The sequence below is a fragment of the Priestia sp. FSL H7-0729 genome, assembly GCF_038005685.1.
Lineage (GTDB): Bacteria > Bacillota > Bacilli > Paenibacillales > Paenibacillaceae > Paenibacillus.
The window spans coordinates 346028-403698 of the sequence record NZ_JBBOTQ010000004.1; the positions used below are offsets into that span (position 1 = coordinate 346028).

A 57671-nucleotide genomic window follows, 5' to 3' on the forward strand; every position below is an offset into this window, starting at 1 on the left:
GTGCTGCTTATCCTGGGTATACCATTTCACCTTTCTACGACTCCATGATCGCAAAATTGATTGTGTGGGGAGCGAATCGTGAAGAGGCGATTGCCAAGATGAAGCGTGCGCTTGGGGAATTTGCGATTGAAGGCATATCTACAACCATTCCTTTCCATCAGAAATTGCTGGAGCACCCAACGTTCATTCGTGGTGACTTTGATATCAAATTTCTTGAGGAAAACGAGATTTAAAAGGTATATTGGGCTTGTTTGTCATAATGTAGCCCAAATGATATAGTATGTAATAATAAGAGCGCATGTCTCCTGCAAAGGATAAGCCCGCACCTCGCGGATGTTTGCAGGAGTTCCGGTAAAGCCGGACCGGAAGGGTTCTGAAGGTTGTTTAACCTGAGTCCAGCGCCCTGACGGATGGCCGCAAACTTATCTCGCGAAAGGTGTGTTGAACAGTTATGAGTACACTACCGACTGAATTTGAACGAACGGATATCGGTGAAATCCAGATCGCACCTGAAGTTATTGAAGTGATTGCTGGATTGGCAACCCTTGAAGTGAAAGGTGTTGCAGGCATGAGTGGCGGATTCGCTGGCGGATTTGCTGAATTGCTTGGTCGCAAAAACCTTTCCAAAGGTGTTAAAGTTGAAGTGGGCCAACGTGAAGCTGCAGTTGATGTTTCCGTAATTATTGAGTATGGATACCGTCTGCCACAGGTGGCTACGGAGATTCAACAGAACGTGAAACGTTCCATTGAGAACATGACAGGATTGAATGTGAACGAAGTGAATGTGCACATTCATGACGTTCAGTTCAAGACCACCGAGAAAGTGGAAGAGATCGACCTGAACAGTCAGCGCGTAAAATAAAAGAAGACAGATTCCCCCGGCATCTTCTGCCGGGGGTTATCCCCGTCTTGGACAGGTCTTCATTATAGCGAAAGCTAAATGGCGATCTGATTTTGCAGTGAACAGGTAAAGTCATGTTAGTGAGCAAGGGAGGCTGTGCAGTTCGTGGCTAAAATACTGGATCGGCTTCTGTTGTTTATATACAGCATAAGCGTTGGAGCAATCTCGGCAGCCGTCATTCTTCTGATCAGCGGTGTGCTGCCTTACGAATTGAATTATCAGCAGGAACAAAACGTTATTGTTGCGTCGGTTATTGCAGCAGCGATTTTGTTTATCCTGAGTTTGCGGTTTTTCTACATCTCGGTTCGGCGTGAGCGTGCATCGTTGCCGTCTGTAGATCAACGTACTGAGTTTGGTGATGTACAGATTTCGATGGAGACGATTGAGAATCTCTGTTTGAAGGCGACTTCCCGTTTCCGGGGAGTACGTGATGTCAAGGCACGCATACGCGTGGTTGAGTCAGGACTGGAGATTATGATTCGTGCGGTAGTGGATGGTGAGACACCTATTCCTGCGCTGACTTCTGATCTGCAAAAGGCGATACATGATCATGTACAAGAGATTACGGGCATCCCGGTTTCTTTTGTCACGGTGTATATCGCGAATGTAACCCAGTCGCCTAACTACAAGAGTCGAGTGGAATGAGGTGAGTTTCACTGATGCTGTGGAAAGAGATTTGGGATAGTCACAGAGGCCGAATTACCGGAATTATCGGCGGCATCTTTTTTGGATTTCTTTATGTATGGATCGGTTTTTGGGATATGTTGTTCTTTGCACTCTTGGTGTTCATCGGTTATACGTTAGGCAGACGAAGCGATTCGAAGCTGGGTTCGTCCATTCCCTGGAGGGAGTGGGGACAATGGCTGGGCGATCGCTGGCGTCCGTTTAAGTGACCTACCTGAACCCTGCAATATGTTTCTTCCGAAAATAGAGCTGTAGTTTAGGTTGCCCGTTTTTTGGAGGAAGCGTATTGCAGGTTTTTTTGTGAAAAGGGATAACAATAACAATATCGCGGAAGCCATTGACTAATCTCTTGAGGGATTTGATGAGATGGTTGCATGGATTATAAAATAAGCATGATGACGCTCCAGAAGGAGCGCTGCAGGAGGCAGGACATGAAAAGACGTTTGGCAAGGGAAATTGCAGTACAAAGTCTGTACCAGATGGAAATGAATGAGGTGGGTGCAGCAGAAGCTGTAAACATGTTGATCAATGAAGCCGCTGAAGATAATGAAACCGAAGTGGTTATCCGCGATGCAGATGTAATGCGTACTTATGTTACTGAGATTGTACAAGGAGCTTGGAATAATAAGGAAGCGATCGACGGATTGCTTGTGGATTATTTGAAAGGTTGGCAGATTAGCCGTCTGTCACGTGTAGATCGCCAGATTCTAAGACTGTCTACGTATGAAATGGTGTTCCGTGATGACATTCCGGCAAAGGTATCCGTCAATGAAGCGATTGAACTGTCCAAATATTTTGGTACAGAAGAATCCGGCAAGTTTGTCAATGGCGTACTTGGACGCATGATTCAGGAAGTTGACGCCATTAAAGCAAAATTGTCTTAAGTTATGATTAACTATAGTGCGTGTTCAAAAGGACCGGTTTTCAGTATCACTCTTAAGTTAAAGCGGTTTTTTTGAACAACCTCTAAATTTATATTCACATAAGGGAGAGAGAGTACAATGACAGCATCTATTATTAACGGTAAAGAAGTATCCCAAGAGATCCGCGCAAGCATGACAACAGAAGTAAAACAGCTTAGCGAACAGGGGGTAGTGCCTGGTCTGGCTGTTGTGCTCGTCGGGGAAGATCCGGCATCCCAAGTCTATGTGCGTAATAAAGAAAAAGCATGTCACGACCTCGGTTTCTACTCCGAAGTGCATCGCTTGGATGCCAATACATCCCAAGAAGATCTGCTTGCGCTGGTGGACAAGCTGAACAATCAAGAATCCATTAACGGAATTTTGGTTCAACTTCCACTACCCAAGCATATCGAAGAGAAAGCGGTCATTGATGCGATTGCCGTGGATAAAGATGTAGACGGATTCCACCCAGTGAATGTAGGTAATCTTGTTATTGGAGACGATAGTCTGCTTCCATGTACCCCAGCGGGTGTCATTGAACTGATCAAGCGTACTGGACTGGAAATGTCCGGTAAACATGCGGTAGTCATCGGAAGAAGCAACATCGTTGGCAAACCGGTATCACTGCTCCTCCAACGCGAGAATGCAACGGTAACGATGTGTCACTCCCGCACAGCAAACATGAAAGAAATTACGCGTCAGGCTGATATTTTGGTGGTAGCTATCGGTCGTGCAAATTTTGTGGATGCTGATTTTGTCAAACCGGGTGCTGTGGTTATCGATGTCGGCATGAACCGTTTGGAGAACGGTAAGCTGGCAGGAGATGTTGACTTTGAGAGCGTGAAGGCTGTATCTGGTCCAATTACACCGGTTCCTGGTGGTGTTGGTCCGATGACAATCACAATGCTGATGCAAAATACACTGATCGCCGCCAAACGCGCTCACGGATTGGCCTAGGGCTCTGTCTGTGGCAGATCAAAAGATCTACTCCATCAAAGACCTGAACCGATACATTCGAATGAAACTGGAATCGGATCAGGTCCTGTCGGACGTTTGGCTACGCGGGGAGATATCCAATTTCACACATCACTCCAGCGGCCATATGTATTTTACATTGAAGGACAAGGACAGCCGGATTAAGTCGATTATGTTTGCCTCCCATAACCAGCGATTACCCTTTGTACCGAAGGAGGGTGCAAGGGTTATTGCCCGTGGTAATGTCTCGGTGTATGAACGGGATGGGCAGTATCAATTCTACGCTACTCATATGCAACCGGACGGGATCGGAAGTCTGTATCTGGCTTACGAACAGCTGAAGAAAAAGCTGGAGGTTGAAGGGTTATTTTCACCTTCGCGCAAAAGAGAAATCCCGCGTTATCCACAGACGATCGGCGTTGTAACTTCACCGACGGGAGCAGCGGTACGGGACATCATGATCACACTCCAGCGCAGATATCCATCTGCCAAAGTGGTTTTATATCCTGTTCTGGTTCAAGGAAAAGGTGCAGCACCTTCCATTGTTAAGGCAATTGGCGACTTGAACCGAATGGGAGAGGCTGATGTACTTATTGTTGGACGCGGAGGGGGTTCACTGGAGGAACTTTGGGCCTTCAATGAGGAGATTGTGGCAAGAGCGATCGTTGCTTCAGATATACCTGTTATCTCTGCAGTTGGACATGAAACGGACTTTACCATTGCTGATTTCGCGGCTGATTTACGTGCGGCGACACCTACGGCTGCTGCGGAGCTCGCTGTACCTAATCGCGCTGAGTTGCGCGATCAGATCGCACAACGTCAACGTCAGTTACAACACAGCTTGCGTCAGCGTGCTGTACATAATCGTGAACGGCTCGCGAGATTACAGCGTTCCCCTGTGCTTGTTCATCCAAGGCGTACCTTGATGCAGCACACGGAACGATTGGATATGATGCATCAACGGCTATTGAGAACCGTGGATACGCGCATGAAATGGACGGGAGAGAAGCAGGAGCGTCTTCGGGCAGCACTGCAACGATTCAATCCACGTGATCAGGTCAATGCAGCACGCCGTGAGAATGCGGCAGCACGCAGACAACTGGAACTTGCGATCAGATCCATAACGAGATCTAAGCAGCAACAATGGAAATCGTCTGTGCGGCATCTGGATGCACTTAGCCCGCTTAAAGTCATGTCTCGAGGATACAGCCTTGTCTATGACGAGCAGGAACAGCAGTTGATCAAGTCGACGAAGGATGTACAGCCTGGAGATTCGATTAAGATTAAATTAACAGACGGACAGCTGGACTGTCAGGTTTGGGGAATGAAGGAGGACGACAATACCCATGGCGAATGAACCGGAATTGAATTTTGAAGAAGCAATGGCGGCATTGGAAGACATCGTAGGTCAGCTTGAACATGGTGATGTTCCGTTGGAACAGGCCATCGATCTGTTTCAGCGCGGGATGAAACTTTCGCAACTTTGCGGTCTGAAGCTGGAACAAGTGGAACGTAAGATCGAGATGATCGTAGAAGAAGATGGAGAGCTTCGCAAGAAGCCTTTCGGAACTGCTGACGATGAGAGCGGTGAAGTCCATGAGTAATCGTCCTTCGTTTCAAGCATACCTCGAAGAGGTCACAGCTGAGGTGACAGAAGCGTTGAAACAGACGCTTCCTGATCACTGGGATGTACCCCAGTCGCTCGCAGATGCGATGCAGTACTCACTTATGGCCGGAGGCAAACGCCTTCGTCCTCTTCTGGTCGTTGCTGCGGCGGAAGCCTTCGGTGCACAGCGTACAGCTGCAATGCCGGTAGCCTGCGCCGTGGAGATGGTTCATACCTATTCACTGATCCACGACGACCTGCCTGCTATGGATAATGATGATTACCGCAGGGGAAAATTAACGAATCATAAGGTATATGGTGAAGCAACCGCCATACTGGCGGGCGATGCGTTGCTAACTCATGCTTTTTATAGCATTGTTCAAGCGGGTCGTCGCAGCGGTGTGACGGCAGATGCGTTACTGTCCATCGTAGAGGACATGTCCGAACTTGCTGGAGCAAGAGGCATGGTCGGCGGCCAAGTCGCGGATATGGAAGGCGAGCAAGGCATGACCGATCTTTCACAGCTCCAATATATCCATTTGCACAAAACGGGTGATCTGATTGTTTTCGCCCTCATTGCTGGAGCACGAATTGGTGGAGCAACGGAAGGACAATTGGAAGCCTTGCGTGTGTTTGGTCGGGATCTGGGCCTGGCGTTCCAGATTCAGGATGATATCCTCGACCTGACGGGCGACGAGCAGAAGATGGGCAAGAAAACACAAAGCGATGTGAATCAGCAGAAGGTAACGTACCCTTATTTTATTGGTATGGAGGCTTCTGTAGACGAAGTGAAATCCCTTACCCAATCTGCAAAAGACGCACTTGAAAGAGCCGAGTTACCTGATGCATCCAGATTGCTGGAGATTGCGGATTATCTGATGAGTCGAGACCATTAGATTCTGACAGAGTGCGCTGTTTCAAAACCTGCATAACCGTGTAATGAATGTAATGTCCTTTTTCTGAGTGGATGGAAAAAGTCTGTCCCGAGTGGATGCGGGAATACATATAGAGAAGAATTCTAAATAACTTGCTGGCGAGAATGCTCGTTATCGGGAGTATAGTGCAGTAAATTATGATTCTTATTCTTTTATGTTATAATGATTTAATGTCATTTGATTCATAATGTATATATCGATTTACAACAATAAACTAAACAATCTAGGAAAGCGGGGAGATTCTCGTGCTGCTTCCACAAATTAAACAACCCAGTGATCTAAAGTCGATGTCTCAGGATGATCTTGCCCTTTTGTCGGCAGAGATCCGGCAGTTTCTGATTGAGAAACTGTCCGTTACAGGTGGGCATCTTGCACCCAACTTAGGCGTGGTTGAGCTCACGGTAGCCCTGCATTACTGCTATAACAGTCCAGCAGACAAAATGATTTTTGATGTAGGGCATCAGGCTTATGTGCATAAAGTTCTGACAGGGCGTATGGATCGCTTTGATACATTGCGTCAACATAATGGCCTTTGCGGGTTTGTCAAACGCAACGAAAGTGAACATGATGTATGGGAAGCTGGGCACAGCAGTACTTCATTGTCCGCTGCGATGGGGATGGCCCTTGCACGTGATCTCAAGGGTGAGGACAATCAAGTTATTGCGATGATTGGTGATGGAGCGCTTACAGGTGGTATGGCATTTGAGGCTCTCAATCATATCGGTCATGAGCAGAGAAAACTGATGGTTATTCTGAATGATAATGAAATGTCCATTGCTCCAAATGTTGGGGCCATGCATAAATATCTGAGCAAAATCCGCTCGGATCGTCATTATTTGAAAGCAAAAGATGATGTCGAGGGAATGCTTAAAAAAATTCCTGCCATTGGAGATCGGTTGGCTAAATCGGCAAGCTGGATCAAAGACAGTGTCAAATATATGATGGTACCAGGTGTTCTTTTCGAAGAACTGGGCTTCACGTATTTGGGACCGATTGATGGGCATGATATTCCCAAATTGATTGAAACCTTCAAACAGGCGGATAATGTGGATGGTCCTGTCATGGTTCATGTGCTTACAACCAAAGGCAAAGGCTATCAGCCAGCAGAAGCCGATTCGCACAAGTGGCACGGGATTTCTCCGTACAAAATTGAATCCGGGCAAGTGCTGAAAGCAGTCGGAAAACCGATGTACACGGAAGTGTTCGGTCAAACGCTGATTGATCTTGCGAAGCAGGATAAGCGGATCGTGGCTGTAACACCAGCAATGCCTACAGGTTCAGGCCTCATTCCTTTCAGCAAGGAATTTCCTGATCGCATGATTGATGTAGGGATCGCAGAACAGCATGCTGCCACGATGTGTGCTGCACTCGCAATGGAAGGCTTAAAGCCCGTCTTCGCAGTGTATTCCACATTTATGCAACGTGCATATGATCAGATTGTACATGATATATGCCGACATAATGCCAATGTAATGTTTGCCATTGACCGTGCCGGGTTTGTTGGACCAGATGGAGAAACACATCAAGGCGTATACGATGTGGCATTCATGCGTCATATTCCAAATATCGTTCTGATGATGCCAAAAGACGAAAATGAATTGCGTCATATGATGAAAACGGCGCTTGATTATAATGAAGGTCCTATTGCTTACCGTTATCCAAGAAATAATGTGGTTGGTGTGCCTCTGGATGATGTACTTGTTCCGATTCCAATCGGATCATGGGAGCAACTGCGTCCAGCGGAGGGATATGCTGTCATCGCTTCAGGATCGATGGTGCAGCTTGCAGAAGAAGCAGTGGAGATGGTGAAACGGGAAGGTATCACAGCAGGCGTAATCAACGCTCGTTTCCTCAAACCTCTTGACGAGCAAATGCTGCGTGATCTGGCTGTTCGAGGCACCAAATTGATTGTACTTGAAGAAGCATCCCAAGCAGGTAGCATGGGTAGTGCTGTACTGGAATTTTATGCAGAGCAGGGACTACATGATGTTCATGTACAATTAATGGGGATTCCGGATCGCTTCATTGAGCATGGCAGTATTAAGGAACAACGTGAGGAAGTGGGTCTTACCGTTGAGAATGTATGTGCTGAGCTACGCAAAATGGCTGTACAATCATCCTACGGCATACCCAAAACACGTTTTCCTTCGTAAATTTACATGATAGGAGAAAGACATGTCACTCCCGAAAGAACGAATTGATGTTCTGCTGGTTGAGCAGGGCTATTACGAAAGTCGTGAGAAGGCAAAAGCTGCAATCATGGCTGGACTGGTGTATGCCAATAATGAGCCGATCGAAAAGGCGGGCATGAAAATTCCAAGGGAAGCCGAGCTGAAAGTTAAAGGCTCGGTACATCCCTATGTAGGCAGAGGCGGATTGAAGCTTGAAAAAGCGATCCGTCATTTCGGCCTTGATATGAATGGACTTGTCATGCTCGACATCGGTTCCTCCACTGGTGGATTTACGGATTGTGCACTACAGCATGGTGCGTCTCACGTCTACGCTATTGATGTGGGGTATAATCAGCTCGACTGGTCTTTGCGTAATGATGAGCGGGTCACTGTTATGGAACGAACCAACTTTCGCTATGTGACTCCTGAAGATCTGGCGGGACCCGTGCCGAACTTTGCGAGCATTGATGTGTCATTCATCTCACTGCGAATCATATTACCGCCACTCCTGGCTCTTTTGAAACAACCTGCAGATATCGTTGCATTGATTAAACCTCAATTTGAGGCAGGGCGCGAAAAAGTAGGCAAGTCTGGCGTGGTACGTGATTCGAAGGTACACAAGGATGTATTGCAGACGATGCTTCATTTTGCCAGTCAACTTGGTTTGCATCTGCAGAGTTTAACTTTTTCCCCCATAACTGGTGGAGAAGGGAATATAGAATTTCTCGCACATTGGCGTCTGGAAGCACCAGAGGCAACACAACCAGAGAACGATCCAGCTTCACTTGATGCACTTGCGGAGCAAGTTGCCAAGGAAGCAGCTCATACATTTACGGGAAACTCATCATAAGATGGGTTTCTTTTCGCTTGAAAGGTGAATGGTGTAAAGGGAAATCGTGAATGGACCTCGAATATGTCTTCGAGGTGAGCGATAATGGATGGTCAATATGACACAATTGTTATAGGTGTACTTGCTGTCTGTTTGATCTTGTGGCTGTTCTTCGGCTTGCGTAATTGGGTGAACCGACCGATACCGGTAAGCTTGTCTGGCATGACACTGAACGTGAAGATTCAGGATTCCCCGGCATTGGATTTGCTTGAAGCACAGGGTTATGAAGTTATCGGTGGCAAAATGAAAGTTCCTCTGGCTTTTGAGGCCAATGAAACCGTTTATTACAGCAGATTATTTATTGATTATGTTGCAGAACGTGAGGATCTCAGATACCTGGTGAAAACGTCTCGTCGCAGACAGCCACTTGAAATGACCGGCCCTGCGCTTAGGGATCGCTTCCTCAATTATCTGTTGTTATATCCTGGCTGTGAAGGATTGCTTTATGTTGACTTGGAAGATTCCGATATTAAGTTAATCAGGCTCATGGACTATCAAGAAGATGTGTATGATGGGGATGATCTGGACTAATATAAAAGAATGAACATTACAGAGCAGAGTGTGAGGTCAATTACAATGGCTGCTTTATTGCAATACATTTAACTGGAGGCATGTATGAAAGGACAAAGGCACATCAAGATTCGTGAGATTATTAGTCAAAATGAAATTGAGACCCAGGATGATCTGGTTGAAGCACTGCGCAAGTCAGGTTTTCAAGTAACTCAGGCGACGGTATCGCGGGATATCAAGGAACTTCTGTTAATCAAAATACCGATGGATGACGGCAGATACAAGTACTCTTTACCGACAGACCAACGATATAATCCGATTCAAAAGTTGAAGCGTGCGCTCGTTGACAACTTCCTGCACATTGACCACACCAACAATCTGGTTGTGATGAAATGTTTGCCCGGAACAGCCAACTCCATTGCAGCTCTGCTTGATAATATTGAATGGAATGAAGTCATGGGCACGATCTGTGGAGATGACACCATTCTGATTATCTGCCGGACTGAAGGTAACAGTGTGACCGTTATTGAACGCATCATGGGATATATTGCTTAAAGAATGGTTCAAAAACATAATATCTGAGTTAGTCATCCGGAGGTGTTTTTGCAGATGTTAGTTACATTATCGATTCGCAATCTGGCTGTGGTGGAAGAAGTGGACGTAGTATTCCATCCGGGATTCCATGTACTTTCAGGGGAAACGGGTGCAGGGAAGTCGATTATTATAGATGCACTTGGCTTAATTGCCGGTGGACGGAGTTCAGCTGATCTGATCCGGTACGGATGCGAGAAGGCAGAGATGGAAGCCCTGTTTGAGATGGAGCAGAGTCATCCGGTATGGCAGACCTTAGAGAAGCTGGGTATCCACTGTGAGCCGGAAGAGCATTTGGTCATTCGACGTGAGCTGAACATGCAGGGGAAAAGTACGTCCCGTATTAATGGGCAATTGGTCAATCTGACCATGCTGCGTGAGGTAGGCGAGAAGCTGATCAATATTCATGGACAGCATGAACATCAGAGTTTGCTACGCGCAGAGAGCCATCTGGGGCTTCTCGATACCTATGGCTCGGAAGTAATCGGACCTGTCAAAGCGAAGTACCAAGAGCGCTACAGCAAGTTTATCACGGCGGAAAAAGAACTCCGCGCACTTCAGGAGTCCAGTCAGCGGGCTTATCAACTTTTGGACATGTATCGCTTTCAGCTCGAGGAGATTGCAGCGGCAAGCCTTACACGAGGCGAAGATGAATTACTCGGGGAAGAACGGGTCAAACTATCCCATAGTGAGAAAATGATGGACAGTGTTGCTGGTGCATATGATCTGCTCAGCGGTCAACGCGGACTTGAAGCTGTAAGCATTGCTCTTTCAAGAATTGAAGATATCTCTGGATATGACAGCAAAGGACTGCAACCAATCGTAGAACAGCTGCAATCCGCATTTTATCAATTGGAAGATGCAACATTTCAGTTAAGGGATTACCGGGAGAAGATTGAATTTAATCCGGCAAGGCTGGAAGAAGTGGAGCAAAGGCTGAATCTGATTTCTGGCCTCAGACGGAAATACGGGGACAGTGTTGAACTTATTCTGAGTTATTATGATCAGATTAGCCATGAAACCGACCAACTGGAGAACAAGGACGAACGGCTGGAGAAATTGCGAGCTGAACGCGACAAAATGCTTAACCTTGTGATGGAGTCTGCTGAAGAGCTCAGCAAGGTTCGCAAACAATGCGCCGAGGAACTTGCTGCACAGGTGGAAAGTGAGCTCAAAGATCTGCAGATGGAGCGGACCACACTGCGTGTTCAGATTACCCCATTTGAAGATCCGAAGGGCATCGAATGGAATGGACGCCGTATTCGTCTGAATCGTCAGGGCGCGGACAATGCTGAATTTTTGATCTCACCGAACCCGGGTGAGCCATTACGACCCCTTGGCAAGATTGCTTCAGGTGGTGAGTTGTCGAGAATGATGCTGGCGATGAAGAGTATCTTTGCACGCCATGACCGTATACCTGTGTTGATTTTTGATGAAGTTGATACTGGAGTTAGCGGTAGAGCAGCTCAATCCATTGCGGAAAAACTGTTCCGCCTGTCTTCGACTTGTCAGGTTTTCTCAATAACTCACTTGCCACAAGTGGCTTGTATGGCAGACCATCAGTATCTCATTGAGAAACATGTCTATGATGGACGGACGATGACGCAAGTGGAATCGCTGTCAGACGAAGGCAGAGTGAAGGAATTGGCACGTATGCTGGGCGGCGTGGAAATTACAGAAAAAACGCTGCATCACGCACAGGAAATGCTGAATTTGGCGGAAGCCAAAAAAGGGTGAAACGAACGGCTGGCGTAATGATTGACAGTAATAAAAGCCTGGGGGCAAGGTTATCTTAAAGGTACGCAATTGGCGACCACCTTTCGTCAAGCGAAAGAAGCAAAGGGAGTGTGACAGCCATTGAATTCCCCCCTCAGGAAGAAATTGCTAGGTCTTTTATTTGCCTTCTTTCTTTGTGTGATTAGCCAGGCCATTCAGCCTGTGCAAAGTTATGCTTCACTGCCGGATGAATTGCAGGTGTTTGCTGGCAGGCAAGCAGATGTCCGGCTCGCTGTACCTGCTGCTTCAAGCGCCGTTGTAGATCGTCCGGATATTGTTGGCTTGGATGATCAGGCAGCGATGCATGTTACGAGTCAACAACCTTTGCATCTTAACCCTCAACAGACGGGACATGCCAAATTAACGTTGAAGTTGTGGGGTAAAATTCCGGTCAAAACAGTCCATGTGAATGTGATACCGGATTTGCGTGTTGTACCCGGGGGTCAAACGATTGGCGTCAAAGTTAAATCGGCGGGCATTCTGGTGGTTGGCCATCATCTGGTCCATTCCGGGCAGGATGAGCGTGTATCGCCAGGAGAAAACGCAGGCATTAAGCTTGGAGATCTGATTACGCATATGGATGGTAAACGTCTTGATGGCGTGGCAGGTGTATCCGAAGCTGTTGAACTTGCTGGCAAAAGTAAAAAAGGTATTGATGTTGTGTTGAAACGTGGTAAGGAAACAGTAAAGACACGATTAACTCCGGCGTATGACTCCGAGGATCAAGCATGGAGGCTTGGTTTATACATTCGTGATTCCGCAGCCGGTGTTGGCACACTTACCTTCTATGCTCCCGATCAGGGCGTATACGGTGCTCTGGGCCATGTCATTACAGACATGAACACACAAACATCTATTGTTGTCGGTAGTGGTCAGATCGTTCAGTCCAATGTGACATCCATTTCGAAAAGTGAGACCGGTGATCCGGGTGAAAAACGTGCTCATTTCCTCAAGGAAAGCAAGATTTTGGGCAATATTGAACGTAATACGGCTTTTGGTATCTTTGGTAAAATGTCCGGAAATCCTGAGCACAGTCTGTATTCAAAAGGTATTCCCGTCGCTTTCTCTCATGAAGTCAAAGAAGGACCGGCCGAAATACTTACCGTGGTTGACGGTCAACAAGTTGAACGCTTCTCCATTGACATTGTGCACGTGGCAGATCAAACGGAGCCTGCAACGAAAGGTCTGGTATTACGAATCACGGACCCGAAACTGCTGGATAAGACCGGAGGCATCGTTCAAGGGATGAGTGGCAGCCCCATCGTACAAAATGGTAAGTTAATCGGCGCAGTTACTCATGTATTCGTGAATGATCCGAAATCGGGTTACGGTTGCTTCATTGAATGGATGTTACAAGATGCTGGTGTGATGATGAAAAAGGAAAACACAAAGAACCTCAAGGCTGGATAAACAGCCCTGAGGTTCTTTTTTGTCGAAAGGAAACATAATATATCAGATAATGAAATAAATTATTCATTATATAGGATCAAGAAAAAAAAATAAAGAAAAATAATTTTCGACAGGAGGAATTTAACTTGCTGTGTCGAAAATTTAACCTGTAAGGAAATGTACGAAACGATGTTTAATTTAAAGGAGGATACCGTTTTGCAAAAAATTGAGGTATTGCTGGCCGATGATAATCGTGAATTTACGAATTTGCTTGCCGAATATATATCTGAGCAGGAAGATATGGAAGTAACCGGTATTGCATACAATGGAGAAGAAGTACTGCAATTGCTGGAGCAAACTCGGGATGTGCCGGATGTATTGATTCTGGATATTATCATGCCTCATCTGGACGGTCTGGGTGTGCTTGAGCGCTTGCGCAACCTGAACCTTTCTCCACAGCCTAAAGTCATTATGCTTACGGCATTCGGACAAGAGAATATCACACAGCGTGCCGTGCAACTCGGAGCATCCTATTACATTCTCAAACCGTTTGACATGGAAGTGCTTGCGAATCGTGTACGTCAACTGGTGGGAACACAGACGGCGATGTCCACAAGCAGCGGATCATCCATGTTCATGAAATCCAATGTCGTGCCAATGGGCAAACACAAAAATCTGGATGCAAGCATTACGTCCATCATACATGAAATCGGTGTACCTGCGCATATTAAGGGATATCAATATTTGCGCGAAGCCATTACGATGGTGTATAACAATATCGAAATTTTGGGAGCCATCACCAAAACACTGTATCCTGCAATTGCCGAAAAATTCAAAACGACACCTTCACGCGTCGAACGTGCCATCCGTCATGCGATTGAAGTGGCATGGACTCGGGGTAACATCGACAGCATCAGCCACTTGTTTGGTTACACGATCAACATCAGCAAGTCGAAACCAACGAACTCGGAATTCATCGCGATGGTTGCAGACAAGCTCAGAATTGAGCATAAGGTTAGCTGAAAGGATTAGGAGTAGTAACCGGGCAAGGAAATTTTGAATTCAGATTAGATCTGGCCAAATGAATGTTGGCGGCTAATATCTGAATTTGTTCATTTCAGGCCGATAAACTTCTATGAGATATGCCAACGAATACCGTCAATTATTGGATTTATGAAATCCAGTAACTGACGGTATTTTTGCATAACGAAAAAAATACATGATTAGGTATAAAAATGATCTTTCATAAATTTTTACCTTCAGTTAACGCTTTTTTAAGTAGAAAGTGGTACGATGTGACCATTGACAAAGACCTACATATATATTTGAAAAGTATGGATTAGATGCTACGAACAGAGGAGTAGAATAGAATGTTTACGCAAATAGGCGAGATTGCTGAACCAATTCCTGTAGTACAATCTGATACAAAATGTGATATCGTCTATCAACTGTTCAAGTCCAATCCCAGTCTGGAAGGTATAGCTGTTATGGGGGAGAAGGATGTCTCCTTGATGATGCGCCCTCGATTCTTTCAGATGATTGGAACCCAGTATGGCTATAACCTCTATATGGGACGACCAGTTGAACTGGTGATGAACACGGAAGCTCTGGTCGTGGATTATTCAGACCAGATCACCGATGTCAGTGTTCTGGCCATGGACAGGGATGAGGGGGAAATATATGATCTTGTACTGGTCACGTCAGGGGAAAGTTTCTATGGAGCTGTGAGTATTCGCCGTTTGCTGCTTGCTGTTGCTGATGTGCGGGCTGAAATGGCGATTTTTATGAACCCGCTGACAGGCCTTCCAGGAAACCATATCATAGACGAACGTCTATATCAGGCGCTTCAAATGGACCATTTTAGCGTAATGTACGTTGACCTGGATCAATTCAAATCCTACAATGATAGCTACGGTTTCAAAATGGGGGATCAGCTTATTCAGGCGACAGCTAACTTGCTTCGCAAGCTTTTTGTTTTCCCTGAAGCTTTTCTTGGACATATCGGTGGTGATGATTTTATTACAATCCTGAATCACCATAATTACCAACAGATTAGTGAAGAAGTCATCTCAGGTTTTGAGGAAATGAAAAAGACGTTCTACAACGAACATGATTGGCATAATCAATATGTTCTGGGAGAAGGACGTTCCGGGCTGATGCGGCCCATTCCTCTCGTATCGGTATCCATCGCCGTTGTAACTAATATGAAGCAAAAATATGAAAACATAGATCAGATTATTGATGAGGCCACACGGATCAAAAAAAGTTGTAAAGCGATTGCTGGCAGTATCATCTGTGCAAATGATACCATCATTCATCCATATGAGAAGTAAGATACACATACGATGTAAATTGAAATATCCAATTTTACGAGAACGTAGAGGACAGAATGAACCTGAAGAAGTGGATCTAAAAGCATGCTGAAGGATGCTTTTTTGAAGCTTAAGCTTCAATTTTATACCCATAACAGGAAAATGAAGAAATGCAGAAAACCGCTACATATCAGGAATTAATCACCTGAAATAGCGGTTTTTCTATCATTTTATGCGGGGCGAAGGCTGTGGTCGAAAAGAAAACACTTCAATCCCAATATGTATACATATAAGTTATGTTTGATCAGAGCGACTCAGATTCGAATATCAACGGATGGATATGGAGCAGCAGGAGATATAGAAGCCGAATTTTGCGAGCCGTTTCCGGATTGCTGATTAGTGGTTGCTCCATCTGATGGGAGCTCCTTACTTCCCGTTTTCTTTCCTTCATCCTGATCTTCTTCTCCAGATGTTGCTGAGATAGGTGGTTGTTCCACCACTTTAGGTGCGGGCTGATGGATCTCTTTCACCAGATCTCCTATCTTTTGATTGACTTTGCTGAGCTGAGAATTGATGTCCTGAACAACCTCTCGTTTTGCCTGAAAAACGGTGCGCTCGGAGTTTTCCAACATCATTGATTTGCCGAGATCAAGACTATTTGTAGGAGGGTTAATCTCCAAAACGAGTCGGTCGAAGCGGGTCTCTCCTTCAGTGGTCTGAATGGAGCCCTGCATGCGATCACGTAAACCGACCAGCTTACCCAATTGATCATAAGTCTGACTATGTTTGATTAGATGGTCCAGTGAAGGGGCTTGTGTCTCATCAATTGATTTGGATTGTTGCTGATGAGTCTTTTCAGGCTGTCTTAATTTGTTCTTTTCCTGCAATTCCTCTGCTTTAATTTGAGCGATCTGGCTATCGATCTGGGAGATGGAACTTGTTAAGGATTTAATCCGCTGAGCTTTGGTTTTGGTGTCCAATTCGTCATTGGTTTTTACGCCTTGCATTTCTTCATTGAGCCTAATCTTCTGCTGCATGAGTCCCTGAATTTCCTTATCCCGACTGGAGACTTGATTCCCGGGAGTGAAACTGCTTTTGGTTGCAGATGAGATTGAATTCATATCCTCGTTCTCCTTCTCTCTTTATCATGGTTCTATTTACATATATCGGATGTTAAGAGAAGGATTTGAATAGTTTTTTCTTTGGAATGGATTCATTTACATCGGTTGTATTGCGTATCTCATTATAATAATTGATAATGGTTATCAATAAGGGAGTAGAGTACAGACACAATTTATGTATACGGAGATGGGTTAGCAAAATGTGGAATGATTATTATATCCTTTGGAACTATGCTGCGGTGAGTATAACAGATATCCGTTACATGAAATTAGAGGCATATGAAGAGATGAAATATAAATTTCCAACAAGTACCTTTGTACTCACCATCCAAGGTGAAGCTGTAGTGACGATTGACAACCAAACGTATGAAGTGAGTCGCTTTTATGTTCTCCACGGAGGAAAAGGGAGTAAGTTGGTGATTCAAGCAGGCGAATCCGGATTGCACTTATATTACTTGATGTACAGAGCCAACCTACCTAGCGGAGGGAGAAACGATCTGGGAAGGTTAATGGAGCGTATCAATCCGTTCCAAATGAACTATGGCTTTACACCAGATATGCCAACCATTTTGTATGAGCAATTGAAGCAGATGCATTTTTTGTGGGAGCAAAAGAACCCCATTCAGCACTTTCAGGCCAAGAGTTTGTTCTATCCCTTTGTGGAGCAGGTATCATCACAGATTCCTCGTGTCTCCAATCGCTATCCAAGTATTACGGATCAGGTCAGCAAAGTCATTGAAATTGTACAGTCTTCCTACACCGAGCCACTTACACTTCATGTTTTGGCAGACATGATCGGCGCCAGCCCAAGAAGCTTGTCACGCAAGTTCAAGCAGTCGACGGGAACCAGTCCCATCGATTATCTGATTCAGTTTCGGTTGTTCAAAGCCAAGGAGATGTTGCTGCAAACGGACGCCACGTTGGATGAGATTGCAGCCGGCATCGGTTATCCGGATGGATATTATTTGGGACGTATGTTTAAGAAACATACAGGTCTTTCTCCTCTGCAATTCAAAGAAAAGGGATCAGAACCCCTATATTGGCCTGATTTGACATCAGGTATGGCGCGAAATGACATTTTCAGAGGTGGAAGTGGAAGGTATGTTTATACTGATGGTGATAATCATTATCAATATAAGCATGGAGGGTCAATCAATATGAATAGACAGACTAGAACGGGAATGCTGCTGAGCATTCTACTGAGTTTTACATTACTGCTAAGTGCCTGTTCTTCAGGGGCTGCCAGTAATTCAAACGGGGATGCATCTGGAAGCAATAGTGCGTCAAGTTCCACGAAAACAGCTACAGGAGAGAATGAAAGAAAAACATCTGAACCACGTACAATCTCAACGGTGAAGGGAGATGTTACAATCCCAGCTGAAACTAAACGGATTGTGGTCGACTTATATCTGGGGAGCCTGATTGCCTTGGGGATCAAGCCTGTGGGTACACCCGAGTTGAATCTCAAGAATCCCTATTTTATCAAGTCACTTGAGGGTGTGGAAAATATTGGTGAATACGAAACCATCTCTCTTGAAAAGGTGTTGGAACTTGAGCCGGATCTGATTGTGACAGGTAATCCTGATTTATTTGATTCTTTTAGCAAAATTGCACCTACGTTGGTAATACCATTTGGCGAATTGAAAAACACCCACGAAGAGATTGCCTATTTTGGTAAAGTGCTGAATAAAGAAAAAGAAGCTGAGGCATGGTTAGCCGATTATGATGCAAGAATTGCAGATGCCAAGAAGCGCGTCGGTGAGGCGATTGATCCAGCAACCGAGGTGTCGGTCATGCAGTTCAATGATAAAGGCCCGTTAGCTTTTGGTGATAATTTTGGACGGGGAGGTCAGGCTGTATACAGCGCGCTTGGTTTGAATCCTCCTGCAGATAAAAAAGAGATCTTAATGAAGGATCAACTGGTTGAAGTATCCTCAGAAGCGATTCCTGAATTTACTGGTGACTACATCATTCTTACAGCAGATAATCTGACTCTCGAAGAGTTGAAATTGAAACCGGTCTGGAGCTCATTGGATGCGGTTAAAAATGATCGTGTGTTTATCTGGAGCCCGGATCGTTCGTGGTACTTTGACCCGATTGCAACATTGGATCAAACAGAGGAATTGGCCACATGGTTTACGAAGATCTCTGAACCAAAATAAGCGTAACAAATGCTTGATGAGATGAAATCCAATTCCACTCTAAAATTACAGTTGATAATGAAAATTATTATCATTTATAATAAGGTATATTAGTGAAACTCTGCTACGCATATGTTATTGGATGTGTAGCAGCATGATGACCTTGTAAGGCCTTTGTTCCGGGTGAGGTTGGGATTGGAGAGTATTCGATGCAATTAGACGAACAGATGAAATGCTGGAATCATGCCGCTGTTAAGGTTCTGGATATACGCCGGATTGTTATGGAGGAAGGTGAACAACTGAGTTCCTATACGCTTCCGGCAAATGTTTTTATATATACGATACGGGGATCGGCTGTGCTTCAGTTGGATGGGCGAACATACAAGGCAGAGCGATTTTACATGCTTCATGGGGCCAAAGGATCTTCACTGGATATTCAAACCAACGAAGATTTCGAATATATTCTGCTCTATTACAGAGCCTTCCTTGCCTTTCCGAGTTATCGCAAAAAGTGGTTATTGGCAAAGCCGGAAGTTGCACCGTTCTCTTTGCAATATGGATTTGCACCGAGTAGTCCGCTGGGGTTATTACGTTACCTCAATGAGCTTGAGGGTGCATGGATTCAATCTGGCAGTCTGGACCTGCTTCATACAAAAAGTTTATTTTACCAATTCATTCATGAAATGATGGTTCAGCTAACAGAGCAAGAGTTCAAAACAGAGCTTGCTGACCCGGTGAAACAAACACTTCGTTATATACAGAACCATTATAGGGAACAGGTCACGCTTGATTTCCTGGCTGAACAGTTCAACTACAGCTCCCGACATTTATCCATGCAATTCAAACGACAGACGGGTTACAGTCCGATTGATTATTTAATTCAGACTCGAATCGCCAAGGCTCGCAATCTGCTTGTACGATCTGATGCAACACTGAGTGAAATTGCAGTAGAAGTGGGTTATTCGGATGTGTATTATTTTAGTCGTATTTTCAAAAAACATGTGGGGATCTCTCCGATTCAGTATCAACGAAAGATAAGAGAAGAAGCGATAGCAGAGGATCGTCCATTGGTAATCTCTGAATCGTCCATTGGCCGAAGATGGAAGTCGGGATATATTGATTATGAGAATCATTATCAATATATAGACGGAGGGTCTACACCAATGAAAAGAAGAAAAACAAATTCCAGTATGATCATGGTTGCATTATTGAGCATAACAATGCTCCTCGCAGCCTGCTCTTCAGGTACAGCAACAACACCAGCAGCTGGCGAAGGAACGGGTGCCAGTTCCAATAACAGAAGTACGGCAGTATCATCAGACACAGGAAGCCAGACGAACAAGGACAATGAAACACGCACGGTCTCAACGGTTAAGGGTGACGTGGTTGTTCCGGCCAATCCCAAGCGGGTTGTTGTATTGTATCTCCAGGGGGATGTCGTCGCACTGGGAGTTAAGCCAATTGCTACCTCAGATGTATATGACGGGGCTGCATACAAGAGCGAGCTAGAAGGTGTAAACGCATTGGGTACCTGGTTCGAACCGAATCCTGAAGCTGTCATTGATCTTGATCCGGATCTGATCATTGTTCCTTCAGAAGAGACGTATGGGTTGTTAAAAGATATTGCACCTACGGTATATATTCCGTATGAGAAATTGACTACAGAAGAAAGACTCCATAGCATAGCGAGTATTTTTGGCAAAGAACAGGAAGCAGAGACGTTAATCACTAATCTCAACACCAAAGTTGAAGAGAGCAAGAAAACCCTTGCAGATGCAGGCATACTGGACAAAACAATCTCCATTGTTGAGGGCGGTTTGAAAGGTATGGTCATTGTAGAGAGCAAGCAATTTGGCCGGGGATCTCAAGCGGTATATGAGTACTTGGAAATGAAAGCACCTGAAGTCGTACAGAAGAAAATTGATGTGGTTTCGGACGCGGCCGGTTCCAACATCTCCATGGAAGTACTTCCTGAATATATCGGGGATTATGTGTTTCGCTCGGTGTATGAAGGAGCAGATAACTTGACGGATAATCCAATATGGAGCAGCATCCCTGCGATCAAAGAAGGTCGTCTGATTGAGATTGATTTCGATTTCTTCTATTATTCGGATATTTATTCAATCAATAAACAGCTTGATTTTGTCGTTGAAAAGCTGTTGGCGGCTCCAAGAGCGAAATAGTAAAGATTAGTAAAGTGCAGAGTAGTTCGTAAATGTTTTGTACAAGAAATGTTTGTTTTTTAGCCATTGTATTTTGATAAGATTACCATTACACTAGGATTTAAGTGATAATGAGAATCGATATCAAATACTCGATGTTCTGGATCGAATTAACGGAGGTATTTTAAATATGAATCAGCAGTTGGAACTCTATGATGTAACCATTATCGGCGGTGGCCCTGCGGGCATGTACTCTGCCTTTTATAGCGGCATGCGGGACATGAAGACCAAGTTAATTGAGGCACGTGACAGATTGGGCGGTCGCATGTTATTTTATCCGGAGAAAATGATCTGGGATGTCGGGGGTGTGACGCCAATTCTGTGTGAAGATCTGATCAAACAATTGGAAGAACAGGCACGAACTTTCGAGCCGACACTTGTGTTTGAACAACAGATCGAAGGATTCGAGCGTCAACCTGATGGCACAATTCTGTTAACTTCTGCAACAGGTGAACAACACTGGACACGTACCGTCATTATGGCAATCGGATATGGTATATATAAAATGGCCAAGCTGGAGCTTGAAGGTGCAGACCGCTATGAGGTTAGTAATCTGCACTATACCGTGCAAGAACTCGAGCCATTCCGTGGTAAACGCGTACTGATCTCGGGTGGAGGGGACTCTGCTGTGGATTGGGCGAATGAACTGGAAGCATTGGCTGAGCAAGTGACGGTTGTACATCGACGTGACCGCTTTGGCGGGTTGGAGCGTAATGTATTGCGCATGAGAGAATCCTCTGTAGATGTCCGTACACCTTACGCGGTAGAGACCTTGCATAGTATGAGTGGTGATGTGATTGAACAGGTGACCATCTCACATGTGGACACAGGCGAAACTGAACTGCTTGAAGTCGATGCTGTCATTGTAAACCATGGCATGAAGAGTGACTTTGGTCCAATCCGGGATTGGGGTCTTGATCTTGGCGAATGGCACGTCACTACAACGGAGAGATTGCAAACGAATATTCCTGGTGTTTTTGCCGCAGGTGATTTTGTAGATTATGGTAGCAAACTGTATCTAATTGCGGGTACCTTCACTGATGCTGCTCTTGCAGTAAACAGTGCGAAGCTTTACATGGACCCTGAAGCGGAAAAAGTGGCTTATGTTTCTTCCCATAACAGTCGCTTTAAGGAGAAAAATAAAGCCCTTGGTGTTGTAGAAGAATAAATGGTTACATTTGGATACGAGTAAGATGATTTCGGGTTAATCCCGAAGTCATCTTTTTTTGCATAAAATGGGTAATAGGAAGGCATAATTTTACCAGACACAACGGCTATAGAATTGAACATGTACTACCAAATGTCTATAATAAGCTTGAGAAACTGTAGAATGACACTATATAAGTTGAAACTTATATAGATACAATAACTAGATCAGAGTGGAGTGCAGCGTATGAAAAAGGGATCACAGCCACAACGAGATATCACCTTCATCCAGCGGTGGTTCAAACGATCTGATAAAAAAAAGATCAAATGGTCTGAAATATATCTCGCACTAGCCGGGGCACTTCATCGCTTGTTGGTTGAAGGGCGGCGTGAACGTTCAGCAGCCAAACGGCTGCATCAGGACTTGCCCATTAATGCATTGGGAGAAATGAAGCTGGAGCCAGGAGATATCGTGTATACGCCAAGCTCGGAATCAACATATTACGCCGGGCATATGGGCATTATCGGTCTCGACGGCAAGGTGTATCATGTGCACCCTTATGGGCCTGTATTTGCAGATTCATTAGAGTGGTATCTCACGCGGTTTTATGAAGGAGATCGCTTCATTGTATTCCGTTCCAGACTGAATGAGGCAGGCATAAAAGCAGCCGGGTGGGTACAGGACCATTACAAGCAGGTGAAATTCTATCGTTTGCAGACCAATTTGCGCAGTATAGAGCGTAATTACTGCTCCAAGTTTATATATCAGGCCTATCAGTTCACAACCGGACTGGATCTGTGGAGCCGCAAATTTACCCGGGTGAATCAGGGTTATATCTATCCATTTCGAATTGAGCGCTCATCAGAGCTGGAGGTTCTGGGAACTTTTTATAAATAAGGCTGAAACCGACTAAAATACTGTTCTTCCGAAAATAAGGAAAGCAGGTTCTGTCGGTTTTTTTTATATGTGTAGAGATTAAAAACAGGAAAAACGCTCAAAACGTCGAATAGAATATGAGATAGGCGTGCACAACTTGGAATCGTATACATAAAAAAAGACGAGATGATTTTTAGCCCAGAGAACTAAATGACTACGAAGTAGGCGAACAAGAAAGAGTGAAGCGAGATGAAATGGCCGGTCTTCTTACAACGATTCCGACAGAACAAAAACGTAGTGAAGCTATCGGACTATACCCCAAAAAAGGAAAGGAGGCACTACTGTTCCATATGCAAGAAAAACGTTAAATCGGTTGTGCATTATGCGGCTCCACAGGGAAATGTTTCAGGTGTATGCAGTTCTTGTAAGTCTTTGGCGGATGAACGAGGAATGTTTCCCATTTAATAAGAAGAGATGCGCTCAGGAAATAACAATTCTTTGATTTATGCGCGTTTTTGTAGTACATTAGCAAATGTATTCGAAGGAGGATTCTAATGTACTCAGGTAGACAAGACGATACTTTATACATCATGACCTACACCTTAAACAGCGGTATCAAGGGTACGGTTCCACTGTCTAATAAGCAGATTATTGAGTGGCTGGATTGCTACAGAAATGAGAAGCGCTTCGTGACCGAAATCGGCAAGGAGTTTTTTGGATTGAATGCAGCATTGGTAGCAGATTTCAAGGTTCAAAATCATTTATCGGATTATCAGCAGACCATTATGCCTACACAGCAGCAGGATAACCTGGAACGCTTGTCCAGTGCTTATAAATCAACCGAGTTATTAATGAAGATTGATTGTAAATGTGGCACGGCTTATGTGACGGAATCTCCATACAAACGCACAAAATGGTACTGCACAAAGTGTAAAGAGATTGTATTTTTGGATGCCAAAAAAGGAATGGTGGAAACGTCGCGTGGTGACGCTTACTACATGACCAACAAATATTTTGTTTCCCGGGACTAGCGGGAAGTGACTCTGGAAGCATCGCTGTGAAGCGGTGCTTTTTTGTGCAATTGATTGTTTGTTTCTATAACAAAAAAGCCCCAAAGGGCCTTTTTGGAAGATATCGAAAATTTTTAGGGATTTATGATGAACATTCGACTTTGTGAGGAGGAATGAAGCAGCAACGACAGCGCGGCTCGTAAGCTTCTGAATCGCCAATCATAACGACTGGACCCAAGGTAACGGGCTCCCCATTGACGATACGTTGCGTAAAGGCTGCATCCGGGCTACCGCATACCGCACAGAAAGCCGATAGTTTCTCAATGTCATCTGCCATGGCAAGCAAACCGCCGACATATCCGAATTCCTTACCACGGTAATCCATATTAAGTCCATCTACAATGACATGTTTGCCACAATAGGCTAGCTCCGAGACCAGTTCCATAATGGCACTGCTGAAAAATTGTACTTCATCAAATGCAACAACATCAGCATCTATGGTTTGGTTCATGATCATTTCTACGGATTCCGTGGTTAATTGCCGGGGAATGGAATGAGCAGGTAATCGATAACCAATTCGGCTCACGATCTCGTCTTGGGCAAACCGATCATCCTCGGCTGGTTTGTAGGCTACCACCTTTTTACGGCCAAATTGAATTAATTTCTGACAACGGCGAATGAGTTCACCGGATTTTTCACTGAACATGGGTCCAGTAATTACGGTAATACGTCCTGTTTGCACGGTGCTGCTACTCCTCTCACATACGGGATTCAACAAAAAAAGCGACCATTACAGAGTACCACAAAATCTTTGGTAAGAGCCAGAACTAATCTGTGCAGCTTTGTGTTACTATATGGAATGTTAAGCCGTTGGTTCCGGCAGCTGTGACTAGGAGTTATGGAAAAGAGGTGTTTACGATGAGTGAAGCATTAACATCACTTCAAGAACGATATGAAAGTTTGAAAGAGCAGGCATCCCTGGATGAAGCGACGCAGGCCTTATTTGCAGAACTGTTCGCAGAAGCGGAGCGACTGCAGGCAAGTAACCTGACTTTGCGCAGAACGATCTTGAAGTCTTCTTCCAAAGAATCACGTATGTCTACCAAACTACGGGATGCTTTATACGAATGACCCGGAGATTACTCCGGGTCCTCTTCTGTCTTTAATTTGCGTGGGAATAGAATACCTGCTGTAATTCTGGCAATCATGGCAAAAGTGAGACCTATGCCTGCAAACATGTAGATCACGGTAAAGGCTTTGCTAAATCCGGTGGATGGCACAAATTCAGGATGTCCCACCGTGGTCAGGGTAACTGCACAGAAGTATAACGCATCGATCCAGTGCAGACCTTCAACACGAGTGTAAAACAAAGTGCCTGACAGCAACGTTGCTGCCGTTAACGCAAACAGAGCCAGAAACTTGGGGTCTTTGAACGCATGGAAAATGCCCTTAAGCAGTCGTTGTAACGTGATTAAAAATGATACCATGATGATCCATCCTGTCTATGTAAAGTAGGCGGTGTGTTATATAAACACACAAAAAGCCCGGACTCATGGAGTCCTTCCGGGCGTCTCTGCTTTTTCGGGTACACTTTTGGACCGGAAACGGGGACCTACATAATTACGCTTGCGATCACGGAACAGGATCCAGCCTCCCAGGAAACTCATACCTGCGGCAAAAAGGACAAGTCCACCGCCAAAGGAAAGCCACTGGAACCCTGGTGAAATCAGTTCGTTCCCGTGCTCGGCATAATATAGGAACAGGGCATCTTTCATCATCAGAAAACCCTTCATTGCCATTAAACCGGGAATGACCAGAACAACAATTGCCAAAAACCGCGCAAAGACCAATCTTGTATTCATGAGCATTATACCCTTTCTGCCAAAGTCGACATTAAATAAAGGTTACGCTTACAGATCATACCTCATTCCATCATAGCTTGGAATGCATAGGCTGTCCATGTGTGATTGCTTCAAACTTTGAGTTGACCGCTCAAGCAGAGTACAATGGCATATAGAGGGTATAAGTCAAACCATGATTCAAGTGATCATAAATGATATTGAAATTTGATTCATAGAGGAGAGCATGAGAGATGCCAATTACATGTGATGTTGCAATTCTTGGAGGAGGGACCGGTGGATATGTTGCCGCGATTCGGGCTGCACAGCTGGGGAAACAGGTCGTTATCATTGAGAAGGATAAGCTTGGCGGGACATGTCTGCATCGTGGCTGTATTCCAAGTAAAGCTTTGCTGAAGAGCGCGGAAGTGTACGCCGAGATTCAGGAGAGCGAGACGTATGGTATAGAGACCAATGGAGCCACACTTGTATTTCCCAAAGTGCAGGCGCGCAAGGATGCGATTGTGGAGCAGCTCCATCAGGGCGTTCAATTTCTGATGAAAAAAAATAAAATTCAGGTCGTACACGCGAACGGGCGCGTTATCGGACCTTCCATATTCTCCCCGCAGAGCGGTGCGGTCGCTGTAGAATTCGAAGATGGGGAAATGGATACGGTGGTGCCAACCAATCTTATTATTGCGACTGGTTCACGTCCACGTGTGCTGCCAGGCCTGGAACCGGATGGAAAGTTTATTATGAGCAGTGACGAAGCTCTGCGTATGGATGAGCTTCCTGCATCACTTATTATTGTCGGCGGTGGTGTGATTGGACTGGAGTGGGCATCCATGTTGAATGACTTTGGTGTAGACATCACGGTGGTTGAAGCTGCTGCTCACGTATTGCCTGCCGAGGATGAGGATGTTGCCAGAGAAATGCAGCGATTGCTTGGCAAGCGGGGGGTTCGTTTCCTGACAGGAGCCAAAGTTCTGACGGAAACCTATAGCACGGATACAGATGGCATACAGATTGATGTGCAGCTCGGTGACGATCAGCAGGAAACGCTGAGAGCGGAGAAAATGCTCGTGTCGGTTGGGCGTCAGGCTAATGTCGAAAATATCGGACTCGAAAATACAGATATCAAGCTGGAGCGTGGGTTCATCGCCGTGAACAAACAGTTACAGACCGGTGAAGGTCACATCTACGCCATTGGTGACTGCATCGGCGGTCTACAGCTTGCGCATGCGGCAAGTCATGAAGGTATTCTCGCTGTCAATCATTTGGCAGGGGAAACGGTACATGCCGTTGAATCCCATCGTATTCCGCGTTGTGTGTACACACGTCCGGAAGCAGCCAGCATTGGATTCACCGAGCGTGAAGCGAAAGAACGTGGATATGACATCAAAACAGGCAAATTTCCGTTTCAGGCGATTGGCAAATCGCTCATTCATGGAAGTCGTGATGGATTCGTGAAGGTGATCGCAGATGCCAAGACGAATGATATATTGGGGGTACATATGATTGGCACCCATGTGACGGAACTGATCGCTGAGGCTTCACTGGCTCAGATGCTGGATGCCACACCTTGGGAAGTCGGACAAACCATTCATCCGCACCCTTCTCTGTCGGAAATCATGGGTGAAGCCATGCTGGCGGTCGATGGAAAGGCCATTGGAATGTAGGCCAAACAGGCTTATGAGAAAGGTTCTTTCCTTTTTTGGGCAAAAGGGATTATAATAAGGTTAAGCCAAGTCTTAGTACCAGGTTATAAGATCGGGTAGTAAGAGTGGCACAGGCTCTGATTAAAAGGAGGTACCTCATATGAGTTCACAAGGTACTGCAGACGCGGTCCATCGGCATCAACAGCTGGGACTTAGCGATGGTGAAGTATTGGATATGTACAAATACATGCTGCTCGCACGCAAGTTTGACGAGCGTTGCTTGCTCTTGCAACGGGCTGGCAAAATTAACTTTCACGTATCCGGTGTAGGGCAGGAGGCTGCGCAAGTAGGCGCTGCTTTTGGTCTGGACCGGGATCACGATTATTATTTACCGTATTACCGCGATTATGGTTTTGTACTGGCGGTAGGCATGACTCCGCGTGAGTTGATGCTGTCTGCTTTTGCAAAAGCGGAAGATCCGAATAGTGGCGGTCGGCAAATGCCGGGTCACTTCGGTCACAAAAAGCTGCGGATTGTGACGGGCTCCAGCCCGGTTACAACCCAGGTTCCGCACGCTGTCGGGTTTGCGCTGGCTGCCAAAATGAAGAAGCAAAAATTTGTTTCTTTTGTTACGTTTGGTGAAGGATCAAGCAATCAGGGTGACTTCCATGAGGGAGCCAACTTTGCAGGTGTACACAAGTTGCCTGTCATTATTATGTGTGAGAACAACCAGTATGCGATTTCGGTTCCAATTCACAAACAGCTTAGCGGTAAAATATCGGACCGTGCACTCGGTTACGGTTTCCCCGGACTGCGTGTAGATGGTAACGATGCGCTCGAAGTATACGCTGCTGTGAAGGAAGCACGTCAACGTGCCATAGCAGGCGAAGGACCCACACTGATTGAAGCGATGATGTATCGTCTCTCTCCTCACTCCACTTCTGACAATGATCTGGCTTACCGGACCAAGGAAGAAGTTGAAGAGAACTGGAAGAAGGACGGCGTACTTCGCATGAAGAACTATCTGATGGATTGCGGCATCTGGGATGAATCCCGGGACGCGGATCTGGCTTCCCAACTTGCGCTGGAAATGAAAGAAGCGACTGAATATGCAGACAACGCGCCATATCCGAAACCTGAGGACACTCTGACGCACGTTTATGCGGACAGCGAAGAAGGGGGACGGTAAGTATGGCAGTGATGGAATATATTGATGCAATCCGTCTCGCGATGAAAGAAGAGATGGAGCGGGATGAAAATGTTTTTATCCTCGGTGAAGATGTAGGGGTCAAAGGTGGTGTGTTCACCACAACCAAAGGGTTGCAGGATCAGTTTGGCGAAATGCGTGTCATGGACACACCATTGTCCGAATCCGCTATCGCAGGTGTAGCTATTGGTGCAGCGATGTATGGCATGAAGCCGATTGCCGAAATGCAATATTCGGACTTCATGCTGCCGGCAACGAACCAGATCATTAGTGAAGCGGCGAAAATCCGCTATCGCTCCAACAATGACTGGAGTTGCCCGATCGTTATCCGCGCGCCGATTGGTGGCGGGATCTTCGGTGGGTTGTATCACTCCCAATGTCCGGAATCGATCTTCTTTGGTACACCGGGGCTAAAAATTATTGCTCCTTACTCGGCATACGATGCCAAAGGGCTGCTCAAGGCGGCCATTCGCGACCCGGACCCGGTACTCTTTTTTGAAAATAAAAAATGCTACAAGCTCATTAAGGAAGATGTGCCTGAAGATGATTACATCGTTCCGATTGGTAAAGCCAACGTACTTCGTGAAGGTGCGGATATTACGGTGATTGGCTACAGCCAGCCGCTGCATTTTGTAATGCAGGCTGCTGAGGAGCTGGAACGTGAAGAAGGCATTACCGCACACGTTCTGGATTTGCGCACATTGCAACCGTTGGATCGTGAAGCGATTATTGCTTCCGCTCGTCTGACAGGCAAAGTGCTTATCGTACACGAAGATAACAAAACGGGTGGTGTAGGTGCCGAAGTTGCCGCGATTATTAGCGAGGAATGTCTGTTTGAACTGGATGCACCGATTCAGCGTCTCTGTGGACCTGACGTGCCGGCCATGCCAATTAGCCCAACATTGGAGAAATTCTACATGTTGAGCAAGGACAAAGCCAAAGCAGCAATGCGTACACTTGCCGAGTTTTAATTTTGTTTTATTGGATCGTTTAATAGTAAAGTTTGGAGTGATAATCAAATGGCTGAACGTATGAAATGGATCGAGGTCATTATGCCGCAATTGGCGGAATCGCTGGTCTCGGCTACCATAGGCAAATGGTTGAAAAAACCGGGCGACCGTGTGGAACAGTACGAGCCGATCTGTGAAGTAATCACCGATAAAGTCAATGCCGAGATTCCATCCACCGTGGATGGAATTATGGGTGACCTTTTGGTGGAAGAGGGCACAACGATTGCTGTTGGTGAAGCAATCTGTCGCATGCAGGTCGCAGCTTCTGACGAAGAAGCGGCTGAGCAGGTAACACAAGTATCGCAGCAACAGGAGCAAGTGCAGCATCATGTGAGCAATACTCCTGTTGTTGCCTCAAATACAGCAGGACATGATCCCAACCAGCCGATGCGTAATAGGTATTCCCCGGCAGTGCAATCCTTGGCAGCAGAGCATGGCTTGAACTTGCAAAGCATCCAGGGTACTGGAGCAGGTGGTCGTATTACCCGCAAAGATGTGCTGGCATTTGTTGCACAGGGTGGTAAGGTTGCTGGATCGTCTGCTTCTGCACAAGCATCATCTCCAGCTCAGCATGCACCTTCTGGTGTGCCTTCTACTTCTCCGTTCAGTGGAGTGAATCGTGGAAATGGGGAAATGGGTTTAACCGCTGGAGAAACGATCTCTGCGTCCGATGCAGGTGTTCCTGTGAGACATTCAGGCATTCATCTAACCGAAAGTCCAAAAATTCCACAGATCGAAGTGGAAGGTGGCGGCCAGGGAAGATCGGAGTATTTCATCGATGTTACCCCTGTGCGTAATGCGATTGCGCGGAATATGCGTCAGAGTGTATCGGAAATCCCGCATGCATGGACGATGATCGAAGTGGACGTAACGAATCTCGTGATGCTGCGCAATAAACTCAAGGATGAGTTCAAGCGTAAGGAAGGCATCAATCTGACATATCTGTCCTTCATGATGAAGGGAGTCGTTAACGCGATTAAAGACTACCCGATCATGAACTCGGTATGGGCAGTAGACAAAATTATCGTCAAACGGGACATTAATCTGTCCATGGCGGTAGGAACCGAAGATTCCGTACTTACACCCGTAATCAAACATGCCGACCAGCGAAATATTGCAGGTCTGGCCCGTGAAGTGGATGAACTGGCTCGCAAAACGCGCGAGGGTACGTTGAAGCTTGATCATATGCAGGGTGGTACGTTCACAGTGAACAACACAGGTTCATTCGGATCAATCCTGTCCCAGCCGATCATTAACTATCCGCAGGCAGCGATTCTTACATTCGAGTCGATTGTCAAAAAGCCAGTGGTTATTAATGATATGATTGCCGTTCGTTCAATGGCAAACCTGTGTCTGTCCCTGGATCATCGAATCCTTGATGGCGTAATCAGCGGACGTTTCTTGCAACGTGTCAAAGAAAACCTTGAAGGTTACACCATGGAGACCAAGGTGTATTAAGTTAATAGATGAAGGACGGGAAAGTGTATGTGCCGCAGGCCGTGCACTTTTCCGGCTGTCTACAGACAGGTGCTCAATCTTACTTTGAACATCAAGCAGAAGGGTGTGGGGAAATCATGAACAAGCCGCTGGATGTTGCATACATACCTATGCTTGATTATGAAGAGGCTTGGAACCGCCAGAAAGCGATTGTGCAGCGATTGGACGAGGGAGAGGGTGCGGAGCAGATGCTGCTCTTGCAGCACCCGCCAACGTATACGATTGGTTCACAGAATCATCCAGAGCATTTGCTTCTCAGTCCGGAAGAGTTGCAAGAGCAAGGGATCTCTTTGTTTCAAATTGACCGTGGCGGTGATATTACTTATCATGGTCCGGGCCAGTTGGTAGGCTATCCGTTATTGGTTCTTGGTCGGGATGAAGACCTGGATTTACACTCATATTTACGTAAACTTGAGCAAGTGCTTATGGATTATCTATCAGACCAGGGCATTGAAGCCGGACGCAAAGAGGGTTACACCGGTGTGTGGATTGGCGATATGAAGATTGCTGCGATTGGCATCAAGTTTAATCGGTGTAAACACCGCCGCGGTTTCGTGACCAGTCACGGGTTTGCTTTTAACATCAGCTCCGGCATTCAACATGCGGGTTTTCAGGGGATTGTTCCTTGTGGAATTGAACAGTATGGCGTTACCTCACTTGAGGATATAACGGGCAAGTCTTATACAGTGGAGCAGGTAGCACGCGAGATTGTTCCGTACTTTAATCGTATTTTTCCATATCAAATCAATTGGATTAGCGAAAAAGAAGCCCTTCAACGGCTGTAAACAGACCGTCGAAAGGCTTCAGGATGCTATCCGAACAGTAACGGTTCGAGAGCTATGAAAAGGGTGGACCCGATCATGGCGATCAGCATGAGATAGATGATGATTTTGAACCATTTCTTTTTTTGCATGATAAGAGAACTCCTTTCAACATAAAGTAAACAAGCCATAGTAATTGTATTGTACCGTATCTACGAGAGGGAGGAAAGTCCTGTGATTAAACAACAACGTGTTATCGATCAGTTCATGGAACTGGTGCAGATTGATAGTGAAACGAAAAATGAACAGAACATCTCCAAGGTGTTAAAAGAACAGTTTGCAGAGCTTGGTCTTCATGTCTATGAGGACGACACCAGGGAGCAAACCGGACATGGCGCCGGAAACCTCGTCATTACCTGGGAAGCCGAAGGAACAGAAGGTGTTGCACCGATCTTTTTCACATGTCATATGGACACCGTAACGCCGGGACAGGGAATTAAGCCTGAACTGGGTGAAGATGGCTGGATTCGCAGTGATGGAACAACGATCCTGGGAGCAGATGACAAGGCAGGGATTGCGGCGTTGTTCGAAGCGGTTCGTGTGATTCAGGAAAACAACATTCCGCATGGCAAAATTCAATTGGTCATTACAGTTGGCGAAGAATCTGGTCTGGTAGGTGCACGCGCCATGAATCCGAAGGATATCGATGCCGAGTTCGGTTATGCGCTGGATTCTAATGGAGCTGTAGGCACGATCTGTGTAGCTGCACCGGCAAGAGCCGAGATTCAGATGAGCATCTATGGGAAGTCCGCACATGCGGGCGTGAACCCGGAAGACGGAATCAGCGCCATTCAGGTTGCAGCGAAAGCCATTGCAGCCATGAAGCTTGGACGAATTGATGATGAGACAACAGCGAACATTGGCAAATTCCAGGGTGGATCAGCACTCAACGTGGTATGTGACTTTGTGCAGCTTGAGGCGGAAGCTCGCAGTATTGTGCAGGAGAAAGTGGAATTGCAGGTTGCACAGATGCGTGACGCGCTCGAAACAACATGTCGCAAATACGGTGCAACGGCTGAATTCAGAAGCGAGATCCTGTATCCTGCGTTTGGTTTCCATGATGAACACGAAGTTGTACAACTTGCACAGCGTGCCATCCGCAGTATTGGACTGGAGACAAGTACGTTTGCTTCCGGTGGTGGCAGTGATGCGAATATCTTTAACGGATTCAACATTCCGACAGTGAATCTGGCGGTAGGGTATGAGGATATTCATACAACCCAAGAACGCATTCGTGCCGAAGATATTGTGAAGTTGTCTCAGGTGGTCGTGGCTATTATTCAGGAAACGGCAGCTGACAAGAAATAATATAGAGCACGTGTTATCTCATATATTCTTAGACAAAAGTCCGAACCCGGTCTGTACGGATTCGGACTTTTTGCGAATTCATGTTATATTTCAAGGGAAAAGATTCGTTCATTTAGGGTCAAATTAAATCGATGGATCAATGACCCAATAAACGTTCATTTGCGTCCAGCGAGCAGATCGCTTAACTTGGCATCCGGGCCCCACTCGCGCAACCATTGCTTGAGTATGAGCTGTACTTGCCGGGCTTGTCCTACCACGTGTACGGATTGAGGCGTCAAATAACTATTCATTGAAAGTCCCCCTGATTCGTTTATATTTGCTGTGAGAGTTCTATAAGCTCACCATATGCCCAAAATCAGAGATTTATACATTAAGCAAATAATTAATCCTACGATATGGAGTTGAAGAACGAATGAAACCAAACCAATCTGCCCGATCCATCCATGCAGCGCAACCTGCCAATCCAAAATTGGATGAAGTGACCGTATCCACCAAGCCAATCTTCGAGGGGAAAGTCATTTCACTTCAGGTCGATACGGTTAAGATGCCGAATGGCCAGACAGCTACACGTGAGATCATTCGGCATCCCGGAGCGGTAGCTGTACTTGCTCTGAATGGGGATCGCATGCTTGTAGTGGATCAATATCGTCAGGCAATGGGACGCACAGAAGTGGAGATTCCTGCGGGAAAACTGGACGCGGGAGAAGAGCCGGAAGTGGCTGCAGCACGTGAATTGCGAGAAGAGACGGGATATGTAGCCAAGTCTCTGCGTCATTTGCGTTCGTTCTACACCTCACCGGGGTTCGCAGATGAGATCATTCACCTTTACGTTGCTGAAGAGTTGGAAGCCGGAGATATGGAACTGGACGAAGATGAATTCCTTGAAGTATCCGAGATCACACTGGAGGAAGCGTACGCTCTCATGGACGAGAATCGGATTAGTGATGCCAAAACGATGATGGCTGTGTACGCGTGGGACCTCTATAGAACGACAGGACGGTTCTAGGCATGCAACAACAACTCACAACGTCTTCGATGTGGGAGCCCTGTTATGCAGACCTTCATATTCACATCGGTCGAACCTCTCGTGGTGAGGCCGTGAAAATCAGCGGCAGTCGTGATCTTACATTTGAGAATATTGCCCGGGAAGCGTCGGATCGCAAAGGAATTCATTTGCTTGGTGTTATTGATTGTCATTCTCCGGTTGTACAGATGGATATTGAACAATTGCTGGAGAATGGTACCATGTCCGAGATTGAGGGCGGCGGTATTGCTTACCAGGACACGACCATTCTGCTGGGGACAGAGATTGAGCTGCGCGAGCCTGGCATGCGTGAGTTCCATATGCTGGCGTACTTCCGTGATCTGAAAACAATGAAATCCTTCACGGACTGGATGAAACGTTATATGAAAAATGTGAATCTCAGTTCTCAGCGGGTATACGTGCCCGCCCTAGAAATGCAGTCCGAGATTAAGGCACGTGGTGGACTTATTGTGCCTGCACATGTGTTTACACCTCATAAAGGGATCTATGGCAGTACAGCCCCGCGTATGGGCGATGTGCTGGACACCCGGCTCGTGGATGCGATAGAGCTGGGGTTAAGCTCAGACTCATCCATGGCCAGTTATATTCGGGAGTTGGATCATATACCGTTTCTGACCAACTCGGATGCTCATTCCCTCGGTAAGATTGGACGGGAGTATAACGAATTGCGAGTTGCTGCTCCTTCTTTTGATGAATTCCGTATGGCACTCCAAGGAGAAGCCGGCAGGAACATTGCTGCCAATTATGGACTGAATCCAAGGCTGGGCAAGTACCATCGTACCTACTGTGCAGCGTGTGGCAGCATTATGGATGAGCAGGCGATGTCGGCAGAACGTTGCCCTCACTGCGGCAGTCTGAAACTGGTGCAGGGGGTGCTCGACCGTATTCTGGCAATCTCTGATCGGGAGAGTCCTCACGTGCCTGCCAACAGACCAGCTTATCATTATCAGGTACCCCTGGAGTTCATCCCTGGACTTGGCAAAGCCAAATTGCGTCAGCTACTGGACCATTTTGGTACAGAAATGAACATCCTTCATCGTACGCATGAGGAGGAACTTGCTGCGGTTGTTGGACCTGTGTTGGCAGGACTTATCGTGGCCGCACGGAATGGTCAACTGGAGCTGTCTTCCGGAGGTGGAGGAACATATGGGAAGGTTGCTGTCCAGGTGAAATCGTCAGATTAAGTCAGTGATCGTAGACTCAATCTGGACAAGAAGTCATACAGGTGCACTCCGGTTCATAAGAATGACTATGAGGATGTAACTGAGAATCCTTGCAGCATGATACCGGAAAGGGGACTCGTACCTGTATGCGCTCTTCCTACTTTACATTTAAAGGTCAGACTTCGTTATATGTATTCGTGGCTGTCTTGTTTCTGGTCGGCGTCATATTTGGCGCACTCATGGTGAACGCATTGTCTCTTGAGCAACGTCAGGACCTCGAAGGGTATCTTGGCAATTTCTTCATGACTGTGCAGCACAGTGCACAGGTGACTGAGACCGGCGCCTATTGGGACATTGCCATGCTTCACTTGAAATGGGTAGGTCTGATCTTTATTCTGGGTTTATCCGTCGTTGGACTGCCCGGTATACTGGTTCTGGATTTTCTCAAAGGGGTGCTCATTGGATTCACAGTGGGGTACCTGGTTGGGCAGTATTCCTGGAAAGGGCTGCTATTTGCACTGGTTTCTGTGGCACCGCATAATCTATTTGTCATTCCAATCCTCCTGATCTGCAGTGTGGCGGCGATGACGTTCTCGTTATACATCATTCGCAATCGTGTTTTGATGCAGCGAACACCTGGTCGACAAAGGCCTTTTGCTTCATATATAGTGTTAACTTTGGTCATGGCTGCACTGCTGCTCGGCGTGGCGTCTTTTGAAACATGGGTTACACCTGCGATGATGCGCTGGGTCACGCCAATGCTACTACCGGCCTAACGTGCATCGCATAGTGTAAAATGTTGACTTTAATTACGCACTCCCCCTATAATGAAAAGAGTGGGTTAAGTTGCAGTGTGCAGTGATTTCCTAGGGGGAGGGAGAAAATGGAAGCACGGATTGATAAAATTAAGCAGCAACTACAGTCCCAAGGATATAAATTAACGCCCCAGCGGGAAGCCACCGTAAGAGTACTTCTTGAGAATGAAGAAGATCATCTGAGCGCAGAAGACGTATTCATGCTCGTTAAAGAAAAGGCTCCCGAAATCGGTCTGGCAACCGTGTACCGTACCCTCGAACTGCTGAGTGAGCTGCATGTTGTAGAGAAAATCAACTTCGGCGACGGTGTAGCGCGTTATGATCTGCGCGGAGATACATCCAAGCATCACCATCATCACTTAATCTGTGTTCAATGCGGAAGTATGGATGAAATACGTGAAGACTGGCTTGGACCGCTTGAAGAGCGTTTGGAGCGGGAATTCAACTTTTCGGTAGTAGATCACCGACTGGACTTTCATGGAATTTGTTATCGTTGCAAAGCTAAAAATGAACAGAAACCCAAAGATGAAGAATAACATAGCATATCTTCAAGCTCTCACCGGCGGTTTTGACGGGAGAGCTTTTTTGGCACCGGACATGATCTGGAGTTCCCACCGAATGGCATAAACTCGTGTTTATGGACATACCCTGATTCAAGGGCATTACCGGATTTGAATCAGAAGGGGGATATACCCATGATTATATCGGTGCGGAGAGGGCTCCGTTTTATTCGATTTATTATATTTTTTGCTGCTTTAGTTTATCTGTTCTATCATGTTCTGGATCTGTTCAATGGTTGGATCTCACCTGTGGACCAGTATCAGATGCCAACTGGCAATGCAATCAAAGTATTTCAGGAAACGGATTGGCCGGGTAATGGAGAAGGACGTCCTACGATGGCAGAGCGTCTCCGTCTGTTCTATTGGTACGGAGAGTAGCTTCAAACAGCCAGGGATGCAAATACGGGAGCAGTCTGCCGGAGCGGCAGATCTGTCAGTTGAGGAGCGTTGTACATGAAACAGACGATACACGCCTACGCCTTATACTTGGAAGATGATAAAGGGATGTCGAGCAGCACACTTGAATCGTATCTCCGAGACGTGGACAAGTTCATTGAATTTGCAGATAAGGAATATGGCATACGCGAAGCCGATCAGGTCAGACGCACACATGTCGTCCTGTTTGCGGGGCAACTCAAACAGGCAGGTCGTGCCAATGCAACCATTGCCCGCAGCATCGTATCTCTGCGCTCCTACTTTCATTTTTTGATGCGGCGGGGGGATATAATACAGGACCCTACGTTTGATGTGGAAGCTCCCAAGGCGGACAAGTCGCCACCACAGGTGTTAAGCATACAGGAGATTGAACAATTGCTGACAGCGCCTGATATTTGTACACCGCAGGGTGTGAGAGATCGAGCGATGCTTGAACTGTTATATGCTACAGGCATTCGGGTCTCGGAACTGATTGCGCTGGACATTCGGGATGTACAGCCAGGCATGCGCTTTATACGATGCGGTGGGGCTGGTAAGGAACGCATCCTTCCCATTGGTGCACCAGCTGCACATTGGGCAAGTGTATATGTGGAGGAGTTCCGCAACAAGTTGCTCAAAACCGATTCGGACGAGCAGGCACTATTTGTCAATGTAACGGGCAGACGTTTAACCCGGCAGGGCTTCTGGAAGCTGCTCAAAAAAGCGGCGGTGGACGCGGGAATCTCGGAAGAAATTACGCCGCATACGCTTCGTCACTCCTTTGCGGCACACCTGATTGCCAATGGGGCGGATACACGTGCGGTTCAAGACATGCTGGGTCACGTGGAGCAGCCTGGACAACAATATGGCAACCATGGTCGCAAAACGATGAAAGAAATCTATGAAACCCATCATCCGAGGGCAAGATAGATTTTGACGCATGGCATTCACAAATAAATGCGGAACATTGGACCGATTTAGGATAAAATAAATTGAATACATCTAAACGCCGTTATACATAGGCAGTTTTGCATAAATTCGGGTTGAATCGATTTTGCAAAATGCGGCTACAGACGGATCGTTTTAACTCAAGGAGGAACATACATCGCATGACAGCATTAAACCAACAAATGATTTCGGAAGCAGCATCTTATATTCAAAGCAAAAGCTCCATCAAGCCGGAAGTCGGTTTGATTTTGGGTTCGGGTCTTGGCGTACTGGCAGAATTGATTGAAGATGGCGTAAGCATTGCTTATCAGGATATTCCACATTTTCCGGTGTCCACTGTAGAAGGACATGAAGGTGAGCTATTGGTCGGAACCATCAAAGGTCGTCCAGTCGTGATGATGAAAGGCCGCTTCCATATGTATGAAGGATATGGTCCGGAATTGACAGCTTTTCCGGTACGAGTAATGAAAGAACTGGGTGTAAGTAGCTTGCTTGTAACCAATGCTGCGGGCGGTGTGAATACGTTGTATGAAGCTGGAGACTTGATGCTGATCTCTGATCACTTGAATCTTACAGGCAAAAATCCACTGATCGGACCAAATGACGCTGCACTGGGCGTGCGTTTCCCGGATCTGTCGGAAGCTTATAGCCGCCGTTTGCGCGCACTCGCGAAGGATACGGCCGCGTCACAAGGTTTTAACGTACGTGAAGGGGTATACGCAGGTATGCTTGGTCCAAACTACGAGACACCAGCAGAGATCAAAATGCTGCGTACATTGGGCGCAGACGCAGTGGGCATGTCCACTGTCTCTGAAGTGATTGTGGCACGCCATGCAGGCCTGGAAGTGCTCGGCATTTCCTGTATCAGCAACATGGCTGCCGGAATTTTGGACCAGCCGCTTTCACACGATGAGGTGATGGAAACGACGGAACGAGTTCGTGAATCGTTCCTGGCACTGGTATTGGCTGTTATTCCACAAATGTAATTTTATTCAGAATATGGAAAATCTATAGTAGTGATGCGTGGGTATGTAGCTTAATTCAAGAATTGATTTAGCTACATGCCCTATTTATAAATTGAACTCAACATATGTTTAATAAATATTAAAATATATACTAAAACCGACTGTTAGATCATTGATAAACGAATAGTCTAAAATATACATATTAGAGGAGTTGGAGCAAGTGGCAAGACGTCGAGGTTTGGTGAGTACATTAAGCAAAATCGCCCGGGATGCTGCGAAAGCACAACGAAATGCTGAAAGAGCTCAAATTGCAAGACAAAGAGAATTTGAACGTCAGCAGCGTTTAATTGTACAGAATGAACAACGTCGATTGAGAGAAGCAGAGCTCCACATAAAAAGATCAATCAAAGAGCAGAAAGCGTTTGAAAGAGAACAGAAAGTTTCATACATAGAGGGACGTAAAGAGGAAACAGCCGAACTCAACAGTGATGTAGAGTACATTCTGGATGAATTCAATAACATTCTCACGCACACTTTAAGGGTAAATGATACAATTTCATTCGATGATTTATACCATACTGAAAAGTTTCCCACGTTTAAGATGCCGCATTTGAAAGAAGTACCAGTATTAACAGATGCTCCATTACTAGAAAATTTCTTGAACAGTGACCAGCCTCAACTTTTAGAAAAGTTATTTGGATTCGGAAGAAAAGAAAGGTTACAAAAAGCCGAGGATGCTTACCAAAGTGCTATTAATAAATATAACTTGTCAGTAACTATGATAAAAGAAATAATTACAGATAACGACTTAGTCCTTCAGAGTTCGAAGCAGAAATATGAGTCTGAGAAGCAACTCTTTGAGGAATCAGTGTCTCAAGCTAACTTACAGATCGATAATTTTAAAACACAATATTTCTATCGTGAAAAAGATGCGGTTGAGTCATATTGCACGATGGTATTGGAAAAGTCTAATTATATTTCAGTTTTTCCACAGGAATTTGAATTGATTTATATTGTTGAGAGTAAAGAGCTAATTGTGGAATATGAACTACCTGCAATCACATGTTTTCCTGACTATAAAGAGTACAAGTACATCCAGAGTAAAGATGAGATAAGAGGAACTGAATTTAAAATCAAAGATAAGCATGAAATATATTCTAAATTGATTGCTTCTGTTACATTGAGGACTTTACATGAGATTTTTGAAGCTGACCAAGGTGAGCATATTGATTCGGTTGCATTTAATGGTATAGTCAATACGGTTGATGCAAGTACAGGCTTGGAGATTCAGCCGTGTATTATTACTTTGCATACAAGAAAAGAAGAATTTACTCGTTTTGATCTCAGTAAGGTTGATGTCATATCGTGTATTAAGGGTTTAAAAGCTCATGTATCACCCTCAATGGCGGAGTTAAGCCCAGTTAAACCAATCGTTAATTTAGATATGTTTGATAAACGGTTTATAGATGAAAAAGATCTAATTTCAGGTATAGACGATAGAACTAATTTGTTAGAAATGAACCCGTTTGATTTTGAACATTTAGTCTGTAATTTATTTTCGAAGATAGGGCTTGAATCTAAAGTAACTCGCTCAAGTAGAGATGGTGGAGTTGATGTAGTTGCATTTGATCCACGGCCAGTTTTTGGTGGTAAATATATAATTCAAGCAAAGCGTTATCGAAATACGGTAGAAGTTGCCGCAGTTCGGGACTTGTATGGCACAATGATGAATGAAAATGCATCAAAAGGAATTTTAGTTACAACATCAACCTTTGGACCCGATGCCAGAAGTTTTTCAAAAGATAAGCCAATTGAACTAATTGACGGAACAAACCTATTATATATGCTTGAAGAACAAGGAATACGTGCTAAGATAGCTATCCCTGGTTAATAGTAAAGTTATTCTATAACCAAACATTAAAGAAATTAAATAAAATAAACGTACTGTCACTCATTAGCTGAGTGCAGTGCGTTTTTTTACTTTGACCACATTTTCAATAAAAGTTCGGGAAATCATGCTTTACATGGAATAATTTACTGGAAACGGGCCGACAATGATTAGCAGTACATGTATGGAACATGCAGTAAGCAAGTCATTTGAGGAGGTAACCTTGTGAAGAAAAGAATAATGGCATCGTTCATGACCCTTTGTATTCTGCTGTCCCTTTTGGCATCAACGGCATTGGCTGAAGAAACACCGAAGGCAGCGGGAGGAACGGATCTGGCCCCGTCGGCGCGTTCTGCGATCTTAATGGATGCAGACACCGGAACGGTCATTTATGAGAAAAACAGTCATGATCAGCTGCCTCCGGCGAGTATTACGAAGATTATGACCATGCTGCTTACGATCGAAGCGATCGACTCGGGCAAGCTGAAGCTGACGGACAAAGTAAGAACGAGTGAATATGCCGCTTCCATGGGCGGTTCGCAGATCTTCCTAGAGCCTGGGGAAGAGATGACAGTCGATGATATGTTGAAAGGGATCGCGATGGCTTCGGGCAATGATGCGTCGGTGGCTATGGCCGAGAAGATTGCTGGTTCGGAGGAAGCCTTTGTACAGCTAATGAATGAGCGTGCGAAGGAGCTTGGCATGAAGGATACTCATTTTGCCAACTGTAATGGTCTTCCGGTTGATAATCATTATTCTTCCGCCCATGACATTGCCGTCATGAGCCGTGAACTGCTGAAGCATTCCGGGATTACGAAGTACACCGGTGCCTATCAGGATTACCTTCGCAAAGATTCGGAAAAGCCATTCTGGCTGGTGAATACGAACAAGCTGGTTCGTTTTTATGAAGGGGCAGACGGTCTGAAAACGGGTTACACGTCCGAAGCGAAGTTCTGCTTGTCTGCAACAGCGTCCAAGGATGGACTGCGTGTCGTTTCCGTGGTACTCGGTGAACCGAATACCAAAACACGGAATAGCGAAGTGTCTTCGATGTTTGACTATGCCTTTAGTCAATATACGATGAAGGCTCTCTATAAGGCAGGGGATCTGCTGGGTAGTCTGAGAATCGAAAAAGGCGAAGTAGCCGAGTTGCCGCTGAATGCCACACAAAATTACAGTGTACTGATGCGCAAAGGAGCCAAGTCCAATGACATCCGGCACGAATTGCTGGTCGCCAAAGAATTGAAAGCTCCGATCAAAGCCGGGCAAAGTATTGGTAAACTTGTGGTTTATCAGGGCAACGACGTGATTAAGGAGTTCGACATTCAGGCACCGCAGGATGTGAATAAGGCTGGCTGGTGGAAGCTGTTCAAGCGGACGACGTCCAACCTGTTTGACTAAACGGCGATTTCTGCGAGATGCACGCATCCTTCGAACGTATTTTGTAGTTAAATAGGGGTTTTCTTCTAGTTTTGTCGGGGGGCAGGAAAAGCCTTCGGAAGCGTAGAAATCCTTGTTCAAGACAGGGAGGAGAGTGAGCAAACGTGAACTTGCATGTGGAAATGGAACACCATCGCGGGATTCTGATTGTACGATTATCCGGGGAGCTGGATCACCATACAGCTGACATGGTACGGATGCAGATGGATGAAGCTATCCAGCGGAGACAAAGCGAGCATCTCGTACTCAGCCTGAAAGATCTGCAATTTATGGACAGTTCGGGTCTGGGTGTCATTTTGGGAAGATACAAGCTCATTAAGAATAAAGGCGGCAAGATGGTGGTCTGTGACGTCAATTCGCCGGTGTACCGTTTGCTGGAAATGTCGGGTCTGTTCAAGATTATGCCGATATACGAAAATGAGGGAACTGCTCTCTCAGGTCTGGAGGTCGTCTCATGAATGAAGGAACAGGGACAAATTTCATGAATCTGCAATTCGCGGCCAAGTCAGAGAATGAATCGTTTGCACGGGTAACCGTTGCTGCATTTATCTCCCAGCTTGATCCAACGATGGACGAGCTCAGTGACCTGAAGACGGTCATTTCGGAAGCCGTGACCAACAGCATCATTCACGGATACAACAACAACGCCGAAGGTGTTGTGTCCATCCAGGCCGAGATTCGGGAAGACATGATCACGATTATTGTGGAAGATCGCGGTGAAGGAATCGAAGATCTTGAACTGGCCAAACAGCCACTATATACGTCCAAACCCGAACTTGAGCGGTCGGGCATGGGCTTTACCATTATGGAAAACTTCATGGATGAATTCGAAGTCAGCAGTGAGCCCGGCAGAGGCACCTCCATCAAGATGAAAAAAAGGATTGAATCCAAGAAAGCATTGTATAATTAGGGGTTGGTGTTCTTATGGATGCTGAAGTGAAACCATCTTCACAGACCTATTTGGACGATGCCGAGGTCAAACGGCTGATTGCGCTCAGTCAGTCGGGGGACCATGTCTCACGGGATACGCTGGTGAACTGCAACATCAGACTCGTCTGGTCCGTCGTACAGCGTTTTATGAACAGGGGATATGATCCGGAAGATCTGTTCCAGATTGGTTGTATCGGTCTGCTCAAGTCAGTGGACAAATTCGATCTCAGTTATGACGTGAAGTTCTCAACCTACGCGGTACCAATGATCATCGGAGAAATCCAGCGATTCCTGCGGGATGACGGTACCCTGAAGGTCAGTCGTTCACTGAAAGAGATGGCGAATAAAGTCCGCAAAAAAAGGGACGAACTGTCCAAACATCTGGATCGTCTGCCAACGATCAAGGAAGTTGCCGCAGAGCTGGGGGTAACCCCGGAGGAAGTCGTATTTGCCCAGGAAGCGAACAAACCACCGACCTCCATCCATGAGACGGTATTTGAGAATGACGGTGATCCCATCACGTTAATGGATCAGATTGCCGACGAGTCTCAGGAACGTTGGTTTGACAAGCTGGCCCTGAACGAAGCCATCGGTGGTCTCAGCGAGCGGGAGCGGTTAATCGTTTATCTTAGGTATTACCGGGATCAGACCCAGTCCGAGGTTGCCAGCAGGCTGGGCATATCTCAGGTGCAAGTATCACGTCTGGAGAAAAAAATACTGCAATCCATCCGCGACCAGATCGCGCAGTGATCCGGGGATTGCGACAACAACATTATTGGCGCTTATGCACCAATATACGACAACTAACAACCTTCTATCGCGCATTATGGCGAGGAAGGTTATTTGTTGTTAATACGGGGAGATCTCAAACGATTGGACTGCATGACCAGCATCATGCCAAGAATACATGCCATACCAATCCATTGATAGAAGCCAAAAGGTTCATGGAGCCATATGACGGTTGTTCCAACAGCAGCAAGGGGCTCTGCGCTCCCGAGCAGGCTAGTTTCCTTGGGTGTAAGACTTTTGAGACTCGCAATATAAAACCAAAAAGCAATCAGGGTTCCAAAAAGGATCGTAAATATCAAATAACCGTAGGTTTCAAGCGTGATGTTAGCAAAATTCATTTTCCAGGGCGGGTGAATAAAACTCATTCCCAAACCACCGATGATCATAGCCCAGCCGACCACAACAAGTGAATCGTACTTTTTAATTAGTTGCACGGCATACAGCGTATAAAATGCAGCTGAAACTCCAGATAACAGGCCCCATATCACTGCCAGCGAGGAGACAGATAACCGCGTAAGCGAGCCATTCGTCAGCAGGAAAAAACACCCACTGAGAGCCAAAACGGCGCATGCAAGGTCATTGCGTGTGAGGACCGACTGCTTACGGAGTGCGATGTAAATCATGATCATGACAGGGGACAGATACTGCAACAGTGTAGCCACCGCTGAATTGCCGTGTTTAATGGATGCCATGTACGTATACTGAACGGCAAGCATGCCCACCACTCCGAAAATGATCAGCTGTCCAGCCGTTTTTTTATTTCTCCACACATCAAAAATCTGAAATCGTCCATTTGTAAACGATTGAATAACCAGTAATAGTAACCCAGCAATTAACAAGCGTACAGTGACATACCAATTGACCTCAATTCCATCCAGTTGAAACAGTTTTTGAGATACCGTCCCCCCAATGCCCCAGCAGATGGCTCCCGTCAGAACGAGTACCATGCCTGAAATTTTGGATTTTGCAGAAGTTGTCATTCTTGTTCGCCTCACCTTAAATATAAGAATAGTGTTATATTAAGGAGAAATACGATACATTTATATCAATATTACACTTAAAAATATAACTATATTGAGATGAGGGCCATGCAGAAGATCGAATTTATCATTGATCAACATTTGAAAGAAATGACGCAACACCGTACCGATACATTATCTATAGCCTGTTATGAGACAACCATTGTTCAAAATGTTCACGGACATATTCCTCTCCACTGGCATGATGAATTGCAGTTTGTTACCGTTCTTCAGGGGACGGCGTTGTTCCATATCAACGATCAAAAGATGATTTTGTCCAAAGGTGACGGGATTTTTATCAACAGTGGAATAATGCATATGGCTGAAGATCACGATGAGAGCGAGAACTGCATTTATTTATGTCTGAATTTGTCCCCGCATGTTATCATGCCTTCGGATTTGTATATAAAGTACGTACATCCATATGTAACAGCAACCAATTTGCCTTTTCTGTATATCGAAAGAGCTAACGCTTGGGGAGAACAGATTCTGGATGTTATTGCGCGGATTAGAAAGGAGTTAGTGCACCAAGTTCCTTTTTACGAAGTGAATGTTGCTTCTGCGGTGCTTAATATGTGGAAACTGCTGATTATGAACGGATATTCTCTAGAACATGATCCATCAGAGATGAGCAGAAACAATCGAATGAAAGACATGTTGCAATGGATTAATCTCAATTATGCCGATGAAATTAAGCTGGAAGATATTGCGAAGGCGGGACAGTTGAGTCGATCGGAGACATGCCGTTATTTCAAGCAAATCCTGAAAACTACACCCATGCAATATGTGATAGAGTACCGCATCCAAAGAAGCATTGATCTATTGCAATCCTCCAAGCGTAGCGTCACCGAAATTGCCTATGAGGTCGGTTTTAACAGCACGAGTTATTACATTAACCAGTTCCGGAAAACAATGAATTCAACCCCTTTACAATTCAGAAGGAAATTGAGTCAATAAAGGAATTCGTAATATTTTTTAAAGTAATTCTTGAGCTGTAAGCCTATCAACCAACACCGGAGAGTCGCCCATAAGGCGACTCTTTTGATATAGAAAACAATGCTCCACACTCAGATTCCCTCAACCTGATCTATAGCCACTCCCCCGTTAAAGAGAAAATACACCCCCAATAATCATCTCTTAAATCCCTTCCTGCCCACTCCCTAGCATATTAATCACAAACGTTTGGAAACGGGAGGACGATGGTCAGCGGAGGGATGGAATCGGTCAAAAAGAGCGAAGCGTTCGCCTTTAGCACCGGATTTCCTCCTTGAAAAGGAGAGTTCAAGAAATCCGGGGATAACAGCGACCAATGACCGATCCATCCCGCAGCGCCACCACCCACCTCCCGATCTTTTTCCAACACGTTTGTAATAAATTTGCACATTCTTCAAATACTAACCTAAATTACGCAGTAAAGGAGTGCTTTGGATGTCCCAGACACCCACTCCAGTGGTCTACGTTCGTCTGCGCAGCCGTATTCGCATCCAGAGGGGCAGAGCAGTCCAGCTTGGAGACATTGCGCATGTGCTGACTTCTTCGGAAGATCAGGAGCAAAGGCTACTAGAGCTTGAACTGCTGCGCCCTGGACCGGAGGATGGCAATCTGATTCTCATTGATATATTGCAGATTATTCCCCGAATTCGGCACATCTTGCCGGAGGTAACTGTTGAACTGATGGGATCAGGTCATACATTGGTTGAAGTCATCGCGGGAAATGGTCAACCTTCCAAGTCCCTGTTCATTCTGGTGTGGCTACTGCTGTTCTTCGGATCAGCCTTAACGATCATGAATTTTCATGCTGATGTGAACATGCAGGAAGTACAGATTCGAATTGTGGAGATGCTGACTGGGCATCGGGACGAACATCCCTATCTATTCCAAGTGGCGTATTCCATTGGCATTGGATTCGGAATGGCAGTATTTTTTAATCACTTGTTCAAGAAGAAATGGAATGAGGAGCCTACCCCTCTGGAGGTGGAGATGTTCCTATATCAGCAAAATGTTGATCAATATGTGGTTATTGAGGAAAGCGAACGGATGCATGAGCAGGAACGCAGGGAGATGAATGCGGATGAGCGTTCTTAATGGAGCAATCAGCATTGTATTGGGTATTGCAGGGGGAATTGCCGTAGGAAGCGGCGTAATTGCGCTCATTCTGGTGCTTGATATGATTCCGAGGTTGGCTCAACTTACGCAATCGTATGACAAGACTCACTGGTACGAAGGGGCGCTAATAGGTGGTTCACTGGTCGGGACGGTGGCGGACTTCTGGCATTGGAAAATGCATGGGGTATTGCTGCTTAGCCCGATCGTTGGGTTATTCTGTGGTGTGTTCATCGGTCTGCTCGCCGCAGCACTCACCGAAGTGCTGAATGTACTACCCGTACTAGCCAAACGATTAGGCATGAAACCTTATTTGTTTGGATTACTGCTCGCCATGATTTTGGGTAAAATGACAGGTTCCCTGTTTGATTTTTTTATATATCAACGGTAACTCGTGGCCATAGGAGGATGGAAGATGGATGAACGAACGGAGCACGCAGGGCAGGAAAATAGTGAAGGTATAACGGAAGAGATGTTACACAAGTCGGCTTATGAGATTCAGAAGGAAGAAGAGGAGAAAGCGTACAATAAGAAAAAACAAAATGAGATGTCCGACAGCATTGAGGAATCCGTACAGTATTGGCAGGAAAACGATGATATTTCCCCACGTATGAGTGAAAATAAAAACACGCTCAAGCAAGTTCTCGGACTTGGGGAATCCTTTGACGTGGATATGAGAGAAATGGTGCTGGGCGGCAAACATGTAGGATTGCTTCTTATAACGGGTTTCGCCAAAGATGAGATTCTACTGGAAGTATTAAAAAGGTTAACCTATCTTACGCCCGATCAGATATCCGAGCACGCGCTCAAATCGTATTTTGAATGCTACATTCCCCATATTCAGGTGGAAAAAGTCGAGAAGATGAGTGCTGTCATCAACAAGGTTCTTACCGGTATGAGTGCATTGTTCGTTGAAGGAGATCGCTCGGTCTTAATTATGGATACCCGGAGTTATCCGGTTCGTTCGCCGGAAGAACCTTCATTGGAGAGGGTAGTCCGGGGTTCCAGAGACGGCTTTACCGAAACGCTCCTGACTAACGTAACATTGGTGCGTCGCAGAATACGCGACCCTGGACTGAAGTTTGAGATCATGCAGGTGGGGCGGAGAACACAAACGGACGTCTGCGTGGTTTATATTGATGATATTGTGGATAAGGTACAGGTGGATTCAGTCCGGGAAAAAATTCAGCGAGTGGATATTGATGGTATTCCCGCCGCCGATAAACAACTGGAGGAAGCGATTATCAACAAGGGTTGGAATCCGTTCCCCCTCGTCCGTTATTCGGAACGACCCGATGTTACAGCTGCTCATTTGCTGGAAGGACGAGTCGTCATTTTCGTAGACACCTCCCCCAGTGTAATGATTCTGCCTACGACCTTCTTCGACCTGTGTGAACATGCGGAGGAGAACAGACAGACGGCACTGATGGGAACGTATTTACGTTGGGTGCGTTTTGCAGGGATTCTTATTTCACTGTTTCTGCTACCGCTATGGCTTCTCATGGTTATTGAACCTTCAATTAAACCGATGGGACTCGACTTTATTGGTCCGCAGGAAAATGTAAAGCTGCCGCTAATTCTACAGTTCCTCCTAATTGAACTTGGTGTCGATTTATTACGGATGGCAGCGGTCCATACACCTACACCTCTGGCATCGGCCATGGGCTTAATCGCAGCCATTCTGGTCGGGGATATTGCGGTGAAAACCGGATATTTTGTCAATGAGGTTGTACTTTATATGGCCATTGCAGCCATTGGTATGTTTGCCACGCCGAGTTATGAGCTGGGTCTGGCCAACAGGTTAGTCAGGCTGTTTCTGCTCATTGCAGTAGCGATATTTAAGGTTCCGGGGTTGGTCGTGGGCAGTACACTGCTTATATTGGCGCTCACCGTTCACCGATCGTACAATTCTTCGTATCTCTGGCCTTTTATACCGTTTAATGCAAAGGCCCTGGGCAACTTTCTATTCCGGCTACCCCTGCTGGAAAATAAAAAACGTCCATCATTTAACAAAACACGTGACAACACCAAAATGTCCGATGATCCGGACGGTGAACTGCAAAAAAGTAAAAAACACAAATGATCTTCCGAAAAATCCATTCATCTCGCTGCCTAATTTGATATACTGGTGTAAAATCATTGGAATAGCAACTGTTCCAGTATACAAAAAAGTGAGGAATGCAGATTATGTATTTACATGGTACAAGTAAAATAAATGCGCAAGGGCATCTGGAGATTGGCGGAGTGGATGCAACAGACCTGAAAGAACAATTCGGAACTCCACTGTACGTTGTGGACGAGCAATTGGTTCGCGAGCGTTGCAGAGAGTACATGGAAGCATTCCGTGCTTCCGGATTGGGCTTCCAAGTTGCATACGCAAGCAAAGCATTCTGTGTAATGGCGATGTGTGCTCTTGCAGCTGAAGAGGGACTTTCCTTGGATGTTGTATCTGATGGTGAACTGTTTACTGCACTGCAAGCAGGATTCCCGGCTGAGCGCATTCATTTCCACGGTAACAACAAAACGTTGGAAGAAATCGAAATGGCTCTTGATGCAGAGATTGGATGCTTTGTTGTTGATAACTTCAATGAATTACATCTGTTGCAGGCTGTAGCAGCGGACAAAAATCGTAAAGTTAACATTTTGCTTCGTGTGACGCCTGGTGTTGAGGCTCATACGCATGAATATATTTCCACAGGTCAAACAGATTCCAAATTTGGATTCGATATCGGCAATGGTACAGCATTTGAAGCGATTGAATTGGCTTCCAAGCAGTCTAACCTGGTATTGCTCGGTGTGCATTCCCACATCGGTTCCCAGATCTTCGAAGTTGAAGGTTTCCAAATGGCTGTACAACGTGTTGCTGAATTTGCAGCAAGTGTATATGAGCGTCTTAACGTTGCTTTCAAAGTGGTTAACCTCGGTGGTGGATTCGGAATCCGTTATATCGACGGAGATACACCACTTGAAGTTGCGCAATACGTGAAGGCTATTACAGACGCCGTTAAAAACCATTTTGCCCAAATCGGCTATGCCGTACCTGAGATCTGGGTTGAACCAGGCCGCAGTATCGTAGGTGAAGCGGGAACAACGCTATATACTGTTGGAACAAGCAAAGACATCCCAGGCGTGCGTAAATACGTTGCCGTTGATGGTGGTATGACCGATAACCCACGTCCTGCTTTGTATGAATCCAAATATGAAGCTGTGCTTGCCAACCGTGCGAATGAGGCTGCTCAGGAAACGGTATCTGTTGCGGGTAAATGCTGCGAGAGTGGCGATATGCTGATCTGGGATCTGGACCTGCCAAAAGTGGAGAGCGGCGATCTACTCGCTGTAGCCTGCACAGGCGCGTATAACTACTCCATGGCGAGCAACTACAACCGGATTCGTCGTCCAGCTGTTGTGTTTGTCAAAGACGGTCAAGGAGATGTCGTGGTACGCCGTGAGACGTATCAGGATATCATCCAGAATGACCTGGTACCAGCGCGTATTGGCAAACAACCAGTAACTCGCTAATTCGTCAAAGATAATGCGTTTCTGCATTATTCAGGATATAGGGATTCTATAGTTGAAGCAGATGAAAAGGGAACTTCCTTTTTCGTCTGCTTTTTGTGTATTTGAGTTAAATTATGAAAAAAATTGCCGTTTTTTTTGCGATCCGGACATTTTCGGTGTACACTAAGAAAAGTGCTGTAAGGCTTGGCCCAGGGTCATGCGTTCTGGCACCACTAACGATGGTCAATACGAAAGGAGTCATTTACATATGGCGAAACAAGCGAAAATTAAATTGGCAAACGGCGGAGAAGTTCTGATCGATCTGTTCGATCAAGAAGCTCCAAACACAGTAGCAAACTTTGAGAAACTGGCTAACTCCGGTTTCTACAATGGTCTTACATTCCACCGCGTTATTCCGGGCTTCGTAGCTCAAGGCGGATGCCCTAACGGCACTGGTGCAGGTGGCCCAGGTTACACAATCAACTGTGAAATTAATCCAAACAAACATGAGCGCGGAACACTCGCTATGGCACATGCTGGCCGTAACACAGGTGGAAGCCAGTTCTACATCTGCTACCAACCGCAACCGCATTTGGATGGACAACATACTGTATTTGGTAAAGTAACTAAAGGTATGGAGTTCGTGGATGCTTTGGAAGGTAAAGATAAAATGGAAACAGTTGAAGTGGTAGAAGCTTAATAAGCTTTGTAACTTTGACTTACTTGATCTAAACTCGGAGTGCTTCTATTTATAGAAGCACTTTTTTTATGTTTCATCATGAAATAATACAAAATGAGCATAATGGATCTGGCGAAATTTCTGGCTTGGGGTTATTCTGGCGTTAGACGAAGCGACAAGGGAGGATGAAGAACCTTTGGATACAGTGGATCAATTACATTTGTTAAAACAAATCTATAGCGGACCCACACGGTGGGACGAAGAACTACAGGCTTCCCGACATGATGTTTCTCAGAGTATATCCGCACAGGATTTAGATGCTCTTGAGGCAGCCGGGCATGAACCGAATCGATATGTACGTCCGCAGCATGATGAAACGCTTAATGAGCTGAAAAAACTTGCGAATCAATGGACCTTAGAGGATGCCGCACAGGCTTTTGTTGCATCGATGTGGTCAGCGCCCATGCTCTGGCGGTCATTGCTTACAGGCAAGCTTATTGCAAGCAGTATGCCAGATCATGAACACACGCCATATCCATCATCAAGTACTTGTCAGATCTGCGGATTAAGCGTAGATCAAGCAACCGACACGACGTTGCAATGGTATTGGCGCATGACCAATGGAACACCTTTGGATGGTGATCCCTTTGGACAAGTACTGGCACTTCGAGAGCTAGCTGCCGCGCAGGAGCTTCCAATACCAAATGATTACGACCGCTGGACACTCCGTGCGGTGTTGACGGTGCTGCGTGAATTACCGCCCAAAACTCGCTACAGCAAAGCAGCAATAGCACTCAAGAAGGAACGTCTTTTGCCTACACAAAAGGAATATGCCTATCGGGACTTGCTTGAGACATTAGCTCTGATTGGCATACTGGATACGCCGGAACATCCCGGAATGATCACAGAATACACGACTTACATACAGCGTGACGCGCGCCCCAATGTGCGGGTTGAGGTACAGGCGCCTCTGGCGTGGTGGGACTCATCTGTCGGAATCAATGAGAACAACCTGAACAAGATATTCCATGATTTTGATCTGACGAATATATCTCTTTCGGATAAGCCTGAAGAGAACCCAACTGTAAAGGACACAATCTTAGGGGCATTGGAGAAAAAGAGAAGTGTTCGAGGGAAAGTGCCAAAAAAATCTCCCGATGCAGGCACTGGGGAGGCAGAAGCTGGAGATGTGTATGCGGTTCGGGTCCGGGAAGGTGTATGGGTGACGGTATACTGTCATGAAGTCAGAGACAAACGCGTTATCGTTGAATATCTCGATGGTGTCTTTCCAGACATGCCGGGAAAAGCCGATTTGCAGGGAACGTTTCGACCGAGAACGACTGGACGCTGGCAATGCTCGGCTATCGCGATCGATTCCACAAGTTGGGTCAGAAGAGTAGCAAGAGGTTTTCCGCTTCCCAGTTCGCCGTTGCCAGAACCTGACCGCTTGCCATTTCACAATGCCAAAGATTTGAAGCATATGGTGCGTTGGTGTTTTCCTGATATGTAGAATGCTGTGATGGATCTGAGAAGGATGTAAACTAAAATCGTGTCTCTTAGTGAGATGCGGTTTTTTTGCTGTATCTTAGCTTATTAAAAGTTAGTATGTGACAAAAAGGAACAAAAAACAATTGATTTTTTGGCATTAAAGTGCTAACATCCAATTAATAACGAAAGCAATCCTTCAGGGCAGGGTGCGATTCCCTACCGGCGGTGATGCATGAAGTGTAAGGACACATGTCCAGCTATTCATGCAAAGTCCGTGACCTGTCTGCCTGTGGCAGATGGCTGATCTGGTGTAATTCCAGAACCGACAGTATAGTCTGGATGGGAGAAGGAGAGGTGCAGACCTAACGGGTTTGCATTCAGCAGGAGTATTGCTGCACAGTCACGATTTGTGATGTTTTACTGTGCAGGGAAGATCCGGTTACGCCGGGCAGTTCCATACATATGCCACACGATAGAAGCTCTTTACCTGTGATTGATGTTCATTAAGGTATGTGTCTATTTTCACTTGCCCGAAATGAAGTTCTGGGCAAAGTGTTGGCGTGCTGTATCCATTTTACTCCTGTTGTTGACATTTGTCTCTCATCATCCCCATCGAACCGATTGTTCGATGGGGATTTTTTAATAAACAAGACTTTAAACCGCGGGGTGAACGGATTTGGAAATGATCAATGATGAATTTTATATGGCACTGGCATTGGATATGGCAGAACGAGCACAAGGACAGACGGGAATTAATCCGGTCGTTGGATGTGTAGTTGTGAAAGAAGGACGTATTGTAGGTCTGGGGAGCCATCTGAAACGTGGAACCGGTCATGCGGAGGTGCATGCACTTAACATGGCAGGCAGCGATGCGGAAGGCAGTACGGTATACGTTACACTTGAGCCTTGTAGTCATTATGGTAAGACGCCACCTTGTAGTGAACGCCTGATTCATGAAAAGGTAAAACGTGTTGTGGTATGTTGTGAAGATCCAAATCCGCAAGTATCCGGCAGAGGCATAAGCATGCTTCGTCAACAAGGGATTGAAGTTGAAGTTGGCGTATTGCGTGAGCGTGGAAGACGCATGAATGAAAAATTCATTAAATTTATTACAACGGGCCTCCCTTTTGTAACGCTGAAGACGGCTACAACTTTGGATGGGAAGATTGCTACTCGCAGCGGAGACAGCAAGTGGATCTCCAACGAGCCCGCTCGTGAGATTGTGCATGCCCTTCGTCATCGTCATCAGGGGATTATGGTTGGCGTCGACACGGTGATCGCTGATAATCCGGAGCTTACAACCCGTTTGCAAGTGGAAGGCATTAGTCCGGTGCGTATCGTGGTGGATTCCAAGTTACGTCTTCCTGTAGGTGCCAAAATGGTTAAGGATGGACTTGCTCCGACATGGGTACTTACAACGGACGAAGCCAGTCCTGAAGCTGCTGAGCGTTTGGAAGCTTACGGCGTTGAAATTATTCGCTGTGGTCCCGGACCACGTGTGGATTTGTTAAACGGACTTAGTAAGTTAGGTGAACGTGATATTGGTTCTATTTTGCTTGAAGGTGGAGGCACTCTGAATGGAGCCATGCTGGAGGCACGGTTGGTTGATCGACTGCTCATGTTTATCGCTCCCAAGATTGTAGGCGGTTATGACACACCTGGAAGCTTCCGCTTCGAGGGTGTGGAACGTATGAATCAGGCGATTCAATTGAATCAGTTGGAGATCGAATCAGTTGGAGATAATATCAGCATTGGCGGTATTCCGGTGTGGCCTGAATAAATAAATTAACAAGGGAGGCGGCAGCATGTTTACCGGTTTGGTGGAAGAAGTTGGTCAGATCCGGCGTATTGGTCGGAAAGGCGAAGCGATGGTCCTGAATATCGGAGCTTCCGCCATCATGGACGATCTGAAGATTGGTGATAGTGTCGCAGTAAACGGAGTATGTCTCACTGCGACAACGCTGGAAGGTGGAGGTTTTACCGCCGACGTCATGCCTGAAACCTATCGCCATACCAATCTCAGTCAGCTGCAATCTGGCAGCAAAGTTAATCTGGAGCGCGCCATGCAATCCGGCGGTCGTTTTGGCGGACATATCGTTCAGGGCCATGTCGATGGTACTGGAGTGATTGGCAGTATAACACGTGATCAGAACGCGATTGTGTTTGAGATCAAGCCTGATGATCACCAGTTGTTCAAATACCTGATCCCCAAAGGATCGGTTACACTGGATGGCATTAGCTTGACCGTTGTCCATACAACGGATACCGCATTCACGGTTTCCATTATCCCGCATACCATTGGTGAAACTGTACTAAATGTGAAAAAGACAGGGGATACCATTAATATCGAATGCGATATTTTGGGCAAATATGTGGATCATCTGCTCCAGTATGGGAGAGGACATCGAGAGACGGGTGCTGGCAAGCCACGCAGTATCAGTGAAGATTTTCTCGCCAATCACGGATTTGCATAAATAGAGAAAGAAATAAACTGGAGGTGGGACAATGTCAGAACAATCCATTTTGGACACGATAGAAGCAGCCATATATGATCTCATGCGTGGCAAACCGGTCATTGTTGTGGATGATGAAGATCGGGAGAATGAAGGCGATTTTATCGCTTTGGCCGAAAAGGCGACTCCTGAAGTCATCAATTTCATGATTACTGAAGGTAGAGGTCTGGTCTGTGTTCCGATTACACAACAACGTGCGGACGAACTTAACTTGAAACCAATGGTTCAACAAAATACGGATTTCCACGGAACTGCCTTCACCGTCTCTGTGGACCACAAAGATACGACAACAGGTATCTCGGCACATGAACGCTCTATTACCGTGAAAGGTCTGATCGATCCTGAGGCGAAAGCCGGGGACTTCCGTAAGCCTGGTCACATGTTCCCGCTGATTGCAAAAGACGGCGGTGTACTTCGTCGTGCCGGGCACACGGAAGCGGCGGTAGATTTGGCCATTATGTGTGGTTCATATCCCGCAGGCGTGATCTGTGAAGTGATTAAGGAAGATGGCACAATGGCCAGACTTCCGGATCTGCAGGAGATTGCCCGCAAACATGATCTGAAGCTGATCAGTATTCAGGACATGATTCGTTACCGTAACGAAAAAGAGCAGCTGGTTCAACGTGAAGTGGCTGTACGTATGCCAACGGACTTTGGTGAGTTTCAAGCGGTGGCCTATACAAACGCTGTGGACAACAAGGAGCATGTGGCGTTGGTTAAAGGCGAAATAGATGGTTCCAAACCCGTACTTGTACGTGTGCACTCTGAATGTTTGACAGGCGATGTATTCCATTCCCATCGTTGTGACTGTGGTCCTCAGTTTGATGCGGCACTCAAACAGATTAACGAGGAAGGCAACGGCGTACTGCTCTATATGAGACAGGAGGGTCGGGGCATTGGGCTAATCAACAAACTCAAAGCCTACAAGCTGCAAGAGGAAGGTCTGGATACGGTGGATGCAAACCTGAAGCTGGGTTTTGCTGCCGACTTGCGTGATTACGGGATTGGCGCCCAAATTCTGAAAGACCTTGGGGTTCGTCAGATCAGACTGCTAACGAACAATCCTCGTAAAATTAAAGGTCTTGAAGGATATGGACTTGAAGTTGTAGAGCGTGTTGCGATCCAGATGGAAGAGAACGAGGACAATACGGTATATCTTCATACCAAGCAAAGCAAGCTGGGGCATATGCTCAAGTTCGATGATATCGAGCAGAACGAAGAGTAAATGCGTTGTAGAATTACTAATTCCACCATGTAATTTATGGAAGTGAATCCTTCCGAAATTCCGTTACTTACATTATATTATACCGTTAGGGAGATGACTTGAATGCCACAATTTTTTGAAGGACATTTAGTATCAGAAGGATCCAGATATGGAGTTGTTGTTGGACGTTTCAACGAATTCATCACGAGCAAATTGCTTAGTGCAGCACTTGATGCTTTCAAACGTCACGGCGTGCAGGATGATGAAGTGGATGTAGCCTGGGTTCCAGGAGCGTTCGAAATCCCTTTGATTGCGCAGAAAATGGCGGAGAGCGGCAAGTATGATGCAGTGATTACCCTGGGAACCGTTATTCGTGGATCAACGACACATTACGATTATGTGTGCAACGAGATGGCTAAAGGGGTAGCGGCAATTAACCTCAAAACAGGCGTACCTACAATCTTCGGACTGGTTACAACTGAAAATATTGAACAAGCGATTGAACGTGCCGGAACCAAGGCAGGTAACAAAGGTTGGGATGCAGCTACGGCGGCAATTGAGATGGCAAACTTGACGAAACAGCTAAAATAGTGCTTATTTAATAGTAGTGCCCTGCTTTGCGCAGACGAAAACGGGAGACCGGATTCGGACGGCTTAGCAGGGTTTTGTATTTTTCTGGCGGGAGGATTCGTCTAGTGACGGTAGTTACATAC

The 57671-nt window shown here is 45.9% G+C and carries 60 protein-coding genes and 1 riboswitch (2 of these 61 running past the window's edge); of the genes, 53 read left to right on the forward strand and 7 right to left on the reverse strand.

Going from position 1 to position 57671, the window contains the following annotated elements; genetic code table 11:
• From accC to MHH93_RS12780, 17 genes are all read left to right on the forward strand, one after another.
• On the forward strand, positions 1-233 hold the final stretch of the coding sequence (gene accC, locus MHH93_RS12700; protein WP_062835268.1) for an acetyl-CoA carboxylase biotin carboxylase subunit. The gene continues 1111 nt to the left of window position 1, outside the view; only the last 233 of its 1344 coding nucleotides appear in the window; its start codon lies beyond the left edge, outside the window; the stop codon is at positions 231-233.
• A 218-nt stretch (positions 234-451) separates the two neighbouring features.
• Positions 452-862, forward strand: a complete 411-nt coding sequence (locus MHH93_RS12705) for an Asp23/Gls24 family envelope stress response protein (protein ID WP_253438809.1) — start codon at positions 452-454, stop codon at positions 860-862.
• 144 nt (positions 863-1006) lie between these two features.
• Complete coding sequence (gene amaP / locus MHH93_RS12710) at positions 1007-1546, forward strand: alkaline shock response membrane anchor protein AmaP (protein ID WP_017687594.1); 540 nt, start codon at positions 1007-1009, stop codon at positions 1544-1546.
• Between the two features lie 14 nt (positions 1547-1560).
• A complete protein-coding gene (locus tag MHH93_RS12715; RefSeq protein WP_017687595.1) occupies positions 1561-1794 on the forward strand; it encodes a DUF2273 domain-containing protein in 234 nt (77 codons plus the stop codon).
• A 222-nt stretch (positions 1795-2016) separates the two neighbouring features.
• Positions 2017-2469, forward strand: coding sequence for a transcription antitermination factor NusB (gene nusB, locus MHH93_RS12720; RefSeq protein WP_017687596.1), 453 nt, complete (start codon positions 2017-2019; stop codon positions 2467-2469).
• 117 nt (positions 2470-2586) lie between these two features.
• Positions 2587-3444, forward strand: a complete 858-nt coding sequence (gene folD, locus MHH93_RS12725) for a bifunctional methylenetetrahydrofolate dehydrogenase/methenyltetrahydrofolate cyclohydrolase FolD (RefSeq protein ID WP_500054309.1) — start codon at positions 2587-2589, stop codon at positions 3442-3444.
• Between the two features lie 10 nt (positions 3445-3454).
• Positions 3455-4819 (forward strand): exodeoxyribonuclease VII large subunit, encoded by a 1365-nt coding sequence (xseA, locus tag MHH93_RS12730; RefSeq protein WP_500054310.1) that lies wholly within the window; start codon positions 3455-3457, stop codon positions 4817-4819.
• A complete protein-coding gene (xseB, locus tag MHH93_RS12735) occupies positions 4809-5066 on the forward strand; it encodes an exodeoxyribonuclease VII small subunit (RefSeq protein ID WP_017687599.1) in 258 nt (85 codons plus the stop codon). The genes xseA and xseB overlap by 11 nt, the downstream gene beginning before the upstream one ends.
• Positions 5059-5964 carry a polyprenyl synthetase family protein gene (locus MHH93_RS12740; protein WP_500054311.1) on the forward strand — a complete coding sequence of 302 codons (906 nt, stop codon included), beginning with the start codon at positions 5059-5061 and terminating at the stop codon, positions 5962-5964. The genes xseB and MHH93_RS12740 overlap by 8 nt, the downstream gene beginning before the upstream one ends.
• A gap of 284 nt (positions 5965-6248) precedes the next feature.
• Positions 6249-8156 carry a 1-deoxy-D-xylulose-5-phosphate synthase gene (gene dxs, locus MHH93_RS12745; protein ID WP_500054312.1) on the forward strand — a complete coding sequence of 636 codons (1908 nt, stop codon included), beginning with the start codon at positions 6249-6251 and terminating at the stop codon, positions 8154-8156.
• 22 nt (positions 8157-8178) lie between these two features.
• Entirely contained in the window at positions 8179-9024 is an 846-nt protein-coding gene (locus MHH93_RS12750) for a TlyA family RNA methyltransferase (protein WP_500054313.1), read from the forward strand.
• Positions 9025-9108: 84 nt separating this feature from the next.
• Complete coding sequence (locus MHH93_RS12755) at positions 9109-9594, forward strand: hypothetical protein (RefSeq protein WP_500054314.1); 486 nt, start codon at positions 9109-9111, stop codon at positions 9592-9594.
• A gap of 84 nt (positions 9595-9678) precedes the next feature.
• Positions 9679-10128 (forward strand): transcriptional regulator AhrC/ArgR, encoded by a 450-nt coding sequence (ahrC, locus tag MHH93_RS12760; protein WP_017687604.1) that lies wholly within the window; start codon positions 9679-9681, stop codon positions 10126-10128.
• Positions 10129-10182: 54 nt separating this feature from the next.
• Entirely contained in the window at positions 10183-11901 is a 1719-nt protein-coding gene (gene recN, locus MHH93_RS12765; RefSeq protein ID WP_433744947.1) for a DNA repair protein RecN, read from the forward strand.
• 120 nt (positions 11902-12021) lie between these two features.
• On the forward strand, positions 12022-13350 hold the full coding sequence (gene spoIVB / locus MHH93_RS12770) for a SpoIVB peptidase (RefSeq protein ID WP_253438790.1): 1329 nt from the start codon (positions 12022-12024) through the stop codon (positions 13348-13350).
• 195 nt (positions 13351-13545) lie between these two features.
• Entirely contained in the window at positions 13546-14352 is an 807-nt protein-coding gene (gene spo0A / locus MHH93_RS12775) for a sporulation transcription factor Spo0A (protein WP_062835258.1), read from the forward strand.
• A 347-nt stretch (positions 14353-14699) separates the two neighbouring features.
• Complete coding sequence (locus MHH93_RS12780; protein ID WP_500054315.1) at positions 14700-15662, forward strand: GGDEF domain-containing protein; 963 nt, start codon at positions 14700-14702, stop codon at positions 15660-15662.
• A gap of 293 nt (positions 15663-15955) precedes the next feature.
• On the opposite strand, the gene MHH93_RS12785 is transcribed toward MHH93_RS12780, so the two are convergent.
• Entirely contained in the window at positions 15956-16762 is an 807-nt protein-coding gene (locus MHH93_RS12785) for a hypothetical protein (protein WP_500054316.1), read from the reverse strand.
• Positions 16763-17049: 287 nt separating this feature from the next.
• Between MHH93_RS12785 and MHH93_RS12790 the strand changes: the two genes are divergently transcribed.
• The 5 genes from MHH93_RS12790 (at position 17050) to MHH93_RS12810 (ending at position 24179) form a co-directional block, all read left to right on the forward strand.
• Positions 17050-18924, forward strand: coding sequence for an ABC transporter substrate-binding protein (locus tag MHH93_RS12790; RefSeq protein ID WP_500054317.1), 1875 nt, complete (start codon positions 17050-17052; stop codon positions 18922-18924).
• Between the two features lie 188 nt (positions 18925-19112).
• The gene (locus tag MHH93_RS12795; RefSeq protein ID WP_500054318.1) at positions 19113-21086 is read left to right on the forward strand and encodes an AraC family transcriptional regulator; all 1974 of its coding nucleotides are present in this window, start codon (positions 19113-19115) and stop codon (positions 21084-21086) included.
• A 169-nt stretch (positions 21087-21255) separates the two neighbouring features.
• Positions 21256-22293: an NAD(P)/FAD-dependent oxidoreductase gene (locus tag MHH93_RS12800; RefSeq protein ID WP_017687612.1), complete on the forward strand. Its 1038-nt coding sequence runs from the start codon at positions 21256-21258 to the stop codon at positions 22291-22293.
• A 225-nt stretch (positions 22294-22518) separates the two neighbouring features.
• On the forward strand, positions 22519-23169 hold the full coding sequence (locus tag MHH93_RS12805; protein WP_500054319.1) for a hypothetical protein: 651 nt from the start codon (positions 22519-22521) through the stop codon (positions 23167-23169).
• A gap of 533 nt (positions 23170-23702) precedes the next feature.
• On the forward strand, positions 23703-24179 hold the full coding sequence (locus MHH93_RS12810) for a hypothetical protein (RefSeq protein WP_440390034.1): 477 nt from the start codon (positions 23703-23705) through the stop codon (positions 24177-24179).
• Between the two features lie 121 nt (positions 24180-24300).
• On the opposite strand, the gene MHH93_RS12815 is transcribed toward MHH93_RS12810, so the two are convergent.
• Positions 24301-24900, reverse strand: a complete 600-nt coding sequence (locus MHH93_RS12815; protein ID WP_421886432.1) for a thymidine kinase — start codon at positions 24898-24900, stop codon at positions 24301-24303.
• 176 nt (positions 24901-25076) lie between these two features.
• Here MHH93_RS12815 and MHH93_RS12820 point away from each other — a divergent pair, with 176 nt between their 5' ends.
• Entirely contained in the window at positions 25077-25289 is a 213-nt protein-coding gene (locus tag MHH93_RS12820; protein WP_500054320.1) for a hypothetical protein, read from the forward strand.
• Positions 25290-25297: 8 nt separating this feature from the next.
• Here the strand turns inward: MHH93_RS12820 and MHH93_RS12825 are convergent, their stop codons facing one another.
• Entirely contained in the window at positions 25298-25645 is a 348-nt protein-coding gene (locus MHH93_RS12825) for a potassium channel family protein (protein WP_192133999.1), read from the reverse strand.
• A gap of 63 nt (positions 25646-25708) precedes the next feature.
• A complete protein-coding gene (locus MHH93_RS12830; RefSeq protein WP_017687618.1) occupies positions 25709-26026 on the reverse strand; it encodes a DUF2627 domain-containing protein in 318 nt (105 codons plus the stop codon).
• A 224-nt stretch (positions 26027-26250) separates the two neighbouring features.
• Here MHH93_RS12830 and lpdA point away from each other — a divergent pair, with 224 nt between their 5' ends.
• The 5 genes from lpdA to lipB all read left to right on the forward strand — a co-directional run bounded on the left by lpdA (position 26251) and on the right by lipB (position 32153).
• On the forward strand, positions 26251-27675 hold the full coding sequence (gene lpdA, locus MHH93_RS12835) for a dihydrolipoyl dehydrogenase (RefSeq protein WP_500054321.1): 1425 nt from the start codon (positions 26251-26253) through the stop codon (positions 27673-27675).
• Between the two features lie 139 nt (positions 27676-27814).
• Positions 27815-28843 (forward strand): thiamine pyrophosphate-dependent dehydrogenase E1 component subunit alpha, encoded by a 1029-nt coding sequence (locus tag MHH93_RS12840; protein WP_500054322.1) that lies wholly within the window; start codon positions 27815-27817, stop codon positions 28841-28843.
• A gap of 2 nt (positions 28844-28845) precedes the next feature.
• Complete coding sequence (locus MHH93_RS12845; protein ID WP_062835245.1) at positions 28846-29832, forward strand: alpha-ketoacid dehydrogenase subunit beta; 987 nt, start codon at positions 28846-28848, stop codon at positions 29830-29832.
• A 48-nt stretch (positions 29833-29880) separates the two neighbouring features.
• Positions 29881-31329 (forward strand): dihydrolipoamide acetyltransferase family protein, encoded by a 1449-nt coding sequence (locus tag MHH93_RS12850; protein WP_500054323.1) that lies wholly within the window; start codon positions 29881-29883, stop codon positions 31327-31329.
• Between the two features lie 116 nt (positions 31330-31445).
• Positions 31446-32153: a lipoyl(octanoyl) transferase LipB gene (gene lipB, locus MHH93_RS12855; RefSeq protein ID WP_500054394.1), complete on the forward strand. Its 708-nt coding sequence runs from the start codon at positions 31446-31448 to the stop codon at positions 32151-32153.
• A 26-nt stretch (positions 32154-32179) separates the two neighbouring features.
• Here lipB and prli42 read toward each other — a convergent pair whose 3' ends face one another.
• Entirely contained in the window at positions 32180-32281 is a 102-nt protein-coding gene (gene prli42 / locus MHH93_RS12860; protein ID WP_017687624.1) for a stressosome-associated protein Prli42, read from the reverse strand.
• Positions 32282-32363: 82 nt separating this feature from the next.
• Here prli42 and MHH93_RS12865 point away from each other — a divergent pair, with 82 nt between their 5' ends.
• A complete protein-coding gene (locus MHH93_RS12865) occupies positions 32364-33497 on the forward strand; it encodes a M20/M25/M40 family metallo-hydrolase (protein WP_500054324.1) in 1134 nt (377 codons plus the stop codon).
• A 155-nt stretch (positions 33498-33652) separates the two neighbouring features.
• Here the strand turns inward: MHH93_RS12865 and mciZ are convergent, their stop codons facing one another.
• Complete coding sequence (mciZ, locus tag MHH93_RS12870) at positions 33653-33787, reverse strand: Z-ring formation inhibitor MciZ (protein ID WP_278294300.1); 135 nt, start codon at positions 33785-33787, stop codon at positions 33653-33655.
• Positions 33788-33909: 122 nt separating this feature from the next.
• On the opposite strand from mciZ, the gene MHH93_RS12875 reads away from it, so the two are divergent.
• The 12 genes from MHH93_RS12875 (at position 33910) to sigF (ending at position 44415) form a co-directional block, all read left to right on the forward strand.
• Positions 33910-34503 carry an NUDIX domain-containing protein gene (locus MHH93_RS12875; protein WP_500054325.1) on the forward strand — a complete coding sequence of 198 codons (594 nt, stop codon included), beginning with the start codon at positions 33910-33912 and terminating at the stop codon, positions 34501-34503.
• A 2-nt stretch (positions 34504-34505) separates the two neighbouring features.
• Entirely contained in the window at positions 34506-35726 is a 1221-nt protein-coding gene (locus tag MHH93_RS12880) for an endonuclease Q family protein (RefSeq protein ID WP_500054326.1), read from the forward strand.
• Between the two features lie 125 nt (positions 35727-35851).
• The gene (gene spoIIM, locus MHH93_RS12885) at positions 35852-36481 is read left to right on the forward strand and encodes a stage II sporulation protein M (protein ID WP_017687629.1); all 630 of its coding nucleotides are present in this window, start codon (positions 35852-35854) and stop codon (positions 36479-36481) included.
• A gap of 107 nt (positions 36482-36588) precedes the next feature.
• The gene (fur, locus tag MHH93_RS12890; protein ID WP_090922447.1) at positions 36589-37056 is read left to right on the forward strand and encodes a ferric iron uptake transcriptional regulator; all 468 of its coding nucleotides are present in this window, start codon (positions 36589-36591) and stop codon (positions 37054-37056) included.
• 159 nt (positions 37057-37215) lie between these two features.
• The gene (locus MHH93_RS12895) at positions 37216-37458 is read left to right on the forward strand and encodes a DUF4227 family protein (protein WP_017687632.1); all 243 of its coding nucleotides are present in this window, start codon (positions 37216-37218) and stop codon (positions 37456-37458) included.
• Between the two features lie 75 nt (positions 37459-37533).
• On the forward strand, positions 37534-38424 hold the full coding sequence (locus MHH93_RS12900) for a tyrosine recombinase (protein WP_500054327.1): 891 nt from the start codon (positions 37534-37536) through the stop codon (positions 38422-38424).
• A 179-nt stretch (positions 38425-38603) separates the two neighbouring features.
• Positions 38604-39428: a purine-nucleoside phosphorylase gene (locus MHH93_RS12905; RefSeq protein WP_500054328.1), complete on the forward strand. Its 825-nt coding sequence runs from the start codon at positions 38604-38606 to the stop codon at positions 39426-39428.
• 199 nt (positions 39429-39627) lie between these two features.
• On the forward strand, positions 39628-41298 hold the full coding sequence (locus MHH93_RS12910; RefSeq protein ID WP_500054329.1) for a restriction endonuclease: 1671 nt from the start codon (positions 39628-39630) through the stop codon (positions 41296-41298).
• A 222-nt stretch (positions 41299-41520) separates the two neighbouring features.
• On the forward strand, positions 41521-42696 hold the full coding sequence (locus tag MHH93_RS12915; protein WP_500054330.1) for a D-alanyl-D-alanine carboxypeptidase family protein: 1176 nt from the start codon (positions 41521-41523) through the stop codon (positions 42694-42696).
• Positions 42697-42839: 143 nt separating this feature from the next.
• Positions 42840-43193: an anti-sigma F factor antagonist gene (gene spoIIAA / locus MHH93_RS12920; protein WP_017687636.1), complete on the forward strand. Its 354-nt coding sequence runs from the start codon at positions 42840-42842 to the stop codon at positions 43191-43193.
• Positions 43190-43645 carry an anti-sigma F factor gene (gene spoIIAB / locus MHH93_RS12925; protein WP_421886473.1) on the forward strand — a complete coding sequence of 152 codons (456 nt, stop codon included), beginning with the start codon at positions 43190-43192 and terminating at the stop codon, positions 43643-43645. Before spoIIAA ends, spoIIAB begins: the two co-directional genes overlap by 4 nt.
• A 14-nt stretch (positions 43646-43659) precedes the next feature.
• Positions 43660-44415, forward strand: coding sequence for an RNA polymerase sporulation sigma factor SigF (gene sigF / locus MHH93_RS12930; RefSeq protein WP_036607856.1), 756 nt, complete (start codon positions 43660-43662; stop codon positions 44413-44415).
• An 89-nt stretch (positions 44416-44504) separates the two neighbouring features.
• Here sigF and MHH93_RS12935 read toward each other — a convergent pair whose 3' ends face one another.
• The gene (locus MHH93_RS12935) at positions 44505-45434 is read right to left on the reverse strand and encodes a DMT family transporter (protein ID WP_500054331.1); all 930 of its coding nucleotides are present in this window, start codon (positions 45432-45434) and stop codon (positions 44505-44507) included.
• A gap of 108 nt (positions 45435-45542) precedes the next feature.
• On the opposite strand from MHH93_RS12935, the gene MHH93_RS12940 reads away from it, so the two are divergent.
• The 12 genes from MHH93_RS12940 to MHH93_RS12995 form a co-directional block, all read left to right on the forward strand.
• Positions 45543-46430, forward strand: coding sequence for a helix-turn-helix transcriptional regulator (locus MHH93_RS12940; protein ID WP_500054332.1), 888 nt, complete (start codon positions 45543-45545; stop codon positions 46428-46430).
• 471 nt (positions 46431-46901) lie between these two features.
• Complete coding sequence (locus MHH93_RS12945; protein WP_500054333.1) at positions 46902-47558, forward strand: stage V sporulation protein AA; 657 nt, start codon at positions 46902-46904, stop codon at positions 47556-47558.
• The gene (locus tag MHH93_RS12950; protein ID WP_179198576.1) at positions 47539-47967 is read left to right on the forward strand and encodes a stage V sporulation protein AB; all 429 of its coding nucleotides are present in this window, start codon (positions 47539-47541) and stop codon (positions 47965-47967) included. The genes MHH93_RS12945 and MHH93_RS12950 overlap by 20 nt, the downstream gene beginning before the upstream one ends.
• A gap of 24 nt (positions 47968-47991) precedes the next feature.
• Entirely contained in the window at positions 47992-49659 is a 1668-nt protein-coding gene (locus tag MHH93_RS12955) for a spore germination protein (RefSeq protein WP_500054334.1), read from the forward strand.
• 104 nt (positions 49660-49763) lie between these two features.
• Positions 49764-51095 (forward strand): diaminopimelate decarboxylase, encoded by a 1332-nt coding sequence (gene lysA, locus MHH93_RS12960; protein ID WP_145148860.1) that lies wholly within the window; start codon positions 49764-49766, stop codon positions 51093-51095.
• 247 nt (positions 51096-51342) lie between these two features.
• The gene (locus tag MHH93_RS12965; RefSeq protein ID WP_253438709.1) at positions 51343-51774 is read left to right on the forward strand and encodes a peptidylprolyl isomerase; all 432 of its coding nucleotides are present in this window, start codon (positions 51343-51345) and stop codon (positions 51772-51774) included.
• 184 nt (positions 51775-51958) lie between these two features.
• Positions 51959-53263, forward strand: coding sequence for a hypothetical protein (locus MHH93_RS12970; RefSeq protein WP_500054395.1), 1305 nt, complete (start codon positions 51959-51961; stop codon positions 53261-53263).
• Positions 53264-53429: 166 nt separating this feature from the next.
• A riboswitch (FMN riboswitch) is annotated at positions 53430-53596 on the forward strand.
• Between the two features lie 321 nt (positions 53597-53917).
• Positions 53918-55021, forward strand: coding sequence for a bifunctional diaminohydroxyphosphoribosylaminopyrimidine deaminase/5-amino-6-(5-phosphoribosylamino)uracil reductase RibD (gene ribD / locus MHH93_RS12975; protein WP_500054335.1), 1104 nt, complete (start codon positions 53918-53920; stop codon positions 55019-55021).
• A gap of 25 nt (positions 55022-55046) precedes the next feature.
• A complete protein-coding gene (gene ribE, locus MHH93_RS12980; RefSeq protein WP_500054336.1) occupies positions 55047-55715 on the forward strand; it encodes a riboflavin synthase in 669 nt (222 codons plus the stop codon).
• Between the two features lie 31 nt (positions 55716-55746).
• The gene (locus tag MHH93_RS12985) at positions 55747-56979 is read left to right on the forward strand and encodes a bifunctional 3,4-dihydroxy-2-butanone-4-phosphate synthase/GTP cyclohydrolase II (protein WP_500054337.1); all 1233 of its coding nucleotides are present in this window, start codon (positions 55747-55749) and stop codon (positions 56977-56979) included.
• A 102-nt stretch (positions 56980-57081) separates the two neighbouring features.
• The gene (ribH, locus tag MHH93_RS12990) at positions 57082-57549 is read left to right on the forward strand and encodes a 6,7-dimethyl-8-ribityllumazine synthase (protein ID WP_017687651.1); all 468 of its coding nucleotides are present in this window, start codon (positions 57082-57084) and stop codon (positions 57547-57549) included.
• A 104-nt stretch (positions 57550-57653) separates the two neighbouring features.
• A protein-coding gene (locus MHH93_RS12995) for a segregation and condensation protein A (protein WP_017687652.1) crosses the window boundary here: on the forward strand, positions 57654-57671 show its 5' portion. Its footprint extends 783 nt past the window's final position; only the first 18 of its 801 coding nucleotides appear in the window; its start codon is at positions 57654-57656; its stop codon lies beyond the right edge, outside the window.

Excerpts from the sequence above, each read along its gene's own strand:
- MHH93_RS12880 (WP_500054326.1), top strand. The coding sequence starts at position 34,506 with ATGCAACAACAACTCACAACGTCTTCGATGTGGGAGCCCTGTTATGCA.
- lpdA (WP_500054321.1), top strand. The coding sequence starts at position 26,251 with ATGCCAATTACATGTGATGTTGCAATTCTTGGAGGAGGGACCGGTGGA.
- MHH93_RS12780 (WP_500054315.1), top strand. The coding sequence starts at position 14,700 with ATGTTTACGCAAATAGGCGAGATTGCTGAACCAATTCCTGTAGTACAA.
- MHH93_RS12845 (WP_062835245.1), top strand. The coding sequence starts at position 28,846 with ATGGCAGTGATGGAATATATTGATGCAATCCGTCTCGCGATGAAAGAA.
- MHH93_RS12805 (WP_500054319.1), top strand. The coding sequence starts at position 22,519 with ATGAAAAAGGGATCACAGCCACAACGAGATATCACCTTCATCCAGCGG.
- MHH93_RS12950 (WP_179198576.1), top strand. The coding sequence starts at position 47,539 with ATGCGGATGAGCGTTCTTAATGGAGCAATCAGCATTGTATTGGGTATT.
- MHH93_RS12905 (WP_500054328.1), top strand. The coding sequence starts at position 38,604 with ATGACAGCATTAAACCAACAAATGATTTCGGAAGCAGCATCTTATATT.
- spoIIAB (WP_421886473.1), top strand. The coding sequence starts at position 43,190 with ATGAATGAAGGAACAGGGACAAATTTCATGAATCTGCAATTCGCGGCC.
- lysA (WP_145148860.1), top strand. The coding sequence starts at position 49,764 with ATGTATTTACATGGTACAAGTAAAATAAATGCGCAAGGGCATCTGGAG.
- MHH93_RS12985 (WP_500054337.1), top strand. The coding sequence starts at position 55,747 with ATGTCAGAACAATCCATTTTGGACACGATAGAAGCAGCCATATATGAT.
- MHH93_RS12965 (WP_253438709.1), top strand. The coding sequence starts at position 51,343 with ATGGCGAAACAAGCGAAAATTAAATTGGCAAACGGCGGAGAAGTTCTG.
- MHH93_RS12755 (WP_500054314.1), top strand. The coding sequence starts at position 9,109 with ATGGATGGTCAATATGACACAATTGTTATAGGTGTACTTGCTGTCTGT.
- MHH93_RS12940 (WP_500054332.1), top strand. The coding sequence starts at position 45,543 with ATGCAGAAGATCGAATTTATCATTGATCAACATTTGAAAGAAATGACG.
- sigF (WP_036607856.1), top strand. The coding sequence starts at position 43,660 with ATGGATGCTGAAGTGAAACCATCTTCACAGACCTATTTGGACGATGCC.
- MHH93_RS12740 (WP_500054311.1), top strand. The coding sequence starts at position 5,059 with ATGAGTAATCGTCCTTCGTTTCAAGCATACCTCGAAGAGGTCACAGCT.
- ribE (WP_500054336.1), top strand. The coding sequence starts at position 55,047 with ATGTTTACCGGTTTGGTGGAAGAAGTTGGTCAGATCCGGCGTATTGGT.
- prli42 (WP_017687624.1), bottom strand. The coding sequence starts at position 32,281 with ATGCAAAAAAAGAAATGGTTCAAAATCATCATCTATCTCATGCTGATC.
- MHH93_RS12750 (WP_500054313.1), top strand. The coding sequence starts at position 8,179 with ATGTCACTCCCGAAAGAACGAATTGATGTTCTGCTGGTTGAGCAGGGC.
- MHH93_RS12955 (WP_500054334.1), top strand. The coding sequence starts at position 47,992 with ATGGATGAACGAACGGAGCACGCAGGGCAGGAAAATAGTGAAGGTATA.
- xseB (WP_017687599.1), top strand. The coding sequence starts at position 4,809 with ATGGCGAATGAACCGGAATTGAATTTTGAAGAAGCAATGGCGGCATTG.
- fur (WP_090922447.1), top strand. The coding sequence starts at position 36,589 with ATGGAAGCACGGATTGATAAAATTAAGCAGCAACTACAGTCCCAAGGA.
- ribH (WP_017687651.1), top strand. The coding sequence starts at position 57,082 with ATGCCACAATTTTTTGAAGGACATTTAGTATCAGAAGGATCCAGATAT.
- recN (WP_433744947.1), top strand. The coding sequence starts at position 10,183 with ATGTTAGTTACATTATCGATTCGCAATCTGGCTGTGGTGGAAGAAGTG.
- lipB (WP_500054394.1), top strand. The coding sequence starts at position 31,446 with ATGAACAAGCCGCTGGATGTTGCATACATACCTATGCTTGATTATGAA.
- folD (WP_500054309.1), top strand. The coding sequence starts at position 2,587 with ATGACAGCATCTATTATTAACGGTAAAGAAGTATCCCAAGAGATCCGC.
- MHH93_RS12900 (WP_500054327.1), top strand. The coding sequence starts at position 37,534 with ATGAAACAGACGATACACGCCTACGCCTTATACTTGGAAGATGATAAA.
- MHH93_RS12790 (WP_500054317.1), top strand. The coding sequence starts at position 17,050 with ATGAAATATAAATTTCCAACAAGTACCTTTGTACTCACCATCCAAGGT.
- MHH93_RS12810 (WP_440390034.1), top strand. The coding sequence starts at position 23,703 with ATGTACTCAGGTAGACAAGACGATACTTTATACATCATGACCTACACC.
- MHH93_RS12830 (WP_017687618.1), bottom strand. The coding sequence starts at position 26,026 with ATGCTCATGAATACAAGATTGGTCTTTGCGCGGTTTTTGGCAATTGTT.
- ahrC (WP_017687604.1), top strand. The coding sequence starts at position 9,679 with ATGAAAGGACAAAGGCACATCAAGATTCGTGAGATTATTAGTCAAAAT.
- MHH93_RS12820 (WP_500054320.1), top strand. The coding sequence starts at position 25,077 with ATGAGTGAAGCATTAACATCACTTCAAGAACGATATGAAAGTTTGAAA.
- spoIIM (WP_017687629.1), top strand. The coding sequence starts at position 35,852 with ATGCGCTCTTCCTACTTTACATTTAAAGGTCAGACTTCGTTATATGTA.
- MHH93_RS12945 (WP_500054333.1), top strand. The coding sequence starts at position 46,902 with ATGTCCCAGACACCCACTCCAGTGGTCTACGTTCGTCTGCGCAGCCGT.
- MHH93_RS12840 (WP_500054322.1), top strand. The coding sequence starts at position 27,815 with ATGAGTTCACAAGGTACTGCAGACGCGGTCCATCGGCATCAACAGCTG.
- MHH93_RS12895 (WP_017687632.1), top strand. The coding sequence starts at position 37,216 with ATGATTATATCGGTGCGGAGAGGGCTCCGTTTTATTCGATTTATTATA.
- MHH93_RS12825 (WP_192133999.1), bottom strand. The coding sequence starts at position 25,645 with ATGGTATCATTTTTAATCACGTTACAACGACTGCTTAAGGGCATTTTC.
- MHH93_RS12705 (WP_253438809.1), top strand. The coding sequence starts at position 452 with ATGAGTACACTACCGACTGAATTTGAACGAACGGATATCGGTGAAATC.
- MHH93_RS12875 (WP_500054325.1), top strand. The coding sequence starts at position 33,910 with ATGAAACCAAACCAATCTGCCCGATCCATCCATGCAGCGCAACCTGCC.
- MHH93_RS12785 (WP_500054316.1), bottom strand. The coding sequence starts at position 16,762 with ATGAATTCAATCTCATCTGCAACCAAAAGCAGTTTCACTCCCGGGAAT.
- mciZ (WP_278294300.1), bottom strand. The coding sequence starts at position 33,787 with ATGAATAGTTATTTGACGCCTCAATCCGTACACGTGGTAGGACAAGCC.
- MHH93_RS12795 (WP_500054318.1), top strand. The coding sequence starts at position 19,113 with ATGCAATTAGACGAACAGATGAAATGCTGGAATCATGCCGCTGTTAAG.
- MHH93_RS12800 (WP_017687612.1), top strand. The coding sequence starts at position 21,256 with ATGAATCAGCAGTTGGAACTCTATGATGTAACCATTATCGGCGGTGGC.
- MHH93_RS12850 (WP_500054323.1), top strand. The coding sequence starts at position 29,881 with ATGGCTGAACGTATGAAATGGATCGAGGTCATTATGCCGCAATTGGCG.
- MHH93_RS12715 (WP_017687595.1), top strand. The coding sequence starts at position 1,561 with ATGCTGTGGAAAGAGATTTGGGATAGTCACAGAGGCCGAATTACCGGA.
- nusB (WP_017687596.1), top strand. The coding sequence starts at position 2,017 with ATGAAAAGACGTTTGGCAAGGGAAATTGCAGTACAAAGTCTGTACCAG.
- MHH93_RS12935 (WP_500054331.1), bottom strand. The coding sequence starts at position 45,434 with ATGACAACTTCTGCAAAATCCAAAATTTCAGGCATGGTACTCGTTCTG.